The organism is Flavobacterium chungangense LMG 26729, assembly GCF_000735715.2.
GTDB lineage: Bacteria > Bacteroidota > Bacteroidia > Flavobacteriales > Flavobacteriaceae > Flavobacterium > Flavobacterium chungangense.
This window is the reverse complement of sequence record NZ_JASY01000003.1, coordinates 173,014-230,297: the sequence shown is the minus strand read 5'-3', so window position 1 is coordinate 230,297 and position 57,284 is coordinate 173,014. Positions and strand designations below refer to the sequence as shown.

General features: G+C 32.7%; 62 protein-coding genes (2 of these 62 only partly in view). 20 read left to right on the top strand and 42 right to left on the bottom strand.

Features of this window, described 5'->3' with window-relative positions:
* The 4 genes from JE46_RS08755 to JE46_RS08740 form a co-directional block, all read right to left on the bottom strand.
* Positions 1-127 carry the 5' portion of a HEAT repeat domain-containing protein gene (locus JE46_RS08755; protein ID WP_035136466.1) on the bottom strand. 947 nt of this gene lie to the left of the window's left edge, so the window shows 127 of its 1,074 coding nt (coding positions 1-127); it begins with the start codon at positions 125-127; its stop codon lies off the left edge, out of view.
* A 28-nt stretch (positions 128-155) separates the two neighbouring features.
* On the bottom strand, positions 156-524 hold the full coding sequence (locus JE46_RS08750; protein WP_031454892.1) for a response regulator transcription factor: 369 nt from the start codon (positions 522-524) through the stop codon (positions 156-158).
* A gap of 497 nt (positions 525-1,021) precedes the next feature.
* Positions 1,022-1,786 (bottom strand): TIGR02757 family protein, encoded by a 765-nt coding sequence (locus JE46_RS08745; RefSeq protein ID WP_031454891.1) that lies wholly within the window; start codon positions 1,784-1,786, stop codon positions 1,022-1,024.
* A 107-nt stretch (positions 1,787-1,893) separates the two neighbouring features.
* Positions 1,894-2,559 carry an ABC transporter ATP-binding protein gene (locus JE46_RS08740; RefSeq protein ID WP_031454890.1) on the bottom strand — a complete coding sequence of 222 codons (666 nt, stop codon included), beginning with the start codon at positions 2,557-2,559 and terminating at the stop codon, positions 1,894-1,896.
* A gap of 185 nt (positions 2,560-2,744) precedes the next feature.
* On the opposite strand from JE46_RS08740, the gene JE46_RS08735 reads away from it, so the two are divergent.
* Entirely contained in the window at positions 2,745-3,035 is a 291-nt protein-coding gene (locus JE46_RS08735) for a hypothetical protein (RefSeq protein WP_031454889.1), read from the top strand.
* Positions 3,036-3,097: 62 nt separating this feature from the next.
* On the opposite strand, the gene JE46_RS08730 is transcribed toward JE46_RS08735, so the two are convergent.
* From JE46_RS08730 to JE46_RS08700, 7 genes are all read right to left on the bottom strand, one after another.
* Positions 3,098-5,866, bottom strand: a complete 2,769-nt coding sequence (locus tag JE46_RS08730) for a T9SS type A sorting domain-containing protein (protein ID WP_236010726.1) — start codon at positions 5,864-5,866, stop codon at positions 3,098-3,100.
* A 390-nt stretch (positions 5,867-6,256) separates the two neighbouring features.
* Entirely contained in the window at positions 6,257-6,559 is a 303-nt protein-coding gene (locus JE46_RS08725) for a DUF6787 family protein (RefSeq protein WP_031454887.1), read from the bottom strand.
* 33 nt (positions 6,560-6,592) lie between these two features.
* On the bottom strand, positions 6,593-7,030 hold the full coding sequence (locus JE46_RS08720) for a DUF6146 family protein (RefSeq protein WP_031454886.1): 438 nt from the start codon (positions 7,028-7,030) through the stop codon (positions 6,593-6,595).
* 88 nt (positions 7,031-7,118) lie between these two features.
* On the bottom strand, positions 7,119-7,673 hold the full coding sequence (locus JE46_RS08715) for a DUF937 domain-containing protein (protein WP_031454885.1): 555 nt from the start codon (positions 7,671-7,673) through the stop codon (positions 7,119-7,121).
* Positions 7,674-7,777: 104 nt separating this feature from the next.
* The gene (locus JE46_RS08710) at positions 7,778-8,728 is read right to left on the bottom strand and encodes a D-2-hydroxyacid dehydrogenase (RefSeq protein WP_031454884.1); all 951 of its coding nucleotides are present in this window, start codon (positions 8,726-8,728) and stop codon (positions 7,778-7,780) included.
* Positions 8,729-8,909: 181 nt separating this feature from the next.
* Positions 8,910-9,980: a 3-phosphoserine/phosphohydroxythreonine transaminase gene (gene serC, locus JE46_RS08705; RefSeq protein WP_031454883.1), complete on the bottom strand. Its 1,071-nt coding sequence runs from the start codon at positions 9,978-9,980 to the stop codon at positions 8,910-8,912.
* 94 nt (positions 9,981-10,074) lie between these two features.
* Complete coding sequence (locus JE46_RS08700) at positions 10,075-11,145, bottom strand: acyl-CoA reductase (protein WP_031454882.1); 1,071 nt, start codon at positions 11,143-11,145, stop codon at positions 10,075-10,077.
* Between the two features lie 137 nt (positions 11,146-11,282).
* On the opposite strand from JE46_RS08700, the gene JE46_RS08695 reads away from it, so the two are divergent.
* Both JE46_RS08695 and JE46_RS08690 read left to right on the top strand, forming a co-directional pair.
* The gene (locus tag JE46_RS08695; RefSeq protein WP_031454881.1) at positions 11,283-11,633 is read left to right on the top strand and encodes a 4Fe-4S dicluster domain-containing protein; all 351 of its coding nucleotides are present in this window, start codon (positions 11,283-11,285) and stop codon (positions 11,631-11,633) included.
* A gap of 169 nt (positions 11,634-11,802) precedes the next feature.
* Positions 11,803-12,966: a peptidase associated/transthyretin-like domain-containing protein gene (locus tag JE46_RS08690; protein ID WP_031454880.1), complete on the top strand. Its 1,164-nt coding sequence runs from the start codon at positions 11,803-11,805 to the stop codon at positions 12,964-12,966.
* 52 nt (positions 12,967-13,018) lie between these two features.
* Here JE46_RS08690 and JE46_RS08685 read toward each other — a convergent pair whose 3' ends face one another.
* Positions 13,019-15,754 (bottom strand): TonB-dependent receptor, encoded by a 2,736-nt coding sequence (locus tag JE46_RS08685; protein ID WP_031454879.1) that lies wholly within the window; start codon positions 15,752-15,754, stop codon positions 13,019-13,021.
* Between the two features lie 294 nt (positions 15,755-16,048).
* Between JE46_RS08685 and ychF the strand changes: the two genes are divergently transcribed.
* From ychF to JE46_RS08665, 4 genes are all read left to right on the top strand, one after another.
* Complete coding sequence (ychF, locus tag JE46_RS08680) at positions 16,049-17,143, top strand: redox-regulated ATPase YchF (protein ID WP_031454878.1); 1,095 nt, start codon at positions 16,049-16,051, stop codon at positions 17,141-17,143.
* Between the two features lie 336 nt (positions 17,144-17,479).
* Positions 17,480-18,157, top strand: a complete 678-nt coding sequence (locus JE46_RS08675; RefSeq protein ID WP_031454877.1) for a TIGR02117 family protein — start codon at positions 17,480-17,482, stop codon at positions 18,155-18,157.
* A gap of 7 nt (positions 18,158-18,164) precedes the next feature.
* Positions 18,165-18,839 (top strand): hypothetical protein, encoded by a 675-nt coding sequence (locus JE46_RS08670; protein WP_157505894.1) that lies wholly within the window; start codon positions 18,165-18,167, stop codon positions 18,837-18,839.
* A 98-nt stretch (positions 18,840-18,937) separates the two neighbouring features.
* Positions 18,938-19,852, top strand: coding sequence for a YihY/virulence factor BrkB family protein (locus JE46_RS08665; protein ID WP_031454875.1), 915 nt, complete (start codon positions 18,938-18,940; stop codon positions 19,850-19,852).
* A gap of 44 nt (positions 19,853-19,896) precedes the next feature.
* Here JE46_RS08665 and JE46_RS08660 read toward each other — a convergent pair whose 3' ends face one another.
* The 14 genes from JE46_RS08660 to JE46_RS08595 form a co-directional block, all read right to left on the bottom strand.
* On the bottom strand, positions 19,897-21,477 hold the full coding sequence (locus JE46_RS08660; RefSeq protein WP_236010725.1) for a cytochrome-c peroxidase: 1,581 nt from the start codon (positions 21,475-21,477) through the stop codon (positions 19,897-19,899).
* 274 nt (positions 21,478-21,751) lie between these two features.
* On the bottom strand, positions 21,752-23,230 hold the full coding sequence (locus JE46_RS08655) for a PhoX family protein (protein ID WP_031454873.1): 1,479 nt from the start codon (positions 23,228-23,230) through the stop codon (positions 21,752-21,754).
* Between the two features lie 161 nt (positions 23,231-23,391).
* Positions 23,392-24,021 carry a 3'-5' exonuclease gene (locus tag JE46_RS08650; protein WP_031454872.1) on the bottom strand — a complete coding sequence of 210 codons (630 nt, stop codon included), beginning with the start codon at positions 24,019-24,021 and terminating at the stop codon, positions 23,392-23,394.
* A 2-nt stretch (positions 24,022-24,023) separates the two neighbouring features.
* Positions 24,024-25,937 (bottom strand): DUF294 nucleotidyltransferase-like domain-containing protein, encoded by a 1,914-nt coding sequence (locus JE46_RS08645; protein ID WP_031454871.1) that lies wholly within the window; start codon positions 25,935-25,937, stop codon positions 24,024-24,026.
* Positions 25,938-26,081: 144 nt separating this feature from the next.
* The gene (locus JE46_RS08640; protein WP_031454870.1) at positions 26,082-26,855 is read right to left on the bottom strand and encodes a TerC family protein; all 774 of its coding nucleotides are present in this window, start codon (positions 26,853-26,855) and stop codon (positions 26,082-26,084) included.
* Positions 26,856-26,888: 33 nt separating this feature from the next.
* A complete protein-coding gene (locus tag JE46_RS08635; RefSeq protein WP_031454869.1) occupies positions 26,889-27,260 on the bottom strand; it encodes a hypothetical protein in 372 nt (123 codons plus the stop codon).
* A gap of 151 nt (positions 27,261-27,411) precedes the next feature.
* Positions 27,412-27,987 carry a DUF1572 family protein gene (locus tag JE46_RS08630; protein ID WP_031454868.1) on the bottom strand — a complete coding sequence of 192 codons (576 nt, stop codon included), beginning with the start codon at positions 27,985-27,987 and terminating at the stop codon, positions 27,412-27,414.
* Between the two features lie 2 nt (positions 27,988-27,989).
* Positions 27,990-28,562: a pentapeptide repeat-containing protein gene (locus JE46_RS08625; RefSeq protein WP_031454867.1), complete on the bottom strand. Its 573-nt coding sequence runs from the start codon at positions 28,560-28,562 to the stop codon at positions 27,990-27,992.
* Positions 28,550-28,864, bottom strand: a complete 315-nt coding sequence (locus tag JE46_RS08620; RefSeq protein WP_031454866.1) for a type II toxin-antitoxin system RelE/ParE family toxin — start codon at positions 28,862-28,864, stop codon at positions 28,550-28,552. Before JE46_RS08620 ends, JE46_RS08625 begins: the two co-directional genes overlap by 13 nt.
* A complete protein-coding gene (locus tag JE46_RS08615; protein WP_031454865.1) occupies positions 28,849-29,079 on the bottom strand; it encodes a hypothetical protein in 231 nt (76 codons plus the stop codon). The genes JE46_RS08620 and JE46_RS08615 overlap by 16 nt, the downstream gene beginning before the upstream one ends.
* 28 nt (positions 29,080-29,107) lie before the next feature.
* Positions 29,108-29,329, bottom strand: coding sequence for a DUF6095 family protein (locus tag JE46_RS08610; RefSeq protein WP_031454864.1), 222 nt, complete (start codon positions 29,327-29,329; stop codon positions 29,108-29,110).
* Between the two features lie 88 nt (positions 29,330-29,417).
* On the bottom strand, positions 29,418-30,230 hold the full coding sequence (murQ, locus tag JE46_RS08605; protein WP_031454863.1) for an N-acetylmuramic acid 6-phosphate etherase: 813 nt from the start codon (positions 30,228-30,230) through the stop codon (positions 29,418-29,420).
* 200 nt (positions 30,231-30,430) lie between these two features.
* Positions 30,431-31,099, bottom strand: coding sequence for a ZIP family metal transporter (locus JE46_RS08600; protein ID WP_031454862.1), 669 nt, complete (start codon positions 31,097-31,099; stop codon positions 30,431-30,433).
* A gap of 90 nt (positions 31,100-31,189) precedes the next feature.
* Entirely contained in the window at positions 31,190-31,954 is a 765-nt protein-coding gene (locus tag JE46_RS08595) for a class I SAM-dependent methyltransferase (protein ID WP_031454861.1), read from the bottom strand.
* Positions 31,955-32,085: 131 nt separating this feature from the next.
* On the opposite strand from JE46_RS08595, the gene JE46_RS08590 reads away from it, so the two are divergent.
* From JE46_RS08590 to JE46_RS08580, 3 genes are all read left to right on the top strand, one after another.
* Positions 32,086-33,249: a THUMP domain-containing class I SAM-dependent RNA methyltransferase gene (locus JE46_RS08590; protein ID WP_031454860.1), complete on the top strand. Its 1,164-nt coding sequence runs from the start codon at positions 32,086-32,088 to the stop codon at positions 33,247-33,249.
* 91 nt (positions 33,250-33,340) lie between these two features.
* On the top strand, positions 33,341-33,577 hold the full coding sequence (locus tag JE46_RS08585) for a hypothetical protein (RefSeq protein ID WP_031454859.1): 237 nt from the start codon (positions 33,341-33,343) through the stop codon (positions 33,575-33,577).
* Positions 33,578-33,592: 15 nt separating this feature from the next.
* Positions 33,593-34,285 (top strand): aspartate/glutamate racemase family protein, encoded by a 693-nt coding sequence (locus JE46_RS08580; RefSeq protein WP_031454858.1) that lies wholly within the window; start codon positions 33,593-33,595, stop codon positions 34,283-34,285.
* A 71-nt stretch (positions 34,286-34,356) separates the two neighbouring features.
* Here the strand turns inward: JE46_RS08580 and JE46_RS08575 are convergent, their stop codons facing one another.
* From JE46_RS08575 to rlmD, 3 genes are read right to left on the bottom strand one after another with little or no spacing between them, the layout of a single operon-like run.
* Entirely contained in the window at positions 34,357-35,172 is an 816-nt protein-coding gene (locus JE46_RS08575) for a DUF6048 family protein (protein WP_031454857.1), read from the bottom strand.
* Positions 35,144-35,680, bottom strand: coding sequence for a DUF6452 family protein (locus JE46_RS08570; RefSeq protein WP_031454856.1), 537 nt, complete (start codon positions 35,678-35,680; stop codon positions 35,144-35,146). The genes JE46_RS08575 and JE46_RS08570 overlap by 29 nt, the downstream gene beginning before the upstream one ends.
* An 11-nt stretch (positions 35,681-35,691) precedes the next feature.
* Complete coding sequence (gene rlmD, locus JE46_RS08565; protein WP_031454855.1) at positions 35,692-37,104, bottom strand: 23S rRNA (uracil(1939)-C(5))-methyltransferase RlmD; 1,413 nt, start codon at positions 37,102-37,104, stop codon at positions 35,692-35,694.
* Positions 37,105-37,261: 157 nt separating this feature from the next.
* Between rlmD and JE46_RS08560 the strand changes: the two genes are divergently transcribed.
* Complete coding sequence (locus JE46_RS08560) at positions 37,262-38,314, top strand: sensor histidine kinase (protein WP_031454854.1); 1,053 nt, start codon at positions 37,262-37,264, stop codon at positions 38,312-38,314.
* Here JE46_RS08560 and JE46_RS08555 read toward each other — a convergent pair whose 3' ends face one another.
* From JE46_RS08555 to epsC, 5 genes are all read right to left on the bottom strand, one after another.
* Complete coding sequence (locus JE46_RS08555) at positions 38,315-38,755, bottom strand: hypothetical protein (RefSeq protein WP_031454853.1); 441 nt, start codon at positions 38,753-38,755, stop codon at positions 38,315-38,317. It lies immediately after the preceding gene.
* Between the two features lie 93 nt (positions 38,756-38,848).
* Positions 38,849-39,250 (bottom strand): hypothetical protein, encoded by a 402-nt coding sequence (locus JE46_RS08550; protein WP_031454852.1) that lies wholly within the window; start codon positions 39,248-39,250, stop codon positions 38,849-38,851.
* A 142-nt stretch (positions 39,251-39,392) separates the two neighbouring features.
* Complete coding sequence (locus tag JE46_RS08545; protein ID WP_031454851.1) at positions 39,393-40,379, bottom strand: aldo/keto reductase; 987 nt, start codon at positions 40,377-40,379, stop codon at positions 39,393-39,395.
* Positions 40,380-40,490: 111 nt separating this feature from the next.
* On the bottom strand, positions 40,491-41,378 hold the full coding sequence (gene cysM / locus JE46_RS08540) for a cysteine synthase CysM (protein WP_031454850.1): 888 nt from the start codon (positions 41,376-41,378) through the stop codon (positions 40,491-40,493).
* A 1-nt stretch (position 41,379) separates the two neighbouring features.
* Complete coding sequence (gene epsC / locus JE46_RS08535) at positions 41,380-42,171, bottom strand: serine O-acetyltransferase EpsC (protein WP_031454849.1); 792 nt, start codon at positions 42,169-42,171, stop codon at positions 41,380-41,382.
* Between the two features lie 190 nt (positions 42,172-42,361).
* Between epsC and JE46_RS08530 the strand changes: the two genes are divergently transcribed.
* Positions 42,362-43,063 (top strand): DUF1003 domain-containing protein, encoded by a 702-nt coding sequence (locus JE46_RS08530; RefSeq protein WP_031454848.1) that lies wholly within the window; start codon positions 42,362-42,364, stop codon positions 43,061-43,063.
* Between the two features lie 15 nt (positions 43,064-43,078).
* Here JE46_RS08530 and JE46_RS08525 read toward each other — a convergent pair whose 3' ends face one another.
* On the bottom strand, positions 43,079-43,363 hold the full coding sequence (locus tag JE46_RS08525; protein ID WP_031454847.1) for a DUF2752 domain-containing protein: 285 nt from the start codon (positions 43,361-43,363) through the stop codon (positions 43,079-43,081).
* Positions 43,364-43,463: 100 nt separating this feature from the next.
* Here JE46_RS08525 and JE46_RS08520 point away from each other — a divergent pair, with 100 nt between their 5' ends.
* Both JE46_RS08520 and JE46_RS08515 read left to right on the top strand, forming a co-directional pair.
* Positions 43,464-43,646, top strand: coding sequence for a hypothetical protein (locus JE46_RS08520; RefSeq protein WP_031454846.1), 183 nt, complete (start codon positions 43,464-43,466; stop codon positions 43,644-43,646).
* Positions 43,636-44,184 carry a Smr/MutS family protein gene (locus JE46_RS08515; RefSeq protein WP_031454845.1) on the top strand — a complete coding sequence of 183 codons (549 nt, stop codon included), beginning with the start codon at positions 43,636-43,638 and terminating at the stop codon, positions 44,182-44,184. Before JE46_RS08520 ends, JE46_RS08515 begins: the two co-directional genes overlap by 11 nt.
* A 125-nt stretch (positions 44,185-44,309) precedes the next feature.
* Here JE46_RS08515 and JE46_RS08510 read toward each other — a convergent pair whose 3' ends face one another.
* Positions 44,310-45,275 (bottom strand): hypothetical protein, encoded by a 966-nt coding sequence (locus tag JE46_RS08510; protein WP_031454844.1) that lies wholly within the window; start codon positions 45,273-45,275, stop codon positions 44,310-44,312.
* A gap of 80 nt (positions 45,276-45,355) precedes the next feature.
* On the opposite strand from JE46_RS08510, the gene JE46_RS08505 reads away from it, so the two are divergent.
* Positions 45,356-46,480 carry a cysteine desulfurase family protein gene (locus JE46_RS08505; protein WP_031454843.1) on the top strand — a complete coding sequence of 375 codons (1,125 nt, stop codon included), beginning with the start codon at positions 45,356-45,358 and terminating at the stop codon, positions 46,478-46,480.
* 36 nt (positions 46,481-46,516) lie between these two features.
* Here JE46_RS08505 and JE46_RS08500 read toward each other — a convergent pair whose 3' ends face one another.
* Complete coding sequence (locus JE46_RS08500; protein ID WP_031454842.1) at positions 46,517-47,086, bottom strand: L-threonylcarbamoyladenylate synthase; 570 nt, start codon at positions 47,084-47,086, stop codon at positions 46,517-46,519.
* A gap of 377 nt (positions 47,087-47,463) precedes the next feature.
* Between JE46_RS08500 and JE46_RS08495 the strand changes: the two genes are divergently transcribed.
* Entirely contained in the window at positions 47,464-48,615 is a 1,152-nt protein-coding gene (locus JE46_RS08495) for a glycosyltransferase family 4 protein (RefSeq protein WP_031454841.1), read from the top strand.
* Entirely contained in the window at positions 48,581-49,462 is an 882-nt protein-coding gene (locus JE46_RS08490; RefSeq protein ID WP_167343424.1) for an ATP-grasp fold amidoligase family protein, read from the top strand. Before JE46_RS08495 ends, JE46_RS08490 begins: the two co-directional genes overlap by 35 nt.
* Here the strand turns inward: JE46_RS08490 and JE46_RS08485 are convergent.
* A complete protein-coding gene (locus JE46_RS08485) occupies positions 49,446-50,165 on the bottom strand; it encodes an adenine nucleotide alpha hydrolase family protein (RefSeq protein WP_031454839.1) in 720 nt (239 codons plus the stop codon). The genes JE46_RS08490 and JE46_RS08485 overlap by 17 nt on opposite strands.
* A gap of 341 nt (positions 50,166-50,506) precedes the next feature.
* Between JE46_RS08485 and JE46_RS08480 the strand changes: the two genes are divergently transcribed.
* Entirely contained in the window at positions 50,507-51,721 is a 1,215-nt protein-coding gene (locus JE46_RS08480) for a glycosyltransferase (RefSeq protein WP_031454838.1), read from the top strand.
* Here the strand turns inward: JE46_RS08480 and JE46_RS08475 are convergent, their stop codons facing one another.
* From JE46_RS08475 to JE46_RS08460, 4 genes are all read right to left on the bottom strand, one after another.
* Positions 51,722-52,672: a CgeB family protein gene (locus JE46_RS08475; RefSeq protein WP_031454837.1), complete on the bottom strand. Its 951-nt coding sequence runs from the start codon at positions 52,670-52,672 to the stop codon at positions 51,722-51,724.
* Positions 52,673-52,688: 16 nt separating this feature from the next.
* Positions 52,689-53,654, bottom strand: a complete 966-nt coding sequence (locus JE46_RS08470) for a hypothetical protein (RefSeq protein WP_031454836.1) — start codon at positions 53,652-53,654, stop codon at positions 52,689-52,691.
* Between the two features lie 3 nt (positions 53,655-53,657).
* Positions 53,658-54,617, bottom strand: a complete 960-nt coding sequence (locus tag JE46_RS08465; RefSeq protein ID WP_031454835.1) for a hypothetical protein — start codon at positions 54,615-54,617, stop codon at positions 53,658-53,660.
* Between the two features lie 294 nt (positions 54,618-54,911).
* A complete protein-coding gene (locus JE46_RS08460; protein WP_031454834.1) occupies positions 54,912-55,754 on the bottom strand; it encodes a glycosyltransferase in 843 nt (280 codons plus the stop codon).
* A 108-nt stretch (positions 55,755-55,862) separates the two neighbouring features.
* Here JE46_RS08460 and JE46_RS08455 point away from each other — a divergent pair, with 108 nt between their 5' ends.
* Both JE46_RS08455 and JE46_RS08450 read left to right on the top strand, forming a co-directional pair.
* Positions 55,863-56,624: a hypothetical protein gene (locus JE46_RS08455; protein ID WP_031454833.1), complete on the top strand. Its 762-nt coding sequence runs from the start codon at positions 55,863-55,865 to the stop codon at positions 56,622-56,624.
* Between the two features lie 149 nt (positions 56,625-56,773).
* Positions 56,774-57,284, top strand: partial view of a glycosyltransferase family 2 protein gene (locus JE46_RS08450; RefSeq protein WP_031454832.1) — the 5' portion only. It continues 299 nt past the right edge of the window; the window shows 511 of its 810 coding nt (coding positions 1-511); its start codon is at positions 56,774-56,776; its stop codon lies beyond the right edge, outside the window.

Here is a 57,284-nt window from a genome sequence, read left to right as displayed (position 1 = left end):
TTCTTAAATATTTGAGGTAAAAAGCCAGTAAACAGATGATGGTTAAAAAAATGCCACTAAAAAACCATACCAATTTGATGATTAGAGAAGTGTTTTCGAAATATCCTAAAATGTCGTTAGTATTCATGATTTGAAACTAATTAATTTTTGAAATGCTAATTCAGTATTTTTTTTATTCTTATTACTAATTCATGAGGGCTAAAAGGTTTACTCATAAAATCAGTAGCGCCCAGATCAAATGCTTTAAGTACTATTTCTTCTTGCCCGGCTGCCGAAAAAACAATAATTGGTGTTTGTAAATTCAATTTGTTTCTTACATGACTTATTACTTCCAGTCCGCTAACATAGGGCATCATAATATCTGTTAAGACTAATTCCGGACGATATTCTTCTATTAATGTAATTGCCTGTTTTCCGTCTATAGCTATTAAAAGTTCGTACCCTTCTTTTTCTAATCTAACTTTCAATAACAATGAGAGTACTGAATTGTCTTCGGCTAAAACTATTTTTTTAGAGCTGTTCATTTTGTTATGAGTATTAAACCAGGTTTGTAAATTAGTTTCAAAAATTACAATGAAATTGATTTGTAGTTTTAAATAGACCAGTCTTATCTAATAAATTAATTTATTATCTATACAGACTAAATGAGGAAAACATTATTTTCTTTAAAAAAATAAATTTGGAGGAAATTATATTAACCAAATATAATCTATTTTTATTTAACAATATCCGATAAAGTGCTAAAAAACAACGTTAAAATGCATTTTTTATTTTTAAAACAAGTTTGTTATAGCGATATAACAATGAGTTTTTGATTTAGAAAACGTTAATTTCCAAATCAGTTTTTTTAATAAAATAAATACAGGGATAGTTTTTTTGATTATGAAGAGCAACAAAGCCTGAACATTTCGAAAAATAACTGTAATTCGTAATAACGTTACTTTCAAAATATTCTTTAATGAAATTCAGGACTATTAAGTTTGATATTCTTTAATAAGTTTTCCGAATATCAGGGATTGAGTTAAAAACCTTCGAAAACACCTAAGCCAAATAAGGCAAAATCATATTTTACAGGATCAGAGGAATCCATTTTGCGGAGTTTATGGTCTAATTCGGTCAAGGCTTTTGCGTCATTTTGCTTTCGGTTAAGTAATCCTAATTTACGTGCTACATTTCCGGAATGGACATCTAAAGGACAAGACAATAAGGCTGGAGAAATGCTTTGCCAGATTCCTAAATCAACTCCTTTTGAATCTTGACGGACCATCCATCGTAAGTACATATTGATGCGTTTTGCTGCCGAATTATTAAGAGGATCCGAAACGTGTTTTTTTGTTCTTGGCAGATGGTCAATTTCAAAAAATATTTTTTTGAATTCATGAATGCTTTTTTGCAGGCTATCCTCTTCCTGATGTTTTGCAAAAACAGTTTCTAAGCCATTGTGATTTTTATAAATATGCTGTAATCCTTTGATAAAGCCTGCAAAATCTTTTCCGTTAAACGTACGATGAACAAAATTTTCTAAGCGTTCTAAATCCGAATCAGAATGTGACATTATAAAATCGTAAGGGGTATTGCCCATTAAATTCATCATCTGATGAGCATTTTTGATGATCATTTTTCGATTTCCCCAGGCAATCGTTGCACTTAAAAATCCTGCGATTTCAATATCTTCTTTTTGGGTAAAAAGATGCGGAATCTGAACAGGATCACTTTCTATAAAGTCGAGATTATTATACTGTATGACTTTTTCGTCAAGAAATTCTTTGAGTTCTTTTTGCGTCATGTTTAAAATGAATGTTTTGTTATTATGATGCCTGGGCCAGTTGGGAGTTGCATCCTTTTATGGTGAGGTTCGCCAAAAAAGATAGAGCGTACAGCTGGAAACTGCTCCTAATTACTAATCTGTCCATCGACCATGACCAATTTTCTGTCGGCCATATTTGCCAGTTCCTCATTATGTGTTACGATAACAAATGTTTGTCCGAACTCGTCACGAAGCTGAAAAAACAATTGATGCAAATTTTCGGCAGAGTGGGTGTCCAGATTTCCGGAAGGTTCATCCGCAAAAATTACATCGGGTTTGTTAATTAAGGCTCTTGCTACAGCAACACGCTGCTGTTCTCCACCTGAGAGTTCGCTGGGTTTGTGATTAATTCTGTGCGATAATCCTAAATAGTCCAATAGTTTTTTAGCTTCTGCTTCTGTTTCTGAGGGTTTTTTACCTGCAATATATGCTGGAATGCATACGTTTTCCAGAGCTGTAAACTCAGGTAAAAGCTGATGAAACTGAAATATAAAACCTAAATTGAGATTTCTGAATTTTGATAAAGCTTTATCGTTGAGTCCTAAAATGTTTGCTCCGTTTATGGTAAGAGAGGTTTCTGTATTTGTTTTTTCAGGTTTGTCTAAAGTCCCTAAAATGTGCAGTAAAGTGGTTTTTCCGGCACCTGATGCACCAACAATTGAAACAATTTCCCCTTTTTGAATATGTAAATCAACTCCTTTTAAAACTTCAAGCTTATCGTAGAATTTATGTATGTTTTTTGCGTGTATCATTTGGAAACTGTTTTTACAAAGAAACAAAGATTCTGCCGATATTGAAATGTGTCGTAACAGAATTTTATGAATCTGATTTATCGGCATGTTTATTGACATGGGAATTTAGAAATTAATTGAATTAATAAAATAATTTATGGTGGTTAAATTATTTTTAATTTTAGTCGTAATTTAAATGTCATATTATGCAGGATTTAAAGGTTGTTGAAGATAACAGAATACAGAAATTAATAATTGGGCTAGTTCTGGATGGAATTGGCACGATTTCATTTTCGATTCCGCTTTTAGGAGAGTTTTCAGATATAATCTGGGCCCCGATTGCAGCTTTTATCATGTCCAGAATGTACAAGGGCAGAGTGGGGCGGGTAGCTGGTATTTTGACTTTTGTAGAAGAGATACTTCCGTTTACTGATGTGATTCCATCTTTTACGATTACATGGATTTATACTTATTTCTTTCAGAAACAAAAAGAATGATAATAATAAATGGCAGCTATTAAGCTGCCATTTATGTTAAAAACTAAAAAACAAACTTAAACTTATTGAACTACAATCTTTTTGCTATGTAAAACTTTTTTTGTTTCCGGGTCAGAAACTTTTATAATAAAAACACCTTTTGATTTTAAATTGATGTTTTCCTGACTTTTTCCGGTAATGATTCTTCTTATTACTTCTTTGCCTAAAATATCAAATACTTTAAGTTCTGCATTGCTGCCGTCATTTTCCATCAAAACAGAAAATGAACCGTTATTCGGTACAGGCCAAACCGTAAATGCGGTGCTTTCTTTATTTGATTTTTCTGTGGACAAGTTAGAGCTATAGCCACTAACGATATTAACTGTGCGTGTCATAATTGCTCCTTCATTATCAGTAACAGTAAAGTCAAAAGAACATAAACCAGTTGCGTTTGGGGTAAAACCTGCAATATTTCCATTAAGAGTAACATTTCCGTTAACAGCATTAGACAGCGAATAGTTAACTCCGTTTGTAAAACCTCTTGATAGTTTCTGTAAATCAACATCGACTTTATTTCCTGTTGGAGAATCGTAATGAGGAAGAGACATCCATTGTAAATATTTGTCTAAATTGGTATATCCGTCTAAGTCTGTATCAGTATTACTATCTGAAAAATCTCCTGTACCTGAATTTACATTTGTACCTATAATTGTTTCCCACCAATTTGGTAATCCGTCCTGATCTGTATCCCAGTTTGCGTCTCTGACAATTTCAGGGTATGTTTCGTATCCACCAACATCAGATTCGTTATCCGGGAATCCTGGTTTGTTGGTTACACTTCCTCTGTATGTGTAAGTTCCGTTTAATGTCTCTGTGATGATTCTTTCATCATGCGCATCAAATTCAGGTTGAATGCACCCAACATCTGATAAAACAATTTTATAGGCGGTTTTTGCAGATTGAGTAGTTACGTATGAAGGAAAAAATGGTGTGTTGACAAAATTGTCAAAAGTATTGGTCGCTCCGTTTTTATAAGTAGATCTTCTTCCGATTGTTTGATTGCTTTCGTCAAAATAGCCAGGCATAACATTTCCATTAAAATAACATTGTTGCATTCCTTTTCCGGTATTTTCGTTATCCGCACTAAATGCAACAAATATTTTGGAACCGGCACCAGGCTTGTAATAATTGTTTACAAAATTGACTTCTTTGGTTCCTCCATCAGTTGTTCTTCCTCCCCAATTATAAACTACATTATTAGTTATGTCCATTCTGCCGGAATAAAAACCATTGCCATCTAATCCGCCTCCTAAACTCCAATTACGGCCATAATTATGTGCCAATAAGTTATGATGAAAACTTCCAATATCACCACCGATGGTTGCTGCATAACCATGTTCAGTACCAGCAGGATAATTTTCATGCCCTGCAGCATTTAATGCTTCAGATATTAAGGTTCTTTGTAATGTGATATTTTTTCCTGAACGCGAACTAAAAGCCTCGTCAATTGTCCAGCTGATGGAACAATGATCAATGATACTATTATCAGCACCGGTTAATCCCATTCCATCAAAAGTGGATCCTCCTCCTAATCGAACTCTTATATTTTGAACGATAGCATCATTTCCTGTTATTCCGAAAGGTGCTGTGCGAATACAAATTCCTTTTCCCGGAGCCGTTTGCCCGGCAATAGTTACATAAGGCTGACTTGAAACCAAACGAGAATTAAGCTTAATGATTCCAGATGTATTAAAAACAATGGTCCTCGGCCCAATATCGTTAGTAACAGCTTCACGTAAACTTCCTGGACCACTGTCATTTAAATTGGTAACGGTAACAACTTTTCCGCCTCTTCCACCACGGGCAAAACGGCCATATCCTTCTGCGCCCGGGAAAGCAAGCTGGGCAGGGCGAAAGCGCCACACATCACCTTTTACAACATCATTATTTGCTAAAACTTCATCTACACGCCAATAATAAGTGGTTCCTGTATATAATCCATTTACCTGATAAGAGGAGTTTTCTTTGGTTTGATTTCCTTTGAATTGAGATGATGCTGTTGTTGCTGACTGTACCGAAACCACATCTGTTCCAAAATAAATATTTTGAGAAACTGTACTGGCAGAAGCAATCCAGGATAATGTTTTGTTGCCTGAATTAAGTTCAACATGCTCATTATTATGTAAAGGACTAGGATTTGTTGCTTTCAGTGCAATATTAGCAGTGTTTAACTCAAAACCGTTAATCATTACGTTTTTTTGGGTTTCGTTTCCAGAAGTTTCGGCGGCAAAAGTTATAACAACGTCAGTGTTTGCTGTAGCTTGAAAATTTAGATATGTCGATGTAGCATCTGAGGTTTTTGTAGCTCTAACACTCGGAATTAAATTGTCCACAACCAGATTACTATCAATTGTGATATCAATAGGACTAAAACTTATTGTTGGACTGTCGACAGCATTCAAGTAAACTAATAATGTATGGCTTCCTGCGGGCAGACCGCTAATTTTTAATTCTATTTTTGCGCCTTTGTTCGCAGGATTTACAGGATTTGAAGAAATATCTTTTACAGTAAGTCCATCGCAGACTAATCTGGCATAATACGGAGATAGTATACCTGCTTTGTACCAATTGGAACTTAAAGTCTCTCCATTATTTCCTAATTTAGATACTGTAAATTTTATTCCGTTAATAGTTTTTGATTCAGTAAGATTAGGCGAGGGGTCTTGACTATTAGGTGCTCTTAAAGACCATGAAGTATAATCAGGATCACTTACTTCGGCAGATTGTCTTCCTATTTGATCAAAATCAATTTTTACTACCGGATTTTGAGCGAAAATTTTTGTCGTTGACATTGTAAGACACAAAATTGCCATTACAAATTTCATTGTATTGTTGAACATTATGATTGGTTGGTTTAAGTTAGTAAAGAATTAAATCTTCATCGTAAAGTTTTAAAATACTTGAAATAAAACTGTCCTGTTCCATCCTGTTCTGGTAATGTATTTTGTATGATATAGCTATTATTTTTTAATATAATGCATGTTTTGTATTAAAAAACTAAGGATATTCTTTGGGTTTGGTGTGAATACAGACAGGTAATGTTCTTTTTTAAAACTACAACTGTTCTGTATCTAAAGAAGAATAATAGTACAGATGAGTCAATAAAAACAAGTTTATACAGATGACTATTTTAGTTTGGTGGCAAGTAACAAGTAGTCAGATTGAACTATAGCGTGAAAAAATTAATCTTTAAATAAAAAACCAAGCCCCATACTTTTAAGCATTTTCTTTTCGAAGTTCCAAAAAAAACGAAATTGTCCAAATAAAGTTCCTATAGCAACTAGTAGAATTTGATAAATAGGGAAAATAATTAATAACCGAATTAAAGTAAACCAGCCCCCAAAATCTTCTTTAGTTATATTTAATAATTCACAAAAAGGTCTGGACAGCCAGGCAGATGCCGATCCGGTGATGGCAAATACGATAAATATAATAACAAGTTGAAAATTTGAGGTAATGCCCCAACGTTGCTTTAATCTGTTCATTATTTGTTTGTAGTGATTACAAATATACTAACATTATCGTTGTGGTACATATCCGGCGAGCTTTTGTTTGAAAGTATTTTGAAAATAAATCATATAGTTATATATCAGGTAGTTTACTTCGTAGCCATACTTTATATGTGGCTGATAATCGATAGTCATTTCATATAAATTCGGATTGTATCGCTGAGGCTGTAAAACACGGCTGTTCCATTCTGTTACATACATCAGGTTTTTATTTTCCAGATAAGCTAATGAATAATAATTTCTTGGTAATGCCTGAGAGGCAAGCCAGAAGCTAAATCCGTTATCAATAATAATAACTTCATATTCTAAAGAATCATTTGCAATCCGAACGGTATCGTTTACTGCTATTTGTGATGTAGGATCGTTTATAACAGTCTTATTCTTAGAAGATGATGAACAGGCAATTACTGTAAATAAAACTCCGAGTATGTAAATTAAACTTTTCATAATTTAAAATTACGAAAAAATAAGAAGACGTTTTTATTATTTAACAAAAGCCATTTGCAGTTAAGTAAACGGCTTTTGTTTATTAAATCTATTTTTTGAACAGCCTGCCAAAGAAGCCGCTAAGGCCGCCACTTTTAGCAATAACCATTACATCACCAACATCTAATTTTCCGTCAGCGTTTTGATCCAGGCCAAATTGTACTCCATATTTTGAAATCGTATCCATGATATTTGAAGCCTGACCACTGTTTCCGGAAATGGCATTTACAATATCAGAAATTTGAAAACTTCCGTCTTTTGGGTCTTTTGCCTTGTTAACCAAAGAATTTAAAACTTGCGGAATAAGGGTTCCTGCAACATTTGAAGAGGTGTCAGTGTTTAAACCAAATTTTTCACCAAGGTTTCCAGATAATTGTTGAGTCAGTTGCTGTACTACAGGATTTGAACTGTCAATTGTTTTTTCCTGAAATAAACCAGCTAATTGTTCAACACCTCCTTCAGAAGCTATTTTTTGTAATCCCGAAAAAATAGAGTTTCCTGTTTCTTTTATTACTTCTTCATTATGCTTATTTGGAACGGCATTATTTTTAACAACAGCTTCTTCTCCGAATTGTTGTACTAACTGAGTTAATTGGTCTAACATGATTCAAGGTGTTTAGATTAGACTCAAATTTAGTAAAAAAAAGAAAAGGGATTTATTAAACGATGTTAATAAATCCCTTTCGAAATATTTAATTATTTAGCTTCTTAGCTCAATAAAGTAATAATTTGTGAAGCTAACTCAGTACCAATTCTATCCTGAGCTTCTCCTGTTGCAGCTCCTATGTGAGGAGTCAACGAAATTTTAGAGTGCATTAAAATGGCCATTTCAGGTTTTGGTTCGTTTTCGAAAACGTCTAATCCTGCAAATGCTACTTTTCCGGCATCTAAAGCTTTGATTAAAGCAACTTCATCAATAACACCTCCACGGGCACAGTTTACGATTCCAACACCATCTTTCATGATTTCAAATTCTTTTTCACCAATGATGTAACCATCCTGAGCAGGAACGTGTAATGTAATAAAGTCTGATTCTTTTAATAATGATTCGAATGATTGAGGAACGATCGTAGTCGTAATAGACTGACCATCAAAAAACTCTACTTTTACATCAACTGAAGGAATAAAGCCATCAGCAGCAATAACTTTCATACCTAAACCAAGAGCCATTTTTGCAGTAGCCTGACCAATACGGCCAATACCAACAATGCCTAAAGTTTTACCTCTTAATTCAGTTCCATTTGCGTAGGCTTTTTTCAAACCGTCAAAGTTTGAATCACCTTCCAAAGGCATATTTCTGTTTGAATCATGTAAAAAACGAACACCAGAAAGTAAGTGTCCAAATACCAATTCAGCAACAGATTCTGATGAAGAAGCAGGTGTGTTAATTACGTGAATTCCTTTACTTTTAGCATAATCAACATCGATATTATCCATACCAACACCACCACGTCCGATGATTTTGATACCAGGACAAGCATCAATAATATCTTTACGTACTTTGGTTGCACTACGTACCAAAACTACGCTTACATTATTTTCGTTAACAAAATTAGCAACTTGTTCCTGAGCTACTTTTGTAGTTATAACTTCAAATCCACCTTTTTCTAAAGCTAGAATTCCACTTTTAGAAATTCCGTCATTCGCTAATACTTTCATTTTAGTTTATGTCTTTGCGAGGAACAAAGCAATCTCGTCCTCAAATTAATTTTCTTTTTTTTTGTTTAGAAGCTAATTCCCGCTATTCATTTCAATCTTTTATGTTTTAAAGAAAAACATAAAAGGATTTCCATTTCTATCGGGGCTAGGGTTCCGGTATTCAATTGATATTTTTCGGGAACTAAACTTTAGTTTCCAAAGCTTTCATTACATCAACTAAAACCTGTACGCTTTCGATAGGCATAGCGTTGTAAATAGAAGCTCTGTATCCACCAACAGAACGGTGTCCAGGCAATCCTGAAATTCCGGCTTCTTTCCATAATTTATCAAACGTTTCTGTATGATCAGCATTTGTAAGAAGGAAAGTAACGTTCATGTTAGAGCGATCTTCTACAGCTGCAGCTCCTTTGAATAATGGGTTTCTGTCGATTTCATTATAAAGTAATGCTGCTTTTGCATCATTTAATTTTTCAACAGCAGCAACTCCGCCTTGAGCTTTAATCCATTGCATAGTCAATAATGAAACGTAAACAGAAAAAACAGGAGGTGTATTGTACATACTTTCTGCTTTGATGTGTTTAGCATAGTCTAACATACTAGGAATTGCTCTTCCGTTTTTGCCTAAAATTTCTTCTTTTACTACTACAAGTGTAGTTCCTGCAGGACCCATATTTTTTTGAGCTCCGGCATAGATTAAATCAAATTTAGAAAAATCTAAATCGCGTGAAAAAATATCAGAACTCATATCGCAAACAACCGGAATATTGGTTGTAGGGAATTCTTTCATTTGAGTTCCAAAAATAGTGTTGTTGCTGGTACAGTGAAAATAATCTGCATCAGCCGGTATTTGGTATCCTTTTGGGATATGGTTATAATTTTCTTCTTTTGAAGAGCCTACAATAACAGTTTCTCCAAAAAATTTAGCTTCCTTAATGGCTGCTGTCGCCCATGTTCCTGAATCTAAATAAGCCGCTTTTCCATTCTCTTTCATCAGGTTGTAAGGAGCCATTAAAAATGCTGTACTTGCTCCACCCTGTAAAAACAAAGCCTGATATCCTTTGCCTGTAAGGCCTAATAAGTCTAAAGCCAATGCACGGGCTTCATCCATAACCGCTACGAAATCTTTGCTTCGGTGCGAAATTTCAAGAATTGATAATCCTGAATTATTAAAATCTAAAACTGCTTTTGATGCTTTTTCAAAAACTTCCTGAGGTAAAATACTTGGTCCTGCGCTGTAGTTGTGTTTTTTCATGGTATAGTTAAAAGTCCAAATTTTAAAAACGCAAATTTCGGGAATACGAGCCGAAAAACCGTTAAATTATTCGCAATAATTATAAATTTTTAACCTATGTTATTAACAAAAACGATATAGTATCAATATTGTCTGCGTAATCCCATAATTCCGGAGTCTGGGTTTTGCCAAAAGAAATACTGTTTTTAATCAGATTATTGCTTACAATGCATTGAATTTGCTCAGCTTCAGCTTCAAGGCGGTTTTGCAAATCTTCTATATTTTCATAAAATTCGTAAAAAACACTCGAAATAGGGGAAGCATGACTTGTATCTTCTTTGATAGTCAAAAAACCATTGTCGAGTAATTTGAAATTACTCATTAAAAAAACAGCCTTATTGTAATCGTAATTATTGGCGTATTTTTCATAATGAATAACATCCTGATATTTAAAAATAGCTTCAAAAAAAGCATCAAATTTATAATCTTTAGGAACAAAAATCTTCGAAACATTACGACATCCCAAACCGAAATAACGAAAAATATCCTCGCCCAAAGCTTCTAAATCTTCTTTCGTTTCCTGACCATTTAAAACGGCAACTGAATTTCTGTTTTTACGGATAATGGATGGTTTGTCTTTAAAATAATATTCAAAATAACGTGCTGTATTATTGCTTCCGGTCGCGATTACGGTGTCAAAATTTTCTAATTTTCCTTCCACGAAAGTGATCTTGTCTTTTAGACTTTGATCAATAAAAATTAAATATTTGGCTAAAAACGGCAATAAATGCTGATCATTTGAAGAAGTTTTAATCAAAGCTTTATTTCCTGTAATCAAAACCGATAAAAAATCATGAAAGCCTACCAGCGGAATATTTCCGGCTAAAATTAAAGCTACTGTTTTTTCTTTTTTATTGTTTTCAGAAAATTCAGATTCATAATTTGAAAGCCATTTATCAATATTTTCTTCAGTCAAAGCATCTGCCCATGATTTTATAGCGAAATATACTTGCTCAGGTGTATACCATCCGTTGTGTGACTGCGAAAGCTGAATAAGTTTTGTAAAATCTTCAAAAAACAAATCATTACCTAAAACCAATTCATTACGGGTATTTCCTTCTTCTGAAAACTGACTCAAAAACCGGCTCAGTGCTATAAAAGATTGTTTTTTTTCGTTTTGTAACATAAGTAATTTGTTTATGAAAGGTTTTGATTGTAATTTTGCACAAAAATAAGCTATATTAAGTTATAAGGCAAAGCAGAATAAAATGTTTGGCATTTTTTGTAAAATCTTATAATTTTTAACCCGTAACCAAGAATAAAATGGCAATAATTATAACCGATGAATGCATCAATTGTGGGGCTTGTGAACCAGAGTGCCCAAATACAGCAATTTATGAAGGAGCTGATGATTGGAGATATAAAGATGGAACAAGTCTTTCAGGAAAAGTAATTTTACCAGACGGAACTGAAGTTGATGCAGACGATGCGCAAACCCCAATTTCTGATGAAGTATACTATATCGTTCCTGGAAAATGTACAGAATGTAAAGGTTTTCATGATGAACCACAATGTGCTGCTGTATGTCCGGTTGATTGTTGTGTGCCAGACGATAATCACGTAGAAGATGAAGAAACCTTGTTGAACAGACAGGCGTTTTTACACGGAGAATAATATTTAGCATTAAGATGTAAAATCCTGATTTTTAAAAACTCAGGATTTTTTTTTATTCCAAATTTTCTTATTTTGAAAAACATTACTCCTTTGATTTTTAATGTTTTATTTTTTAAATGTTAATTTATTAATCAAAAATTAATACTTTCGTTGAAAATTTAATAAACTCATGAGCAGATTAGTACTATTATTAGTTCTTTTTTTAAATTTAAATGCCTTTGCACAGGAACAAGAGTATTCTATAATTGTAAAAGATATAGAAACGTTAATGCCTATAGAAAACGCAACGGTACTTATTATGAAAACGAAGCAGACTTTGATTACTAATAAGGACGGAAAAGTAACTTTTCTGTTAAATGGAGCTTCTAATGTTCAGGTTTCTGATACGGATTATGAAAAACTGACACTTCGATGGGTTTCTTTAAAAGAAGACCAATTTGTAGTTTATTTAAAAAGCAGCCATAATAAACTGGATGAAATCGTAGTTTCAAATGAAAACCCTCAAAAAACCCTTCAAAAAATTGTTTCTAATTCAAGGCAAAAATTAGCCTCTTCTTATCGGTTAAAAGTATACGTAAGAGAGTTTTTTATGTTAAATAATAAATACTCTTATTATAATGACGGACTGGTAAATTTTCAATTTTCTGTTAGCCAGAAAAAAGCAACTACTACGTTACTGGTAGAGCAAAACAGGTCTTACGGGTTGTTGGAAAAAGATATCAGCGCCGATTTAATGGGCTATAATTTGAATAATATTATGGAAAATTATTCCAATTTAAAGTATTTTGATCCGCTTTTGGATTCGAAAACAAAAAAGGAGTATAGTTTTACAACCAAAGGACATCCCAATAATAAGAACTATTATATAATGTCAGTAACGCCGTTGGATAATTCAAAAACTGCCTTGGATACCTACGAAATTATTTACGATCCTGAAAAAAAACTGATTGTAGAATTTAGTGTTATTATAGTACCTGCTAATCTTGCTGAAATTCAGGAGAATGAACAAATTGGTTCTCAAAACATCACAAAATCGTCTGTAAGGGTTAATTACAGGATAGATGGTTTAGACTATTATCTATTGACTGCAAATGAAGAAATAGGGTATGATTTGGTTTTAAAAGAGGAGATAAAAAATATTCAGGTTAGGAATAGTTTTATAACAACCAATTTCAACAGACAAAATTTTACGTATAAAGAAAGTGATGTTTTTAAAGAAAAATCACTTTTTAATAAAAAAAATAAAGTGCTGACTAAGTATTGGGATATATCCGGATTTACTGCTACTGATGAAGAAAAAGGAATTATTGATTCATTAGAATTTAAATTATAAATAAAAAATCCTGAGTTTTACTCAGGATTTTTTGTTTTTGTTTGTAATTTGGTTAAAAATTAAATCCAAGTCTTGCATAGTAGTAAGCACCATTGAACCCCATTTGCACCGCATCCCAATAACCACCGGCTTCAACCCAGTCATCTTGCTGGTCAGGGTAAACATTTAATAAGTTATTAGCTCCAATGCTTAACTTAGTAGATTTACACAGTTTAAATCCTAAAGTCAAATCCGTCACAATTTTTGCTCCGTAAGTATCTGTAGCAGCTCTTTTTTGGTTTGAAAATACCTGTTCATCGGTTTCAGAAGGGCTAGTTCTATAATCTTCCGGATCTTCATCCATTTGATAATCTAGTAGTTTTACTTCGCTGAACCTGGTAAATGCCAGTCCTGCATCGAACCATTTTCTTCCATAGTTTAGGTTCAGACCAAATTTATTTGGCGGAGCAGAGGCAAGTAAAAAGGCTTTGTCACGTTCTCCAAAGAATGTTTTTTCGTCTAAATCACCATTTTTCACCTTATCAATTTTCATATCATTGATGTTCCCAACCAAAGTTGCTCCAAATCGATTTTCGTTAATTGTTTTTTTCCATGCTAAAACTACATCAAGTCCGGTTGTTTTTGTATCTACTCCATTTACAAAAAATTGTGCTTTATCTACATTAAGTCCTAAACCTGAAGCATCAAAATACCCCGTCAATACAATTCTGTCTTTTACATTAATTAAATAACCATCTACAGTTGCGGTAAAATCTCCAAAATTGGCCGTTAAACCTAAAGATGCGTTTATAGCTTTTTCTTCGTTTAGATTATCAATACCAAAAGCTTTCGTTACAGGGCTGTTGTTGGGAGAAAGCAATACTTCTGTAGCACCCCCGGAGCTGAAATTTGTAAACCGTAAGTTATAATAAATTTGGGCTAATGATGGTGCACGGAATCCTGTACTAACAGAACCTCTTAAATTAATATGATTAGTAAGCATGAGCCTTGAGGCTAATTTTCCGTTTATAGTACTGCCGAAATCACTGTAATTTTCAAAACGGACAGCACCGCTTACCATAAAAGATTTAGTAAAATCTAATTCTGCGTCTGTATACAATGAAAGATTAGTCCGGCTTTTGTCAACAACGTTATTTGGACTATAGCCAGGAAAACCTTGCGAACCCCCGGGTCTTGAAATTGTTGGTGAAGAATCTGGATCAGTTGGGTCATATTCTGGATTTGGAATAGTAGGAGCACTTTGATTCGCAGGGTCTGTAATAGGTCTTCCGTCAGTATCATAAGTTGCATAAGAACCTTCCTCTCCAGCAAAAATATTGAATTTTTCTGTTCTGAATTCTGCTCCAAAAGCAAGATTTAATCCATCAAGAACACTTTCATAATTCTTTGAAATGTCAAAATTGGTGGTGTTTTGTGTTAAGCTGTGCCCACCGGCATCAAACTCAGTTGGAGAAGCTTCAAGTAAAGAAGCATTGATAGTTCCTTTAACGTAGTAATGAAATAAATTTTTTCCAAATGTATTGCTAAAGTCAATTTTCCATCCGCTGGCAGTTTGCGTCCTGATTCCTGCTGCAAATGAATTATCTATTATATTAGACGTGATTCTTGGTGTGTAGCCACCAGGATATACTTCTTCTACAACTCGTTCTCCATCATTTCGGGTAAAGGCATAAGCATCTGTATCTCTGTGATTTTTTCCGCCAAAGGCATAAAATTCAGTTTTATCGGAGATTGGGAAAGCTAAATTTCCAAATAAGTTAAAACTCTGAATTGCTGCTTCTCCAAAACCTTTTCTAAAATCAAAGCCTGGACGCAAAGTTTTATTCTTATTCAAATACTCAGTAGAAAAATTTGCATAACCGCCTTTATCTCCTATAGAAACACCATAATTAGCAGTTACTTTTACCGATCCTCCGTCAAATGCCTGATCTTTTCCGAAAGTATTTCCATTGCCGTTTTGATCTAATCGGTAACCATCAGTATTTGCAGTACCTTCAGGAAAATCTCCTTTTGCATTAGTATTGTAAACGCCATAAGTTACAGATCCTGTAAATTCATCAACAGTATCATTCAATACAATATTAATAACTCCTGCAATCGCATCAGAGCCATATTGTGCGGCAGCACCATCTCTTAAAATTTCAATTCTTTTAATTGAAGAAGCCGGAATTGCATTTAAATCAGTTCCTGTATTCCCACGTCCTCTTGTTCCGAATAAATTTATAAGAGACGATTGATGTCTTCTTTTTCCGTTAATCAAAACCAAAGTCTGATCTGGTCCCAGACCTCTTAAAGAAGCCGGATCAACATGGTCAGCTCCATCTGATCCTGATTGTTTATTGGCATTAAATGAAGGAGCTACATATTGTAATAATTCATTGATTTCAAGTTTTCCGCTCTGTGTTGTAACATCTTTTACATTAATAACATCAATAGGAACAGCTGAATTCACAACAGTTCTTTTAGTATTTCTGGAGCCTACAACTACAACATCATTTAAAATCTGTCCACCGTTTTCATCCAGAACAATATTGAGATTATCACCCGAAACTACTTTTTCTATTGTCAAGAAACCGACGTAACTAAAAATTAAAGTTGCGTCTTCTTTTACTTTAATACTATATTTTCCTTCGAAATCAGAAGAAACACCGTTGGAAGTTCCTTTTTCAACAATATTTACTCCCGGCAAAGGATTGCCTGTTTTGTCTTTTACAATACCCGTGACTTCTTTTTGGGCAAAGAGAAAAGCTGTATTCAGAAATAATAAAAATAATGCAATCTTTTTCATGGTTGATGTTTTTTTTTGGTTTGTTTTTCATTGTTTGTTTTTATAAAAATACAATTATTTAACAAAATATTAATAAAAAGTTTAAAAATTTTCTGACACCGCTTTAAAATTGTATTAAAGCACATTTTTACTTCACTCCCGAGGTATTAAATCTTATATTTGCAAAATTTTAAAGCCAAAAAATATCATTTTGGCAGAAACCAAAAAAATAAGTAGTTCGTAAAATATTAAGTTACAAGGATTAATGTTGTACATAAACATTAAAAGGCCGAATAAATAAATAGAAACAAACAGATGAAAGCAGGAATTGTAGGATTACCAAATGTTGGAAAATCAACATTATTTAATTGTTTATCTAATGCAAAAGCGCAAAGTGCGAACTTTCCGTTTTGTACAATCGAACCTAATATTGGTGTTGTAAACGTTCCGGATCCAAGAATCAACAAATTAGAAGAACTGGTAAAACCAGAGCGTGTTCAAATGGCAACTGTAGATATCGTAGATATTGCAGGTTTGGTAAAAGGAGCAAGTAAAGGAGAAGGTCTTGGAAACCAGTTTTTAGGAAACATTAGAGAGTGTAATGCTATCATTCACGTTTTACGTTGTTTTGACAATGATAATATTGTACACGTTGACGGAAACGTAAACCCAATTCGTGACAAAGAAACAATCGATATCGAGTTGCAGTTAAAAGATTTAGAAACAATAGAAAAACGTTTAGAAAAAGTAAAACGTGCTGCAAAAACCGGAAACAAAGAAGCGCAGACTGAAGAAGCTTTATTGAACAGAATTAGAGAAGCTTTATTACAGGCAAAATCGGCGAGAACAATTATTCCTCAGTCAAATGATGAAGAAGTTCTAATGGAAGGTTTTCAGTTAATTACTGCAAAACCGGTTTTGTATGTTTGTAATGTTGATGAAAGTTCTGCAGTAAGCGGAAACAAGTATGTAGATCAGGTTCGTGAATTAGTAAAAGATGAAGATGCTGAGGTTATTATCCTTTCAGTAGGAGCAGAGGCTGATATCACTGAATTAGAAAGCTATGAAGAGCGTCAGGTTTTCCTTGAAGACATGGGATTGACTGAGCCTGGAGCTTCCGTTTTAATTCGTGCAGCTTATAAACTGCTAAAACAACAAACTTACTTCACTGCTGGTGTAAAAGAAGTTCGTGCCTGGACCATCAACATTGGAGCAACTGCACCACAGGCAGCAGGAGTTATCCACACTGATTTTGAAAAAGGATTTATTCGTGCAGAGGTTATCTCTTATGATGATTACGTTCAATACGGTTCTGAGGCAAAAGCTAAAGAAGCAGGAAAATTCAAAGTTGAAGGAAAAGAATACGTAGTAAAAGATGGAGATGTAATGCACTTCCGTTTTAACGTGTAGATTTTTAGAGAATACTATAAAGAAGAAAGAGAATAGAGGAAACTGCTGGAGAGATTCAGCAGTTTTTTTATGTTTAAAATTAAACGCATTCAATGTCAGGCTGAGCGGAGTCGAAGCCCCGCAGGAAGCTCCATAAAGTATTGCCAATCTGTGGGTAGGCTTCGACTTCGCTCAGCCTGAAAATCTAAAAAAAATCTGCGTAAATCCGCTTTTTCGCAATAGTGAATCTGTAGAATCTGCGTACCATTTCGCAAAAAAAATAAAAACTAGTAAAACTTTGGCTCAAAAATTGGTTACAGAAAATCAACCAATAACTAAATCTAAAACCAATCAAAAATGCTAAAAAAAACTTTCAAATTTCTAGGCTGGACACTTTTCGGAATTTTCGCTTTCCTTGCGTTGTACATTTCATCAGTTCTTTTAATTTCAAAAATCACGGTCAATTCTGATATTGCTCAGGTCGAAGAACAAAATGCTGTTCCAATTTACATTCTCTCAAACGGCGTTCACACAGATATTGTAGTTCCCGTTAAAAATGAAATCAAAGACTGGCGAAACGAAATCCTGTTCGGCCAGACGCAATCAAAGGATTCTTTGATGAACTATATCGCTTTTGGCTGGGGAGATAAAGGTTTTTATCTTGATACGCCCGAATGGTCAGATTTAAAAGCAAGTACGGCCTTAAAAGCCGCATTTGGTGTAAGTTCGTCTGCAATGCATACCACATTTTTTAAACAATTAAAAGAAGGCGATGACTGCAAACGAATCCTGATTTCAAAAGAAAATTATCAAAATCTGGTAACTTATATTTCAGACAGCTTCAGTGATTCTCTTCATCCGCAATGGATTCAGGGTCACAGCTACGGAAAAAAAGATGCTTTCTATGAAGCAAAAGGCAGCTACAGTCTTTTTTATACCTGTAATACCTGGGCAAATAACGCATTAAAAGCCGCAAACCAAAAAGCAAGTTTATGGACGGTTTATGATAAAGGGATTTTTTGCCACTATAAATGATTTTCCTATGAAAAAGTCAATTTTAATTATAGCAGTAATAGTATCAATAATTTCTTGTAAAAAAGCAGATGCCTATGCTTGTGCTGATTGTGTGAATTTATATTTTGAAAATCCTCAACCAGATAAAGATTCTGAATTAGATCGTTTTCCAAATAAATTTAGAGGATTGTATATGAATAATGATTCGACTTTTATTAGAATTGAAGAAAGCAGAATCTTAAAAGAGTACTTTTATAAATTCAAAGTTCATAAGCTCACATTAGACTCAACAAAGTCGGAATATGATATCGTTGATGGAAAAATTGTAACAAAGGAAACGAAAGATAAATTTGATGTGTTTTCAAAAGGTGATTCAGTAGAATTAATTCAAAAACAGATTGATACTTTGTTTCGGTTTTCCCTTTATCAAAAAGCAAAACGAATTGATAGACAATTGATATTAAGTAGAAAAGATTCTATATTTTGGAATATTCAGTTTCTTTCAATTGAAAAAAACACATTAAAATTTAAGAACCTTTGTGAAAGAGAAGATCTTAAAAAACTTGATTCTGTTACTAAAGTAAAAGGTAAAATGTTGGACTCTACTTTTTATCTGATTAAACCAACAAGAAGCGAATTCAAAAAGATTTTAAAAATTAAAAATTTAGGATTCGATCAGGAATATAGAAAGGTTTCTAACTAAAGTTACATGGTAAAAATGTAAAATTCAATTAAAAATCAGGAATTAGGGATTTTTGATTATTGCTTAAATTTGAGTGAATATCAAAAAAAAATCGGTAAATGAATAATCAAAATTTTTTTTCGAAATCCTGGTATCTGCTAAAAAGAACGTTTTTAGAATTTATAGAAGATGACGCTATAAAATTAAGTGCTGCTTTATCGTATTATACTATTTTCGCATTACCGCCATTATTAATCATTATTATAACCATTTGTGGTTTCTTTTTTGGTGAAGAAGCTGTAACAGGGCAATTATACGGGCAAATAAATGAATTGGTAGGTAATGATGCTGCCAAACAAATCCAGGAAGCTATAAAGAATGTACAACTTTCTGATAGTAATGTTTTTGTAACTGTTTTTGGAGTTATTATGCTGCTTATAGGGGCTTCCGGAGTTTTTGCTGAAATTCATAGTTCCATTAATTATATCTGGGGATTGCGTGCGAAACCCAATAAAGGCCTTAAAAAGTTTGTACAAAACAGACTGATGTCGTTTTCTATGATAGTCTCAGTAGGTTTTCTGATGCTGGTTAGTTTAATGCTCAATGCTACTTTGGATATCTTGAACGCCAGATTAAAAATTTACTTTCCGGAAAGTACAGTATATCTGTTTTATGTCATTAACATCTTAATCGTTTTAGGAAGTATTACGCTTCTTTTTGCTATCATTTTCAGAACACTGCCTGATGGAAATATAAAATGGAAAGATGCTTTTATTGGTGCCGGATTTACTTCAATCCTGTTTATGATTGGTAAGTTTGCTATCGGATTTTATTTGGGAAGTTCAACCATTGCAACGGTCTATGGCGCAGCGGGATCTGTTATTATTATACTGGTATGGGTTTATTATTCGGCTATCATTTTATATTTTGGAGCTGAATTTACAAAAATCTATGCAAAAACTTTTGGAGGTAATATTTCTCCAAATGATTATTCTGTCGAAATTAAGAAGGAAATTTTAGAAATTCCTAAATAAAAAAACTGGGTGCATTTTTAACACCCAGTATATTCATTATAAAATTATTGATATCTTTTATCAGTAAGGGTTTTCATAAACGTTACCAAAGCAGATTCTTCTTTTTTATTCAATTTTAATTCATCAAAAGGAAGGGTTTGATTTTCTACTTCATAACCAAGACCTTGTCCACCTCCTTTATTGTAAAAAGAGACAACTTCTTCTAAAGTTTTAAAAACTCCGTTGTGCATGTAAGGAGCTGTAACTGCAATGTTTCTAACTGTCGGTGTTTTAAAAGCACCTTTTAGCTGAGGCATTTTATTATAAATGTAACGTCCTAAATCGGTACTTAATGATTTACCGGAAACTTCATTTGGCGTTCCAATTACTTCATGTTCTGTTTTAGAATAACTAGGGGGAACAGTTCCGTTGAATAATGGTGTGAAGTGACAAGTGGCGCATTTTGCTTTTCCCATAAAAAGATTCATTCCCTCAATTTCCTGATTGCTGAGACTTTTTTTATTTCCTCTCATATATTCATCAAATCTCGAATCAAATGAGTTTAAAGAACGTACATAACTCGCAATTGCGTTCTGAATTTGCCATTTTTCAGGTTTTGTGTTCTTTGGATAAGTCTTTTTAAAGAGCTTTATGTAATCTTTGTCCAATAAAATTTTAGCATGAATATTATCCATTGAACCATGCATTTCGTCTTTATTCTGAATTACATCTACACTTTGTTTTTCCAAATCCAGTTGGCGCATATCCCAAAACTGGGCATTTTGTAATGATGCATAAGTCAGTGTAGGTGTATTTCGGATTAAATTTGATCCGGTTAGCGAAAGATTTGTTCTTAAGCCATCTGTAAATGCTTTCTCAGGGTGATGGCAACTGGCACAGCTTCGATCGTTGTTTTTGGAAAGATTTTTGTCATAGAATAATTTTTCTCCTAAAATAGCTTTATCTGTAGAGAAATTGTAATCTTCTGAAAGGACAAATGCATTCACATCAAAAGCATCCTTGTCAAACAAAGTCCCAATATTGGATTTTAACACACTGCTTTTTTTGACATTTTTAATGTTTTCTTCTTTCTGAAAACTTTTAATTTTTTTTGAAATGGGATTTAAGTATTCTGTTATAAAAAAAGCTCTGTTGAAAGCATTGAAATTATTATTCTCTTTACAATAATTATTGGCTTTAAGTGCTGTTTTTTTTATGTCTGCCAGAGATTTACTGTTAGCATTTATTTTTTCGAGTGATTCCGGAATTACAATTAAACTTTGACCCGCTTCCGGGATTGAAGATTGTAAAATGGGACTGTCAAATCCTGTAATTCCTAAAGCAATGATTCTGAAGATATTTTGCTCAATAGCATCTAAAACGTAATTGTCGCTGATTGCAATAACTTCAAAAGTACTGGTGAGCAGCTTGATATTTGATTGAAATATATTTAATTCCCGAATCAGGTTTTCTTTATCTTCGGTTTTATATTCAGGATAGATCATTTCTTCCATCACCTGAAAACCATGCGGTTCAAAAAATCTGTTTTCTTCAAGTTCCATTTCATCTAATGCCGGACCGTTCATAAATCGGGCCGTTTCAGGAATAAAATATTCAATTGCCCATTCGACTTTTTTATAAGCCATTCTGGATTTTTTAAATTGTTCTAAAATTTCTTTTTGGGATGAATTATTTGTTGCAAGCTTTTTAAACTGCAAAATTTCATTATTTAATTTCGTCAGATCAATTAATAAATCCTGCTTAATTGAAGGTTTTGAAACCTCATTTTTTTTACATGAAAATAACAGACAAAGTGTTATAATTAGAAAAGTTAAGTGCTTTAATTTCATAATGGTATTGTAATAGAAACAACCCTTATCACAAAAATAAGAGTTGTTTTATATAAATTAGAAGAAGCTGTTATCGTTGAACGTTTCGGATAATTACAGTTTGTCCACCTTCTTTATTTGTGCTCACTCCTGAACCATCTGCATTTTTGAATGCATCATTTTGCCATGTATGAGGATGAATATTTAACGTGAAAGTATTCGGGATACCAATAACATCAGATATATCTTCCATTGCACCATATTCCCAGCTTCCAAATCTCATTTCACCAGATTGATTGTATGTGCTATTCCAGTAAGTATCATTTCTTTTGTGGTTCATGTTTAACCAAGGTTTATTGGTTTTTTTAGCAATATTATATTGCCAGATATAGGAATCATGTTTTGCATTACCATAATAGCTGTCCCCATCTTCCTGAATATAAACGTAGTTTTCTGTTACACAAAGGTTATCAGGATTGATAACACCAGTTCCAGGTGTAGAATCTCCTTCAACAACTAATTCAAGTTTTCCTTTTAATGGATCTTTTGCATCCAATACTAATTTATATACTCTTCCCCACATTGTGTAACCTTCTACAGGATCAGTGCCATTTGAAGATTGTCCAGTAGCGGTAAAATAAACTTCTCTGTTGTTTTTTGCTGATCCTTTTCTGTAATCAATGTCTTCAACTCTTGAGAAACGTATTGCTTTTAAATTATTTACCGTTGTATTAATTTCAGCTCCTGTAATGTTTTTGGCATTCGGAATTTCAACAAATGATACATCGAAAGAATTTCCGATAGTCATAGTAGTCTCTACCTGAATGTCATCATTTCTTTTTAAGGCGTATAATTTTCCGTTATTTAAATCTCCTACAGTAGAAACATACATAATTACCTGACCGGCACTTGCATGAGAAGTAGCGTAAGATTGATCTTCTCCCATTATAATGACAGTTTTACCAGGATATGCTTTTTTGGTTAGCGGAACAGCGTTTTCCATACTTGCTTTTCCTAAGGCAGGTAAAACCCTGTCTTTTCTGTTTTTATCTGTTGCTGGTGCAAGTGGGTTGATACCGTGAACCATACTTTCCTGTCCGCTTTCTCCTGCGGTTAAAAAGATAGGGCCAAAGCCATGAATTTCAGGTGTAGCCAAAGTTGCAGAACAAAGTCTCGTTTGTCCTCCAACAGCATCAACGATATAATCTCCTTTTACAGGTTTTAAAGTTTTGTCAAAATAAACTCTTGATACAGATTGTATGATTTCATGGTTAGTAATCATTACAAAACCATCACCGCTCGGATCTTTCATAAAACCGGCTCCATCGGGCTGCCCAGCATAAATAAATGAAGGACTCTCCGGTAATACGTCTGTTGTTGAGATTAAAGTTGAAATTTCTAAATTTTCGAAGCCTGGCTGGGCAAATACAAAAGCGGGAATATTTGATTTAGTAGTAAAATCAATTTCTTCATTTATTTTATTGCTGTCATTATCATCATTCTGACAACTAATTACAGAAAACCCTGTAATTCCAAGTAATGCAATGGATCTTAAAAATTTAAATTTCATAACTGTTTTTTTGTTTTTTTGATTGAAGCAAAGCTATCTCCGAAAAACAAAATGTATGTTATGTTAAATTTTTCTTATTGCTAATAAATGATAAGAGATATATTATGAAATAGTTAAAATGTCCAAATAAATGTAAATTTAAGTTTCATAAAATATCTTAATTATTTAAAAAGCTGATTTAGAGAAACCTCTTTTTTCTCCCTCAGCTTTTTTATAATTTTTAAAAAAGCGATGGCTGTAATATAAGCATCTCCCAATGCGGTGTGCCGGTCTTTTTTTGAAATATCAAATTTATCTGCCAGATCATCTAATGAGTAATGGTCTTTTCTTTCAAAGAGATGAGATTTTATTAAGGTTTTTTTATACAAAACTCCGGTATCAAGTGCTTTGTTTTTTAACTCTGGATAACCATTTCTTTCAAGCGCTTTATTAATCATTGTGATATCAAAATAAGCATGATGTGCAATAATAATGGCATCTCCCAAATAGACTAAAAACTGTTCCAAAGCTTCTAATTCTGAAGGGCGTTTTACAACAAAATCTTTCAAAATACCATGAATCTGGGCAGTCGACTCATCATAATGATCCTGTTCTATATAAACTTCAAAACTGTCCTGAACTGAAATAGTGCCATTTTGCAATACGAGTGCTCCAATACATAAAATGCGGTCGTTTGTAAAATCAAAACCAGTCGTTTCAGTATCGAGAACGACAAAACGTGTTTCTTCAATAGTTACGTTTTCATCGAAAAAATTTTCTTCTTCCTTCTGCCAAAAATTAAATAGACTCATTCTTATACAATATTAGAAACATTAAAACGTACCGAAATTAATTCCTGAAGCTCCTTGATAGTTTTAAAAGTCCTTTTCAGTTTTATTTTTTCCATTTTCGAAAGGGATTCCAAAGCAATAAACTGCCCTGAATCATGATGTAAAAGCCCTTGTTTGGTCCTGAATTTCAATAAAGCCTTAAATGAATAAGAGCACGATAAATAAAGTTCGCTGTTTTGAGGTTCCAGTTCAGCCAGTTTTTCAAAACGTTCCGCTGTGTTGCTGATAGATTTTACCGAGTGCGATAGAATTAGAACCCTTGCAGCATCTGTCAGAGGCATTAAGGCTCTTCTTTTAATATCGAACTGATCTTTGTTGGCACCATCCTGTTCCACTAAAAATTGTCTGAAAAATCCGGTAGGAGATGGACTCTGCAAAGCACCACTCACCAAATGAACATAAAAAATAGGATTGGCTTTTACATTTTCAAAAATCGAATCGGATAATTGATCTACAATTTCACGATTGCCATATTTTACGCTATAATCAAAAAAGATAAAAGACAAAAGAACCTCATTCTTACCCGGATTTTTAATCCAGTACGCGACCTGATCCTTCCATTCGTTCAGACTCATACACCATTTTGGATTAGAGGCCATCATTTCTGCAGGGCAATATTCGTAACCAATAGTAAAAAGCCCTTTGTTGATGTACGTGGCCAGTTTTAGAAAATAGGCTTTTGTTTCATCCTTAAAAACTTCGGAAACGTTTTCATATACAATCGCATTATCCTGATCGGTATGTAGCATTTGCTCGTCACGTCCCTGGCTTCCGAGTGCAAGCCATGTAAATTTCACAGGGGGAGGCGTATTCATTTTTTCCAGTGAAATATCTATGACACGGGTTACGCAGGCATCATTTAATTCGGTTATGATTTTAGTAATCAGTGTCATCGGGATATTCTGGTCTAGATATCCCTGCAATAACTGCATGATTCTGGCTCTGATTGGCTTGATTTCCTTAACTTTTGTGGTTCTTTTTAATGCTTTGATCAAAACTGCCGGATTATTTCCCAGCGAAACCATAAGGTCGTGTTTAGACAAAATACCAACCGCTTTTGTATTAACAGTTCCGTCTTTGGTTAGACACAAATAGCTTATATTACTTTTAATCATCGCCATTTGAGCCTCGGTAACCGTCATTTTTTTGGAATACGTAATGACAGGAGACGTCATAATCGTTTCGGCTGTTGTCGTAATAGGGTAGTCGCCTGAAACAATTTTGTTACGCAAATCTTTATCCGTAATAATTCCGATTGGGAGCATCTCATCTACAATTAATATCGCTCCGACTTTTTTCTTGGTCAGTATTTTAGCAATTTCTTTTGCCGTGGTTGATGGTCCGCAGGTAACAATCTTTTTTGAAAATTTTATCGGCTGTAAGTCAAATATTTCTTTGTCGGTATTCTGTTCATGCTGCGCAATCACTTCACCGTACAAATTGTTTTTATGGACTTCTGAATAAGGATTTTTAGTATTCGAAGCATAACTTTCGATCAGGAAATTTCCAATCGCCTTATTTTCTAAAGCATAGGGCTTAAAAACGGCAATAGGTATGGCATACAGGATACTTTCTTCATAAGTACTGGCTTCCATAACATAATTTTCCTGTGCCAAAAGTGGTCTTAATCCAAAAATATCACCTTCATCACACATGTCAAGGGTTTTTTGATTCTTTTTAAGGGCAACCGCCCCTTTATGCACCACATAAAAAGAGTCATGTGTCTTTTCATTTTGAGTAAAAATCACTGAATCTTTTTCTTTATATATGATGGAAATCTGTTCGGATAATTTTTCAAGGTCTTTTTGATGCAGCAGATTAAAAGGAGGGAAGTGCTTCAAAAAATCGGCAACTCTATGCGAAATGGTATTTTTCATATTGGATTACGTTCTGAATTTAGAATTAGAAAACAGTATTGTAAAAGAAACAAATTTCAGTATCTATTCAAACTATATTTTTTGAAAAATCAGGTTTATTTGTGAAACAAAAAAGTTCCGCAAAGGGAACTTTTAAATTTAGACTTATGCTTTTTTCTTTCGGATTCGCATATTGATAAATTCAACAGCCAGAGAAAAAGTAATGGCAAAATACAAATAGCCTTTCGGAATAGCTCCAATGTGTTCACCAATCAGGGTTGCATTAGACAAATGCATACTCTCAGTAATTAGCATAAAACCAATTAGTATCAAAAATGAAAGTCCTAATATTTGTATTGATGGATTTTTATTAACGAAATTACCAACCGGAACGGCAAATAGCATCATAACAACTACCGAAATAATAACTGCTGTAATCATGATAGTCAGGGCACCTTCAACACCATTGGTCATGCCTACAGCGGTTAAAATGGAGTCAACGGAGAAAATTAAATCGATTAACAGGATTTGTACAATAACATTCGAAAAAGATTTCTTTGCAGCAGATTGGATGTTCTGTTCTTCTTCTCCTTTATGATCTACTTTTTCACTGATTTCTTTGGTACTTTTATATATCAGGAACAATCCTCCTAAAAATAAGATAATTGCCTGTCCGGTAAAATTAGCTTCGAGCCAGCCCCAGTGAATACTGAATACTGTAGCTTTCATGGCAATCAAATACGAGATTCCCAATAGCAACACAATTCGCATAAACATAGCCAGAAACAAACCAATCCGGGTTGCTTTTTTCCGGTCCTGCTCAGGGAGTTTTCCTGTAACGATTGAAATAAAGATGATGTTGTCAATTCCCAGAACAATTTCCAGAAATGTCAGGGTTAGTAATGCAATCCAGGCATCCGGGTTTAAAAATACTTCCATGTAAATTTTAATTTACATTCAAATTACTATTTTTTATTCGATTTTAAAAACTTTTCCGTGCTGTTTTTCTTCAGAGCCCACCATTCCAAATTCAAAAGTATACGAATCTTTCGAGGTTGTTAGTATTTTCATGCTGATTGCTTTTTCCTCTGCCATGTTTTTCGGATGTTTTTTCTGCAAAACATATTCGCAGTCACTTACCCAGCGTATGGTTGAGGTGTCGGTTTTGCCTTCAAAAGTTTCAATTTCAATACTGTCTTTGCGTTCAAAAATCGTTGTTTTTTTTACGCCGTTTACTTCAAATTCAAATTTAAATTTACCGTTTTTGAAATCTTTGCAGTTGTGCTCTGCGTTATAACACGATACCAAAGCCAGTATTGGGAATAAGAATATAATTTTTTTCATTTAAATAAGTGTTTTTTAAGGAGCTGATTCCTGCTGTCCGCTATATCTTTTGCGGCTCCCGATAGCTATCGGGATGCCACAAAAGGATGCCGCTTCCATCAGGGCTAGGGCAGTCGTTTTCATCAGGTAGAATTTTAAAAGTGAGAACTAATTATTTCAGTCTGTTTAATTCATCATCAGTAAAATTTTTAATTTCTTTTTCTTTGGCAAATTTTTCAGCGTTGTAATTCCCTGATTTATTTTTCGGAATCGATAAGCTGTTCCAGGAGCTGTTTTTCAACTGTTTCGCATAAAAAACAATCTGCCCGATATGATACGGATAATGCCCCAATTGTCGATTAATAGCTTCAATAACCGTATGTCCTTCATTCCGAATATAAATTATATCTGAAAGCTGTTCCGGTTTTAAATTGTTTAAAGCGTCAAAAAAGATATTCCATCCTTTATTCCATATTTCCAGAACTTCTTCTTTTGACTGTAAATCATTTTCGAACTCGGCATCGCGATTGCGCCATTCTTTTTCACCGTCAGAAGTTAAAAAGTCTGTCCATCGTGACAGCATATTTCCCGAAATATGTTTGATTATAGTCGCAATACTGTTGGTATCTTCGTTTAAAGCAATAAAAAGCTGTTCAGGTTCTAATTGATCGATTGACTTTTCGCCCAGCATTTTATAATACAAAAACTGCTTTTTAACGCTTTCCAGATAAGATTCGTTTGTTTCCATAATTATACAATTTTAATATCATATTTATCCAAAAGTCCCGTAATTCCCTGAGTCGAAAATTGTGCTTTTTTCATCGGGTTAAATTCGGGATCGATTTTATAATTGTAAGCCGTTCTAAAATCAACTGCGGCCAGTTGCGTATCATTAAAAATAGCGCCATCCAAATCACAATTATCAAAAACCGAACTAGTTAAATTAGTTCCTATAAAAGTAACTTCTCTAACAGAACAATTGATAAACTTGGTTTTAGGCATTTTTTTATTCGAAAAAATAGCATAATCTATGGTGCTTTCTTCAAAATAAACCTGGAATAAAAAGTCGTCACATTCATTAAACGCAATTCCTAAAAGTTTACAGTTCTTGAAAGTCACATTCTTTAAACTCGTTCCGGCCAGACTTGTCATCGACAAATTACAGTCGATAAACTCGCAGTCTAAAAAAGTATTGTAAGCGAAATTACTGTTGGAAAAATCACAGTTTTTAAAAACACAATCCTCAAACTCACGGTTGTTTATTTTCTTGTCAATATAAATTACTTTTTCAAATGTTTTCTGAATGTGAATTAGACTTTCCATGAATGTTTTTTGGTTTTTCGAGCGTTATGACGAACCCGCAGAATGAAGATTGAATCTTGTGTTGTTTGATATGAAACACTATAATCATAAACAGAAAAAACTCTAAAAGTACCGTCGTTATTAACTTTTTGCTTGTCGAGCTTATAGATTTCAGGTTGTGTTTTTAGTATATCGGTACTGTCAAAAATTGTATTAACTACTTTATCAGCAATCGTAATGGATTTACTTTCAAAAAAAATGTAAAAATGAATGTCTTCTAATTGATCTAAAGCATCGCTCGACCAAATTATTTTCTTCCCCATTTTTTTGCAATTTCTTTTGCCTGATCTTCAGTATAAAAGTTACCTTTTTTGATACTATCTAAAGCGTTGTCAATATCAATATTATATGAAGCATCTGACTCAATATCAGAATTGTTGACTGATTGTAAAAGGCTTTTTAGTTTTTGTACAAAAGAAGGATCTTTAACTTTATCAATTTCCTGATGGATCCAGTTTATTTCGGCCTTAATATCCATAAATATTTAATTTTAGTAAAGATACAAATTAGTCATTAAACAAACCTTTCATAATAATTTTCAATCCGTAAAAAATTAAAAACATAGCACTCAGACAGGCCACAATCCCAATTCCTAATACCAGATAATGCCAGGCGGTGTGCTGGTTCATAAAGGCGTTATAAATCAATGATGGACCTATAAATAACAAAGGCAATGAACCTGATAAATATTTAATTCCTTTTCCTAATAATTCTTTATTTGTTGCCATTTTTTTTGTTTCAGGTTTGAAAAGTTTCAGGTTACAAGTTTAAGCTTTGTAGTTAAGTAGCAGCATCTCACATTTAACCGAAAACTTTTTACTTATTATAATTATCAACAGCATTTCTAACGCTGCCGTATTTCTTTAATAATTCTGAAGCTTCTTCATACGAAACAGGAATTTCTCCCATAATCATTTTTACGCCGCGGTCAACCAGTTTAATATTGCTCAACTGCATGTCTACCATCTTGTTTCCTTTTACTTTTCCAAGCTGAATCATCGAAGCAGTTGAAATCATGTTTAAAACCAGTTTCTGGGCGGTTCCTGCTTTCATTCTGGAACTTCCGGTTACAAATTCCGGCCCAACAACTACTTCAACAGGGAATTTGGCTGTAAGTGCCAAAGGACTTCCCGCATTGCAGGTAATACAGCCTGTAGCAATATTATTTTCGTTACAGGTTTCTAAGCCTCCAATAACATAAGGAGTAGTCCCTGAAGCAGCAATTCCAATAACGATATCATTTGAGTTGATGTTGTGTGCCTGCAGGTCAATCCAGGCTTGTGTTGCATTATCTTCGGCATTTTCTACGGCACGACGGATTGCTGTGTCACCACCCGCAATGATTCCGTTTACCAAGTCAAACGGAACTCCAAAAGTAGGAGGGCATTCAGAAGCATCTACAACACCCAAACGTCCGGATGTTCCGGCTCCGATGTAAAAAATACGCCCGCCCAATTTTAAATTTGCAACAGTCTGCGCAACTAAAGCTTCGATTTGCGGTAACGCTTTTTCGACAGCATTGGGTACAGTTTTGTCTTCGTTATTAATATTAGTCAGTAGTTCATGAACTGACATTTTCTCTAAATGCTCGTATTTTGAAGATTGTTCGGTTGTTTTTGTAAACGTCATTGTGTTTTTTAATATCAAAGTTGCAAGTCTCAAAGTTACAAAGATTTTTGTTTCTTTTGGGAAGATTTTGCCTGATTTACGGTTGCGTGAGGGATAGGAGGAAGCTACCGAAGTAGCCCGGATAGCCCGACCATATTTGCGAAAGGCGCACATAAGCGGTTTGATAAGCAGCGCCTTTTGTGAATGTGGGCACGCCCTAATTATAATAGAAATGCAAGTAAAATTCCCAGAACAATCATCGAAACTTTGGCAACATTAAATTTATGTCCTTCGCTGCTTTCGAAAATAATGGTCGACGAAATATGGAATAATATTCCGATTACGATTGCGGTTATTTCGGTGTAATATTCGTTTAATATAGGTAAAAAATCAGAAGCTACAGTTCCCAAAGGAGTCATGACAGCAAAAGTCAACATGAAAGTAAAAATGGCTTTTTTGTTTAAATCGGCATTGATGAAAAATGTCGTTAAAATCACGGCAATTGGCAAATGGTGAATCGCAATTCCGATAGCCAGACCATGATGATGACTTACCGGAAAACCTTCTAAAAAGGCATGAATACAAAGACTTATGAAAAGCAACCATGGAATCTGTGACATTTTTGCATGCCCGTGAACATGTCCATGTTCTGCACCTTTGGAGAAAAATTCCAGAATGATCTGAAATAAAATTCCGATCATAATAAACACACCGATGTTGTGATTATGCGATTCGTAAACTTCCGGCAAGAGATGCATTACAGTTAAGGATAACAAAAATGAACCACTAAATGCCAGCAATAATTTTAGATTGGTCTTGTTTTTTGGTTTTAAAAATAAAGCCACAATATAGCCCAGAAGTACAGAGAATAAGGGTAATAGATAATTCATTTTTTGTTTAATCGTTTTTTGTTTAATTGTTTAATCAGTTGTTGTTAAGCTGTTTAATGATGAAACAAATTAACGGTTAAACGATTAAACCTATTTAAAAATCATGATTAATCGTTCGCTTTCGGTTTTGTGGAATTTTTTGAGCTTATAATCGCCGAAAATATCTAAGAGATAAATACCGGCTTCATCCATTAAATCCTGAAAATCTTTCAATGTTAGCGCTTTTACTTTTTCTGTAAAATGGAATTTTTTCCCCTGATCTTCAAAATCAATTTCCTTAAAAATATGTCCGTCTTCTACATATCTTTTGATATTGAAATCAATTCCGTCCACTGTTTTTACTTCTTCGGGAACAAGGGTTTCGATAACCTGATTTACGTTCATAAAATCAATTACGGCAAAACCATATTCGGACAAACTTTCTTTGATAGCTTTTAAAGTGGTTAAGTTATCATCATCACTTTCAAAATAACCAAAACTGGTAAACAGATTGAAAATAGCATCGAATTTGTCTTCAAAGGGCTCACGCATATCGTGTACCTTAAAGTGCAGGGTTTCGTTGCTGTTTTTGCTGGCTTCTGCAATACTGTTTTCAGATAAATCTGCTCCTAAGACAGTATAACCAAGCTGATTCAAATAGATAGAATGACGTCCTTTTCCACAGGCTAAATCCAATACTTTTGCTTTTTCAGGCAAGTTTAGGTAATGTGTAAGGTTGTCCATGAAAATCTGAGCTTCTCTGTAATTTCTATCTTTATACAAAATATGATAATACGGAGTATCAAACCATGATGTAAACCAATTTTCGATGTTACGATCCTGATTAGGTGTTGATGAGTTAGGCGCTTCAGACATTTATTCTATTTCAATTAATTCAAAGTCCGGCAAATTTAGTGTATTTTTGCCGAAAAATAACTATTTCGTGGCGATACCTGAATAATCAGATAGGCGTATGCGATCGGAGTTTTTTTTAAACAAAAATAAAGATGGAAGAAAATTTTAGAATGATTGCCAAATGTTTTTTTGGTTTCGAAGAAATATTAGAAAAAGAATTGCGGGATCTTGGTGCCCAGGATGTTGAAAAAGGGGTAAGAATGGTAAGTTTTAAAGGTGATAAAGGGTTTATGTACAAAGCCAATTTGTCACTTAGAACAGCCCTTAAAGTTTTAAAACCAATTTACTCGTTTAGGGCAAACAATGAGCAGGCATTGTACAAAGGAATTTCAGGTATAAACTGGTCTAAATTGCTGAATGCCAATCAGACTTTTGTAATTGACGCTACGGTTCATTCTACTTATTTTAACCATTCTGAGTTTGTTTCTCAAAAGTGTAAAGATGCCATTGTAGATCAGTTTAGGGAAAGAACAGGGCAACGCCCCAGTATTGATAAAGCTTTTCCGGATTTAAGAATCAATGTTCATATTGACAAAGATCAGGTTTCAGTAGCTTTGGATACTTCAGGAAACTCTCTGCATCAGCGTGGATACAGAACAGCTACAAATATTGCTCCTATTAACGAAGTTTTGGCAGCAGGAATCCTTTTGTTGTCAGGCTGGGATGGACAAAGTCACTTTTTGGATCCTATGTGCGGTTCGGGAACATTTTTGGCAGAGGCTGCTATGATTGCCTGTAACGTTCCGGCAAATATCAACAGAAAAGAGTTTGCTTTTGAAAAATGGAAAGACTGGGACAATGATTTATTCGATAGAATCGTTGACAGCCTGATGAAAAAAACAAGGGAATTTCATTATACAATTAAAGGTTTTGATAAAGCGCCAAGTGCTGTAAGCAAAGCCAAAGACAATATCAGAAATGCGAATCTTGAAGATTATGTGACGATTTCTGAAGATAACTTTTTTGATACTGAAAAAGCCGTAGAAGGAAAACTTCATGTTGTATTCAATCCTCCTTATGATGAGCGTCTGGATATTCACATGGAAGAATTTTACAAAAATATAGGTGATACTTTAAAGAAAAATTATCCGGGGACTAATGCCTGGTTTATTACCGCAAATCTGGAAGCCTTAAAGTTTGTAGGATTAAAGCCTTCCCGAAAAATTAAACTTTTTAACGCAAGTCTTGAGGCACGCTTAGTAAAATACGAAATGTACGAAGGAAGTAAGAGAACGAAGTTTCAGGTTAACGAATAGTAACAAAAGAGCCAAAAGTTTTAAAGATCGACAGAGAAAAAACTTTGTAACTTTGAGTCTTTTGTGACTCTGAACCTTAAAAAAGAAAAAAATGACAAAACTACAAGTAAGGGCATTTCTATATCAATTGGGATGTTTCGCAATTTTATTTATTTTAGGAAGATTTATTATTGCAGAATACAGTGGATTAACCGGAATCTGGATTCCACTCACAGCTTTTATTGTGGCAACTTTAATTGCTCCACAATTTAAAGCAGTGAACACTAAAGATGGTGAAAAACTTTTTGTAAAATGGATTTTTATAAAAGGAATTAAAGAAATTGGATAGTTAAAAATCATTTTTATGAAGATAATTGGACTTATAGGAGGTATTAGCTGGGTTTCGACAGCAGATTATTACAAACTTATAAATGAAGGGATAAATAAAAAAATGGGAGGGCTCAACTTTTCAGAGTGTTTGATTTATTCGTTCAATTATGCCGAAATAAAAAAGAATAATGATGCTAATAATTGGGATTCTACTTTTGAAATGCTTTTAAAAGCCTGCGAATTTTTAAAATCTGGTGGAGCTGAAGCAATTCTTCTGTGTGCAAATACGATGCATTTTATTGCTGACCGACTCGAGGAAGCAATTGATTTACCAATTATTCATATTGCAACTGTAACTGCTGTTGAAATCCAGAAACAAGAAATTAAAAAAATAGGTTTATTAGGAACTAAGTTTACAATGGAACTGGATTTTTTTAAAGATAAGCTTGCCATGAAAGGAGTTGAGGTAATAATCCCGAAAAGTCAGGAAGAAAGGGATTTTATTCACACTACAATTTTCGAAGATTTAGGAAGAGGAGTTGTTACTTCGGAAACGAAAAAACGTTATCTGGAAATAGCAAATCAATTAATAAAAGAAGGAGCAGAAGGTATTATTTTGGGTTGTACGGAAATTCCGCTTGTGATTAAACCCGAGGATCTTTCTGTACCGGTTTTTGATACAGCTTTGATACATTCAAATGCGGCAATAGATTTTCAATTGTCTTAAATATAATTTTTAAAAAGCCCCAAATTCATTATTTGATTAGTGAATTTGGGGCTTTTTTTGTTTAAAAGAAATTATTTTTTAGAAGCTTTTTTTTCTATTTCCGGAATTGTTACTTTCTTTTTATAAAGAGGAATAAAATAAGAAACCGTATAATTAAATCCTACTCCAAAATTTCCATCATAGGTTCTGTTAAAACCCGGAATATAAAGGTTCTCAAAATTTCCAGGTTCTTTATTGGCTAAAAGCATTTTTAACTGAAAACCAAATCCTACGAACACATTATTAAAAACTTTAGCTTTCATTCCAAGGGCAACTTCTGCCCAGGCGGCAGTTAAACCAGTATATTTTGTGCCATCAGTAATGGGTGGGATTTGTCCCCAATATTGATCTGAATTGTAAATTTTGTAACTGTTTAACTGCTGGCTAAAAGTGCTAAAACCTGCACGCAAACCTATCGTTATAAGATTTTCCATGTCCAGCCAGTTATTGTATAAATTGTAGTCGAAACCTCCTTTTAAGTAAGTTCCGGTTGCTGTTGAATTCAGTCTGTCATCATCAGTGGTTTTATCCTCTATACCAAGTTCAGCTGCTATGTAATATTTTTTGGTAAGGCGAAAATCACCCACAAATTCTACTCCCTTATAATCCTTATCATAAAAACCACGGGTTAGTTTGTATAAATCTACACCCACACGTAAACCATAACGATCTTTTTTTACAGGAATGCTGTCAGCTATAGATTTTGTAGCAACCTTAGGTGTTTTGGATTTTGGTTTTTCCTGATTGATTTCTTTTTTTATTGTATCCGCAGGTGTTTCCTGTGACTGAACAAAAAACACTGTAAACAATAAACAGATACTAAAAAAATACTTTGACATGTGTTTCATTTTCAAATTCAATGTTAGGATTAAATACTCGAACATCCTGCATCCAAATACCATCATTACCAGAATCAGTTCTTACAAACGGAGTTTGTGTGTCTAATCTGTAAATTGTTTTAAAACCACAGGCTCTGGAAACATATACATTTTGTCTGCTATAATTAAACGTTATCTCATCAGTATTAGTCAGTCCGGGATTAGATTCGTCTGAATTTAAAATGAAGGAAAAAGTGGCGGCATCTTCATTCGTTTTTAAAGGTATAGCAATTGAATCACCGCTTGTGAGGTATTTTGTTGTCTCAGTTCCACTTTCGTTAAAGATAATACCTTCATCTTGACCCTTGCCCATTACTTTCAAGAGTGTTACACTTTTCTTTACTGAAGGAGTTGTAATATCGTAAAAAGAAATAATTAGTCTGGGAGTTGTTGGTGTATTGGCATCACAAATATCATCTTTCTCGCAGCTTGATAATCCAAAAGTAAAGATTAATAAAAAATACAGAATTTTTTTCATTTATAATTGTATTATCTAAGTTCTAAAAGTACAACATTTTCAACATGATGCGTTTGTGGAAACATATCAACGGGGCGAACACGGGTAACTTTATATTTTTCATCCATTAAAGCCAAATCTCTTGCTTGTGTTGCTGAGTTACAGCTTACATAAACTACTTTTTCAGGAGCAATTTTCAAAATTTGATCAATAACGTCCTTATGCATTCCATCTCTTGGCGGATCGGTAATGATAACATCAGGCTTGCCGTGCTGTGCAATAAAGGCTTCGTTGAAAACAACTTTCATATCCCCAACAAAAAACTCACAATTCGTAATATTATTGCGTTCGGCATTTGCTTTAGCATCTAAAATAGCTTCAGGCACACTTTCTACACCAATTACTTTTTTAGCTTTTTTAGAAACGAATTGTGCAATAGTTCCGGTTCCGGTATATAAATCATATACGGTTTCATTACCAGAAAGTCCTGCAAAATCACGTGTTATTTTGTATAATTCATATGCCTGATCAGAGTTGGTCTGGTAAAATGATTTGGCATTAATACTAAACTTTAAGCCTTCCATTTCTTCCAGAATATAATCTCTTCCTTTATATAACTTAATGTTTTGATCGTAAATAGTATCATTTGCTTTTGAATTAACTACATACTGCAATGATGTAATTTGTGGAAATTTAGCGTAAAGATGATCTAAAAGCAATTCACGACTGGCTTTGTCATTTTCGAAAAACTGAATCAAAACCATAATTTCACCTGTTGAAGCTGTACGAATCATAAACGTTCTTAATAAACCCGAATGTTCTCTGGGATTAAAGAAAGCTAAATTATTTTCGTTTGCAAAAGCTCTGATTTCATTACGAATTGCATTTGAAGGGTCTTCCTGTAAATGACATTTATTAATATCCAGTATTTTGTCCCACATTTTTGGAATATGAAATCCCAATGCATTTCTGTTTCCTAAATCTTCAGTACTTTCAATTTCTTTTTCAGTTAACCAACGGCTGTTTGAAAAAGAAAATTCCATTTTATTTCTATAGAAAAACTGTTTTTCTGAACCTAAAATGTCTTCAAATTCAGGTAATTCAATTTTACCAATTCTTTGCAGATGGTTTTTTACTTCATTTTGTTTGTAATAAAGCTGCTGGCTGTATTTCATGTTTTGCCATTTACATCCGCCACAAACACCAAAATGTTCACAAATTGGATCTATACGGTGCTCTGATAATTCGTGAAATTTAACGGCCTTTCCTTCGTAATAAGCTTTACGTTTTTTAAAAGTCTGCACATCCACTACATCGCCCGGAACTACATTCGGAATAAAGATTACTTTTCCGTCAGGAGCTTTTGCAACTGATACACCTTTTGCGCCTGCATCAAGAACTTGTATTTGATGAAAGACGACTTTGTCTGTATTTTTTCTTCCCATAGCGCAAAAATAAGGGTTTGTAAACTTTTATAAATTTAATTTTTAAAATATTTTATCAAATTCTATATTTTACATCTTTTAATTAGCTTTAAAAGCTAACTTTGTTCTGTCAAATACTTCGATAGCCCCATTTATAATCTAAGTTATTGTTACTTTTATGAAGCTGTATCATAATCTTTCGAAAATTAAATTTTTAAAAAAAAGTTATGCATTCAAATTTCTGTTTGTTGCTTTTATAGGTATTCATATTCCTTTAATCGGGATTTTATTTTTTGTTCTTTATTTTAATACTTCGATTTCACCCACATCTGTTTTAGTATTTTCCTTAATCATGACTTTGCTGGCAACAGCAATTACGCTTTTGGTTTTAAATCAATTGATAAAGCCCATTTTTTTAGCTTCGAAAGCATTGGATGATTATAGAAATGAGAGAAAATTATCTGTTTTGCCAACAGAATATAATGATGAAGCCGGTTTGTTGATGAGTAATATTCAGGAATCTATTTTCGAATCTGAAACTTTTATTAATGAAAAACAGGATCTAATTTATATGCTTTCACACGATTTGAAAAATTTTGCAGGAAATCCTCAGGGTCTGGCAAAGCTTATTTTAGATGAAAAGCCATCTGATTCTATTAAGGATTTAGCTAATTTAATCTGCGAATCAACGGATCTGCAGTTTCGTTATATTGAAAATTTTATTAAATTATTGAAAGAGCAGGATCAGGTTGTAAAAATAAATCAGGAAACCAGAATAATTATATTTCCAAATATATTGGCTTTTATCAACGAGCAAGTGGAGCAGCGGCTTATTGATAAAAATATAAGCCTTAATGTAAGTATCGAAACAGAAGAAGCACAACTTAAAATAGATGAAGGATTATTAGTACAGGTTATAATTAACTTAATTAGTAACGCTGTTAAGTTCTCTTATTTTGACAGTGAAATTAAACTTAGGATTTTTACTGAAAATGATAGTCTGATTATAACAGTTTCTGATACAGGTATTGGTTTCAATGAGCTTCAAATAGATGAGCTGTTTAAAAAATTCACTAAAATGGGCCGATTAGGAACAGCTAATGAATCTTCAACCGGAATTGGTTTGTATTTGTGTAAAAAAATCATCGAAAGAAGTAAAGGTCAATTAACGGCTTCAAGTGAAGGAAAAAATAAAGGCGCAGAATTTAAAATTGTATTTGAAAGCTGTTAACTATTTTCTTTTGATTAATTCATAATTTATGATGGTGAAACAATAGAAACACAGGTCTGCAGAAATTTTTCCAAAAATAATCCCGAAAAAGTAATTCCCACAAAGTATTGGCATCCAATACATACAAAAAGGACGAATTATCAAAAAATCTAAAATTGCGGGGTAACCAAACTCTAAAATTAAGTTTTTTAGGAGATTAAGAATTTCGGAAGAAGAAGTTTTTTTGCTTAAAAGTGTGTTCTGCTTTGCTAGTTTTTTATATGAAGAAAACAGAATCACACTATAAAAAGCCAGGTATTCTGCAGCCGTAATCAAATAAGCTGTAGTTAACCCATTGTAAATTTTACTAAAAAGCGACGTAGTAAGAGCAGCACTTGTACTTGCTAATTCTGCATATTTGTATCGATTGAACCATTCTTTAAAATTTGATTTTTTAAACATTTTTAGGAAGTTTCCGGAAAAGAAGGTCGTAAGGTACTATGTTTTTTTAAATTTAAAAATCAAATTACATAATACCTTAGAATTTTGTAAAGTTTACTTATTTGGTATTGAATAAACCAGTTTAGGTTTCCCTTCTGCACATTCTAGTCCTGAAGGCGGTAGCATGAGGTCGCAGGTCCCAATTATTTTCCATTTTTCATTATAGGCAGCCTGAGCTTTTAGGTACTCGTTTACTTTTGCAAGGAATTTAGTCTTATCTATTTTTTTAGAATATATTATATAAGCATTTACCCCGCCACAAGGACTTGCACTAATTCTTGTAAAATCCCACTCTTCAGTATTTGTGCAGGCTTGAGAAGTGGACAATGAAAGAGCAACAATTTCGTTGTGCATTACTTCTAATTTTTGAGAGTCTTCTTTTTGGGAGTCTTCGTCGTTACTGCAAGAGACAGCTATAAAACAGGTAATAAATACAATAAAACTTAATTTTTTCATGGTTAATGAGTTTAGGTTAATTTTATTGATAAGATGGGTTGATTACTAAAGGGTTGCGCAATCATAAAAAAGTTTCTAAGATTTTGCTTTTAAAATCTTAGAAACTTATATATTCCAATTTAACTGTGTCTTAAAAAATGAATTACCAGAGATGATGCACAGAAGGTTTTATATATTCTTCATAAATTTTATTCATTGCTTCAATTTTTTCTGAGGATAATTCAGGTAAATTATAAACGGATAAATTAGATAATACATGACTTTCTTTTGAAGCACCCGGAATAATACAACTGATGTCTTTAAAACTTAAAATCCATTGCAAAGCATATGGAGCCAAATTTGTAGTTTCCGGAAATAATGCTTTTAATTCCTCAACAGCTTTAAGACCTAATTCATAATCAATTCCCGAGAAAGTTTCTCCTTTATCAAATGCATCTCCATTTCTGTTGAAGTTTCTGTGGTCTTGTTGATCAAAGGTTGTTTTCGCATCGAATTTGCCTGTTAAAAGTCCGCTTGCCAAAGGAACTCTGGCAATGATACCGATATCTTTTTTTCTGGCTTCAGAAAAGAACAATTGTGAAGGACGCTGACGAAACAAATTGAAAATAATCTGAACCGTCGTAACATTCGAATATTCTATTGCTTTTAAGGCTTCTTCTACTTTTTCAACGCTAACGCCAAGGTTTAAAATTTTGCCCTGTTCTTTCAGACGATCAAACAGTTCAAAAATTTCAGGTCTGTAAAAAACTTCAGTAGGAGGACAGTGCAATTGAATTAAATCAAGTGTTTCGAGTCCCAATCTTTTTAAGCTGTCTTCAACGTATTTTTGAAGTACTTTGGGCTGGTATCCTTCATTGACATGCGGATTAATATGGCGTCCACATTTTGTAGCTACATAAATACGCTCAGATCTCGAACGAACAACTCTTCCAACTGCGGTTTCGCTTAAACCGTTTTCATAAACATCTGCAGTGTCAATAAAATTAACACCATTATCAATTGCTGTATTTAAAAGTTCGTCTGCAGTTTTGTTGTCAAAAGCAGATCCCCATTTTCCTCCAACCTGCCAGGTGCCAAGTGAGATTTCGGATATATTAAAATTGGTTTTGCCTAATTTACGGAAGTTCATTTTTTTTCTTTTAGGTTCTAAGTTGCTAAGGTTCTGAGGTGCTAAGATTTTTCAAGCTAAGTAAAAAAAACTTAGAATCTTAGGAACTCAAAACCTTAGGGTCTTTATTTTTTAATCAAATAAATCAGATGATAAATAACGGTCTCCACGATCACAAATAATCGCTACGATAACACCTGATTTTAATTGTTCAGCGATTTTTAAGGCTACAGCAACAGAACCTCCGCTGCTCATTCCGGCAAAAACGCCTTCTTCTAATGCTAATCTTTTAGTCATTTCTCTTGCTTCTTCTTCACTTACATCCACAACGGTATCTACTTTTGAAGCATCAAAAATTTTAGGTAAATATTCCTGAGGCCATTTACGGATTCCGGGAATCTGAGATCCATCGCTAGGCTGAGCACCTATGATCTGAACATTTGGATTTTTCTCTTTCAAATAGGATGAGGTACCAATAATGGTTCCTGTTGTTCCCATGGCCGATACAAAATGGGTTACAGTTCCTTCAGTATCTTCCCATATTTCTGGACCGGTAGTTTTGTAATGTGCTTTCCAGTTATCATCATTTGCAAACTGATTCAGCATTACGTAACCGCCTTCTGCAACTTTTTTGTCAGCGTAATCACGTGAACCTATAATTCCTTCACTTGCTGGTGTTAAAATTACTGTTGCACCATAAGCACGCATGGTTTGTGTACGTTCTTTTGTAGAATCTTCAGGTAAAACCAATTCTATTTCTACCTGAAATAATTGGGCAATCATTGCCAGTGCAATTCCTGTATTCCCGCTTGTTGCTTCAATTAACTTGTCGCCCTTTTTGATATCTCCTCTTTCTAAAGCTGATGAAATCATGTTATAAGCGGCCCTGTCTTTTACACTTCCGCCCGGATTGTTGCCTTCGAGTTTTAATAAAAGTTTTACATTTTTATTTTTAACTAAATTGACAGTTTCCATTAAAGGAGTGTTGCCAATCAGGTTTAGTAATTTCTCTGGTTTCATTCTATTTTTTTTCTTTTATTTTAACTTCGGTTGTAGTGGTATTGAGGACAATGGAATCTGCCGGTATTGATTTGGTAACCCACGCATTTCCTCCCACAATACTATTTTTACCAATAATAGTTTCACCCCCTAAAATAGTTGCATTTGCATAAATACAGACATTTTTCTCAACAGTTGGATGACGTTTGGCATTTTTCATGTCTTTACTCACGCTAAGGGCACCTAAAGTAACTCCCTGGTAAATTTTTACATGTTTTTCAATTACGGTCGTTTCTCCAATAACAATTCCGGTAGCGTGATCAATAAAAAATGGAGAAGCAATATCTGCTCCTGCATGAATGTCTGTTCCGGTAATTCGGTGTGCATATTCGCTCATCAATCTTGAGAATAGTAATAAATCAAGTTTGTATAATTCATGGCTCAACCTGTAAATTGCAATAGCATAAAAGCCGGGATATCCTAAATAAACTTCGTCGATACTGTTTGAAGCCGGATCATTTTCTAAAATATATTCGGCATCCTGATTCAGTTTTTCTAATACATGTGGTAGTTTTTCCAGAAAAAGATCCCACATCGATCCGCATAATTTTTCCGGTTTTTTACAGGCTAAAACAGCAATCTCTTTAAAGCGAAACTCAAGTTCATCAATACTCTGATCTAAGGCTGCATTTGAATCAAAAAGGGTGTAAAAAAGCTTTTCGGTAAAATCTTCCGTTTTAGTTTTAATGCCGTAATTTATATTTGAATGGCTTTTTAAAGCTTTGATATTTTCTATGATAAGATCTTTTGACACAATTTTAAAATTGAATGGATAATTTGAAACGTTAAAAGTAAGGTGTTTTTTGTAAATAAAAGCACGAATTCTGTAAAGAAATTTTCTATTGAGAATTCTATTTGTGATAAATAAAAGAAATTTTGAGTGCCAAAATTTATTGAATTCTTAAGAAGTTAAATGTGTAAATTAGCGAGTAAATATATTAAATATGAAAAACAAGCCCACTTTTAAGAGTGCTATTTCTAACCTGTCTTTTCCTGTAAATGAAAAAGTATCAGGAAAATCAATTCACAATCCTATTTTAGGACTTATTGTCAAAGATCATCCTTCGTTTTGCGATAGTGATTTTATTTCCTTTGAAGAATTAAATGCCTATAGACAGAAATATATTTCTAGCTATTTATCTGCTGAAATAGGAGCTCTTTCTAATCTTGAAGAGAGTGTTATTTCGTCTTTAAAAGAGGATAAATCAATTGTGAGTATTGTTGAAGATGAAGATGAGACTAGAAACTTTGGTCAAAAAATAGCAGATAAAGTAGCTGATTTTGGAGGAAGCTGGACTTTCATAATTTCATTTTTACTCTTTATTGTCATCTGGATTGCCTCTAATGTTTATATTTTAGCTGACAAAGGTTTTGACCCGTATCCATTTATTTTACTGAACCTTATTTTGTCTTGTATTGCAGCTTTACAGGCTCCGGTAATTATGATGAGTCAGAATCGTCAGGAAGAAAAAGACCGTACCCGTGCTAAAAAAGATTATATGATTAACCTCAAATCTGAATTAGAAATTAGAATGATTCATGATAAGATAGATCATCTGATTATGCATCAGCAACAGGAACTGATTGAAATACAAAAAGTACAAATCGAAATGATGAATGATATTTTAGATCAAATTAAAAAGTAATTAACTTTCTGTAAATCATAAATAAAAATGTTTATAATAATAACCGCCAATCATGAAAATGCCATTCACGATTGCGGAACCCCAAAGTAATTTATTGTAATTTTTAGCTTTGTCGAAAAAATGAAGAGTTACAATCGCTAAAAAAACAAGTGTCGTATAAATTGCAGGATACATTTTAAAAGCAGCTAAAAACTCACCCTGACAAAATAAGAACAGGGATCGTTGAAATCCGCAACCTAAACACTCCACTCCGAAAAGTGTTTTGCTAAAGCAAGGCAGCATATATTTTTCTAAATCCACAGTTTTATTTTTTACAATTTTACAAAAATAGCATATATGACTGAATTGAATAGAGCTGCTATTTTAAAGTTTCTTACTTTTGAAGTCTTATATTAAAAATATGAAAACTTTTAAAATTTTAATAATGATTCTTGCAATTTCAATCGCATTGTACGAACAGGTTTCAGAAGAAAAAAATATTTACATAACAGTAATTGCAATTGTAGTTTTTATGTTTGGCATGATGCAGTTAAGCGCAAAAAACCCAAGTAAAAATCAAGAAAAAGAAGAAGATGCTGACTAAAGGAGATAAGGTTTCTGTTTTGGACGAAGCCATTAACGGAACAGTAGTTTCGGTTAAAAATAATGAGGTTTTAATCGAAAGCGAAGATGGTTTTATGATGACATTTTTTGTCAATGAATTAATTAAAATTCAGGATTCAAGTAATTTAATGAATTCTATAAAAAGAATTGATGTAGATTCTGTTGCAAAACAAAAAGAAGAACCAAAACCAAGGAGTTTTGTGAAAGAAAAGAAAGATAAGCGTGAAATTTCGGCTCCGGAGTTTGATTTGCATATCGAAAAATTAGTTCCTAATAAACGCGGAATGTCAAATTATGATATTTTAACCCTGCAGACTGAAACTGCAAAAAGACACATTGAATTTGCGATTAAAAACCGAATTCCTAAGATTGTTTTTATCCATGGAGTTGGCGAAGGAATCCTAAAAGCCGAACTTGATTTTTTATTAGGAAGATATGACGGCATTGATTTTCAGGATGCTAATTATCAAAAATACGGCTTAGGCGCAACCGAAGTTTATTTTAAGCAAAATAAATAAGCAAACATTTTAGAAGTCAATATCTTATTCAGATCTAAAAAAAATATCCTTTTTTAATTATACTTTTTAATAAGTAAGATTAAAAAAGGATATTAAATTTATAAGAAAATAAAACTTTTAGAATTTTAATTAGATTGTGTCTGTAACTCTCCCAGCAGAAAGCTTGTCCCTAATTGAAAGTTTACATTTCCATTATCTAAAATTACATTTTTTAGTACTATAACATGTTTAAAAACTGTTGGTCCAACTGTTGTAGTAGTCACTTCAATGCTACCGCTCAGCCCGGTCCAGGTTTGGGTAATAACAGGAGTCGCAGGTATTGGTGTTTGACAGAAATAATCTGTAGTAAGGAGTCCATTGTTGTAAACATTGTATATTACCCTATTTTGTGTAGCGCTGATTAATCCTGTTCTTGGACTGCCGGAAGGTGTAGCTTGATTTGGAATCAGTGCAGGATCAATATTATTTATTGCTATAGATGTTCCTTCACTAAAATTGTATACTACCGTTCCATTTGTAGTAGAAGTACACAAGTGCGCTTTTTCATCGCCAAATGTTAAATTTAAATTATCTTCGTTTGTGATAATTTTGCCAAAAGCCAATTTAGGTTGTGTTTGCAATATTCCTGAAGAATTAGGATATGTAACGCCTGTAAAAGAGATATTGTGTGTATAACCCGTTATTTTGGTACTTCCTTCTATTTCACCAGTAATATAATTTGGAAAAGTGTTTATGATAACTGTCCCCCCGGTTGCAAACCATTCATTAGTCACGTTTGGAGTAGCAGGTCTGATAGCATCACAAATGCTGGATTTTGTTACAGTTCCGTCATATCTTCTGTAAACTAATTTGTAATTACCTGTAGTGGAAAGGCTTAAAGTTTGTTCGCCTTTTGTATTTTTAAGTTGGTCTTCGGGTATTTGTAATAATAAACTCTCCTGGCTTTTTAATTTATAGAGTAGTTCATAATTATCTGAACAATGTTCGATATCTGTTATGTCATCAAAATCAAATTGTTCAACAGTTAAATCACCATCATCGCATCCGTTTAGTAAAAGGGCGAATAAAAGCAGGCTTGCATATTTTTTCATTGTATTTTTATTTGCTTCAAAAATAGTGAAAATTTTTGCAAATGATCTTTAGACAATTGATATTTCATAACTTTGTCACAATGAAAAAAGTATACTTAGATAACGCTTCTACAACAGCCATTAGACCTGAAGTTGTTCAGGAAATAATTAAAATTATGAGTGATGATTTTGGAAATCCCTCATCTACCCATAGTTTTGGCAGAAATGCAAAAAACATTATTGAACTTTCCAGAAAAAATATTGCCAAATATTTGAATTGTTCTGCCCAGGAAATAATTTTTACTTCAGGTGGTACCGAAGCGAATAACTGGATTCTTCGTTCGGCTGTAGAAGACCTGAAAGTGGAGCGGATTATTACTTCTAAAATTGAGCATCATGCAGTTTTATATGCGGTTTTAGCTTTGCAGTCAGATTATAATATTCAGGTTGATTATGTAAATATTAACCCAGACGGTACTATTGATTTAACCAATCTTTCAAATTTACTGGCTGAAGAAAAAAAGACAATTGTAAGTTTGATGCATGTAAATAATGAAACCGGAACTATTTTAGATTTGGAAAGGGTTGGTGTTATCTGTAAACAATATAATGCTCTTTTTCATTCGGATACGGTACAATCTGTTGGGAAAACGGAAATTGATCTGCAAAAAACTACTGTAGATTTTATTGTAGCAAGCGCTCATAAATTTCATGGGCCAAAAGGAGCTGGTTTTGCTTATGTGCGAAAAAATTCAGGTTTGCAGCCTTTGCTTTTTGGTGGAGAACAGGAAAAAGGATTGCGTGCCGGAACCGAAGCAGTGCATCAAATTGCAGGAATGGCTAAAGCTTTGACAATTTCATATGAAAATCTGGATCAGGAAAGAAAATACATTTCTGATTTGAAAATGTATTTGATAAATCAGCTGGAAATTCATTTTCCAGATTTTAGGATAGTGGGCAATAAAGAAGATTTTTATAATATTATTAATATTGTTTTGCCTTTTTCGCCAGATAAAACGGCAATGTTGCTGTTTAGTTTAGATATGAAGGGAATAGCTGTTTCAAGAGGAAGTGCCTGTCAGTCCGGAAGTATGAAGCCTTCACATGTTTTAAAAGAAATGCTTTCGGAGACTGATTTAAAATTACCTAATCTCCGAATTTCATTCAGTCATTATAACACCATAGAAGATGTTGATCTGTTGATATCCAGTTTAAAAACCGTTTAGCGGATTAGAACGACAAAGCTTTAAAGTCAATAAAAACTATTTACGGATTACTTTTACCTGCGAATCATTTGTTAATTTGATTATTGTTGAGGGTTTTCCGGCAACTCTGTCATGATATAAATTCACTACATAATCAACGCCTTTTATAATTTCAGGATTAATGTCTTTAAAAGCAATTGGTGTTGGCTGCCCTGAAATATTTGCAGATGTAGAAACTAATGGTTTTTTCATCCTCTCCAATAATTTGAAGCAAAAAGGTTCCTTGACTAACCTAATTCCAAGTGAATTGTCTTTGGCTATGATATTAGGGGCCACATTTCTGGGTTCATCTAAAATTAAAGTTGTTGGTTTTTCTGATAAATCAAGAATTTGCCAGGCTACCTCAGGAATATTTTTAAAAACATTATACATCATTTTTTCGCCATTCATCAATACAATCATGCTTTGTGTTTCAGCACGCTGTTTCAGTTTGTATATTTTGGCAACAGCTTCCGGATTTGTAGCGTCACAACCAATTCCCCAAACTGTATCGGTAGGATAAAGAATAATACCGCCTTCTTTGATTATTTCGAAAGCTTTATGTATTTCTTCATTAAGATTTTCCATTTTATATATTTAGAATTTAACTTATGATTCGCATGCAAAGAAACGAATAAAAAAAATCAAATATCAGATGATTTTACTATCATCAAGGCATTAAAATGTTAAAATAACGTGTAATTAAAAAGAATTCAGAAGTCTTATTCTCTGATTTTTAGATCATTTATAATTACAGTAATACTTTTAGGTTTATTGTTCTATTGTATTATATTTGCAAAAAATAGGGCTTATTTTTCTTGTTTAAAGACTGTTAAAATTTAATAAAATAAAGAAGTAGGTTTTTACTGCCAATAAGCAAAGGTCGAATTTTTATAATAAACAAATTGCATTATAATAACTATTGTGGGGAATAATAAATTTAATGATTTTAGTTTAAAGATAAAATGAGGTTAATACAGGTCACTGTTTCAAAAGGCTGGCGAGGGCACGAACAAAAAATCATATATTTATATGAAGCGTTTAAAGAGTATGGATATGTTAATGAGCAATGGATTATTTGCCCTGAAGACTCCCAAACCTTTAAAGTTGCAACTCAAAAAGGAATGAATGTTATTCCGTTAAACAGTAAGTCAGAATATGATTTAAAGTATGCAAAACAGTTTTCAAGAATTGCAAAAGAGTTAAATGCAGATTTAGTTTTTATACACAATAGTCAGGCACATACATTAATGGTGTTTTCATCATTGATCTTTGGATTAAAATTGCCTTTAGTTTTATGCAGAACTTTAATAAAACGTGTTGATACTAATTTTTTTAGAAAATGGAAATATAACTATAGCGGGATTAAAAAAATTATATGCGTTTCTTACCCGGTAGTTAATATTTTAAAATATGCAGTTAAGGATCATAGTAAATTATGTGTAGTTGGAAGTGTAACAGATCTGAAAAAATTTAAGAAAACTCAGAAAACAGGATTTCTACACAAACAATATGCTATTCCGTCAACTTATAAGATTATTGGTAATATTGCAGCTTTTTCAGGCTTTAAAGACCATGTGACGTGGGTGAATACTGTTGCTGAATTGGTAAAAAGAGGTATTAAAGCAAAATATATTTTAGTCGGAGAAGGTCCATTAGAAACACAAATAAAGAATCAAATTTCGGATTTAGGTTTAGAAAATGAAATTATTATGACAGGTTTCAGAAATGATATTCCTGAAATTTTGCCAGAGTTTGATTTGTTTTTATTTACCTCAAATAATGAGCCTACAGGAGGTGTTCTTTTAGAATCGTATGCTTGTAAAATACCTATTGTTGCCGCAAATGCAGGAGGAATTCCAGAAGTTGTTATTGATAATGAAACTGGTTTGCTGGCAGAAGTTGGAAATCCAATATCTTTTGCAGATAAAGTAGAACAAATGTTAAGTGATGAAAACTTACAGCAAAAATGTAAAGTAAATGGAAGGAATTATTTAATTGAAAACTTTACAAAAGAAGTTATTGCAAAAAAAATGATTAACGAACTCAATGAAGTTCTACAAAAAAATAAAAGGATTGAAATTGAAATTAAACGACTTTATACTCAGAAAATATAATCAGACGAGACATACTTTATTAAACAGATATTCTGATGACGATGCAGAAATAACAAGAGCAAAATATTTTTGTAAAAATAAAAAAGTACTGAATTTAGAAACTCCTAAGGAGTTTATGGAAAAAATTCAATGGCTGAAATTGTATCATTATAAAGAAGAGTATAGTCAATATGTTGATAAATATGCGGTACGCTCTTTTGTTGAAGCAAAAATAGGAAAAGAATATCTAAATGAAATAATTGGAATATTCGATGCTGTAGAAGAAATTGATTTTGAGAATTTACCGCAACAATATGCTATAAGAGGAACTCACGGTTCAGGATATAATGTCATCGTGAAAAATGCTTCCTTAATCAATAGCAGTGATGTAAAAATTAAAGTTAGATCTTTTCTAAAAAGTAATTATTACACTAAATACAGAGAGACAATTTATAAAGGGATAAAACCCAGAATTTTAATTGAAAAATATATTTCAAATTGTGAGAATGAATTAATTGATTATAAATTTTACTGCTTTCATGGTCAGCCAAAATATATTCTGGTAAAAAAGACTGAAAATGGGAAGGAAAAAAAATGTTTTTATGATTTGAATTGGAAAAAGATCATTTCTAATGATGATGTTGATGGGCTAAAATCGGAAGTAGAGAAACCGGCTAATTTTAGCGAAATGCTAAAAATTGCCGGCATCTTATCTGATCAGTTTATTTTTGTTAGAGTAGATTTGTATTCTATAGATGATAAAATTCTGTTTGGTGAACTTACTTTTTTCCCAACAGGAGGTCATAAAAGGTTTACAATAGATTATTTAAATATCGAAATGGGAAATTTGATTAACTTGCCGGTTTAAACTCTCGCGAGAAAAATATTTTTATGTATCCTTTCATTCTGTTAACAGGGGGGATTCTAAACCCCATTCGTTTTTTTATTACATTTATGCAGGGAGTACATTTACCGCAAGCCTTATTTTTTCGGGGTTTATGACAAAACCAGGTTAAGTACATTATGTTTTCCCATTTGTTTTTTTTTGCGATAACCAGCATATCTCGTTTTGAAAGAGTGGAAACAGGAAAAGAAAAATATTTAAATATAGTACCTACCTTATTATATTTATCCTGGTCTTTTGCGTTTGTATCGGCTTTTATATAATTTGTCATTAAAAAATTAGTAAGTGAGTCGTCCCTTAGATTTTTATCATTACTTATTTCTACATTATTTAAATTGTGATTGTGACAAAATTGTGCCAGCCAGCTGTATTGGCTTCCTAATTTTACAAATGAATTTATGTAATTAGAACTTTCTACTATTTCTTTATTGAGAGTAAGGTCTTCTTCAGCATACCAAACAGGCAGTATTCGTTCATAAGCTTCAGGATGTAATTCTTTTATCTTTTCCTGAATTTTTTTAATTCCTTCCAACTCAACCTTTAATGATCTTCGGGTTTTATCAATTATATATATGGGTTGTACATTTTCTTTTTCGATTAAAATTATTTGCAGAAGTCTAAAAGTAGAATCCCATCCACTGGTCCAGAGTAAATTATGTGTAGACATTTTTAATAGTAATGTTAATTGTATGAATAAAATTTTAAGTTGTAAATGTAATATTTACAATCTGAAATAAAAATTCTTAAAAATAGTGATTTGAATGTTATTTGTTTCTTTAGATTAGAATCCCTCTTTAATTCTGCTAATTAATGAGGGATTCTAATCTAAAAATAAGTTTTGAAATATATTACTTTTTTAGGATGAGACACTAAAAAGAATTATTTTTACTACTTAATTTAGGTCATGATGTTTAAAAGAATTTGTTATTAAACGATGAGCTTAAACTATTAAGTAACTGATGTTTTAATGAAAATCATATTTCATCAATCAAACGAATTTTTTATAAAATGTATAAAGCCATTAAATTATATTTCAGATTAAAAAAAATAGCTCGTAAATTAAAAAAGGAAGGAAAGAAAATTGATTTTTTGAGTCAGTTAAAATACGATTCATACGTTTTAATTGTTGATGTTAAAATCCCGGAGTTTAATAAGGATTCGGGCTCCCGAAGATTAACGGAAATTATTAAATTACTTTTAAAGAATAATATTGGAGTTTTTTTATTGGCTGATTTTAAAGAATATCGTTATAAATCAGATTACATAGAAACTTTTAAAGAAATGGGTGTTGTAGTTTATGAACCGGCTGTTGATCATAACGGAAAATTAATTACGAAAAATGATTTTTTAAAATTAATACTTCCAAAAGTAAGTTTTGCCTGGCTGCATCGACCTGAAATTTTTGAAAAATATTACCCTTTAGTTAAAAGTTACAAACCGGAAACGAAGGTGTTTTTTGATATGGTCGATTTTCATTATTTAAGATTTAAAAGAGAATCCGAATTAATCAACGAGCCTAAAATCATGGAGGTTGCGAATAAGTATTTAAATTTAGAATTGGACAACTGCACTAAAGCGGATAAGATTATTGTAATTTCTGATTTAGAGGGGAAGACCTTAAAAGAATATTATAATGAGGAATCTAAAATAATTACGATTGGAAATATTCATCAGTATATAAAAAATGAAAAATCACCTTCATTTGAAGACCGAAAAGACTTATTGTTTATTGGGGGCTTTGATCACAAACCAAATGTAGATGCAGTAGAATATCTTCATGAGGAAATTATGCCTTTATTGTGGAAGTCCAAACCTGAAATTTCAATTTCAATAATTGGAAGTAATCCACCGGATTCGATTTTAAAATTACATTCCGAAAATTTTAAAATCGTGGGTTATGTAAAAGAAGTCGCTCCTTATTTTTTGAATTCCAGAATTTTTGTAGCCCCGTTACGTTATGGTGCCGGAATAAAAGGTAAAATAGGACAAAGCATAGAATTTGGTCTTCCGCTGGTTACAACAAACATTGGAGGAGAAGGTTTTGATTTTGGAGAAAATACTCAATATATTGTTGCAAATACAAGCAAAGAAATTGTAGATAATATCCTTTTATTATATCAAAATCAGGAAATTTGGAATACTATAAAGTCCGATTCTGAAAAAGTGATTGAACCTTTTTCATCTCAAACAATTGAACAACGGATATTAAGTTTAGTAAAATAATTATTTAAGCTTAAAAACAGTATCTACCCAGTTTTCAATAGTGTATTTATAGTAGATAGCATCATTTAAGGGTTCGTACGGACTAGTAAGAAAATCTGGGTTTACATTTATTTCAGCATTTTCATTGAGTACTAAGATATTGTTGGGGTTATAAAAGTCATACTCTTTTATTGATGTATTCGTCGTAATGATTTTTCGCTGCATAGCCAATGCTTCAAAAATCCTGAAACTTAATCCGTTATGGTCTTTGCGTATTAAATCAAGAAATATTTTTGAGTTTTCAAAGTCCTCATTTAAATCTTCAGGGAGAAGTGTTTTTCTTGAATAGATAATATCTGTATTGCTGTTTTTAGGAAGTTTTTTACCAACAGCAATAAATTTAAAGGGGATGCCATGATTAGAAAGATAATCAGCCAGTTTGTTTAAAAATTCAAAACGCTCATCGATTGAAATTACAATAAAAATGTTATCATTTGTACGGATGATATCCTTTTTCTTCATGTAGATATAATTAGAGATAAAAGTGAAATTGTACTTTTGAACATCAATTAAATCAAATGAAAATATTTCATCAAATAGGCCGTCAAGTAAATGGTCGATAGGGAACCTTCTACAGCTGTCATAAATGTAGGTGAGATATTTATCTGTTTGCTTTTTTATCTCTAAATGAGTTTTTCTGCTTATTTTATCTGGTCTTATGAATAAAATGGCATTCTGATAGCCTAAGTTTTTGATTTGTTTTAGGATATAGTCTTCTTGTGCTTCGTGTTTTTTGTTCTTTTTGAAAAATAATTTAGTTAAAGAATTTCCAGCTCTGTCAAAAACCGATTTGTATTTGTACTTAAACTTTGATACATCGATATGATTTGTTTCTATATTTCTTTTTTTTAATTCAATTGCGATATTATGGTCGAAATAAGTAGAATCAAAACTAATCAAACATATTTTCATGGTAGTACGGCTTTAATTATGCTTTTTCAAAAAGCATTTTTGTGTTTTCAATCATACGCGATTTCTCATTCATAACAAATAATCTGAAATCTGAAAACTCAGTAAAAACTGCTGCATAATTAGTCATTAGATGATTAATAAGTTTTACAACGTTTTCAGGCTGCATTTCATTTTCATGTAATTTGTATTTTTCAGGTATTCCTAAATCTTCTTTAAAAGCAGAAGTTCCATCGCGGCCTGTTAATAAACAAACGCCTGAAACAAGTGCTTCTCTCGGAATTTTGTCACGACCTGGAAAATAACCAAAATCAATATGAAGTTTTGCTTTTCTCAAAATATCTCTCATTTCTTCTCTGGACATTCCAGATAGAGGCTGCCATTTATATTGAGGCAAAAGCATCATGTATTTTTCAATCTTTTCAAGTCCTTTTTTTGGATTATAAGTAATAATATTTTCTTTTTGAAAAGATTCTGGCAAGTTATCAAAGAAAAGCTCAGTGACATAATCGCATAAGTAAGCGATTTTGTTATCCAGTTTTTTAGTCAGTAAAAACTCTTTAGTTCTCTGAGACTGATACCAGTGCGTTACATTTTGGTTAGGTTCAAAACGATATTCTGTATGTTTATAAGGAACAATCAATTTTCTGATCCAGTTTTTTTTCTTCTCCCTGCTGTTCATCAACATTTCATAGAAATCAAGGCTCAGCCACCATATTTTTTTTTGCGATAATGGGTATTTAGCAATAAGGTTTGTCATCGACTCAGGAATAATAATAACGTTATTAATGCTGTCTTTTACTTTCATTACATACGGAACATTGTAATCTTTATAAAAAGGATGTACAGGATCTTTTTTATACTTTGAGTACAGCATTTTAGCATTATAGCCTAATGAATTTAAAATATAACCTAACTGGTGTAATGCTTCCGGTCCTCCTGTTGCTTTTTTAGGAGGGCAAATAATATATATGTTTTGTGTCATAAACTATCTAAGGGCGCTATAAACCACATTATTAATCCATCCATCCATAGTATATTTGTTAAAAATGGCATCGGGTATTTTTTCATATTCTTTTTCAAAAAATGAAACAGGAACATCAGGATTTTTTTCGTCAATTACTAAAATATTATTCGGATTATAAAAATCATAATTTTTAATATCTGAATTTGTAGTTATGAGCTTTTTGTTGAGACCTAAACTTTCAAAGACTCTAAAAGTTAATCCGTTTTGATTTTTCCGGTTAATATCCAGTAGAACCTGAGAGCGGTTTATATGTTTGTTTATTTCTGTTAAAGGTATCGGATTAGTAATGAAATCCATTGTTGAGATTCGTTTTTTTACTTTCTTGTTATAAACAAATATTTTATGACTGATTTTTTTTGATTCAAGATCAGTAGCAATTTTAGAAAGAACCGAAAGTCTGTTGTCTTTTGAGATAATATTAAAAACCTTCTGTTCAATAGGACTTTCATTGTTTTCTGGTGCCGAGTTATAAATCCAGTTTGTAGCAAATTTTAGGTGATATTTTTCACAATCTTCTTTTTCGAAAGAAAAGACTTCATCAAAATAAGGAATAACACGAACTATTTTAGGGCATCGAATGGTATTGTCGTTAAAATAAGCAAATGTTTTCTTTGCATATTTTTTTAATTCCATAATGCTTTTAGGGTCAATAAAATCACCCTTAATCACTAATATCACATCTTGTAGAGAATCATTTTCCTTTAATGTCTCAATGATTTTTTTGCCAAAATGTATTCGTTTTAGATTCTTTTTTAAAAATGTTTTTAAGAATAAATTATATCCTCTGTGAAAAAAATTAGGGTATTTATACGTAAAGTCATTAAAATTAATATGTTGCACATCATGCCCTTTCTCTTCCAGTGCTGTTACTAGGTGTTTGTTGAAACCCCAATTATCAAGGCTTATTATAGTAATACGCATAAAATGTTTTTTTTTGAATCCATACTTACATAATAAACTGAAACACTTAAAATGACAATTTATTATAAAGATCCTTTTGTTTTGTAAGTTTTTATATGAAAAGAAGCTGTGTTAAGTAATTTTATGATTAACCAGCGCTTTATTTCATAGATGAGTAAAAATTACAATAGTTGCGTATCACGAGTATTAAATTATAGGTATTTATCTACTTAATTGAAGTATAAAAAAAAAGCCATCTCTTAAATTTGATGGCTTTGTGTTGAAAATCAGAAATGTATATGTAACAGATGACTTTTATTTTATTTTATAAAGTCCAATTGCTTTTTTTATTTTTTTACTAAATAAAACCATTTTAACATACATCCTATTTTTTAAACTCAAAAAATACCAGTCTTTATAGGGGATGATTTTTTGGGTTATTAAATGATCTAACTCTTGAGACACAATAAACTCATCTTTTATATCCTGCCATTTTACATTATCATAACCATCAAATTCATTTACTTTATTTTTTTCATGAATGATAGACATCCACAGTCTTTTATCTGTTACCTGAATAATTCTGCTTTCTTTTTTCCACTGTGTATGATCGTTAAACCAAACCGTTTTTGGGTTTTCATTTTTTTCAATTAAACTAATAAAAGGATTGAAAATATGTTCTTTTTTTCCTAAAATATAAGTTGGCTTTATTTGAAGTGAATAGCCTTTAATAACATCGATAGCAAGAAAATCCTGAGAAGCAAATTTTTTCTGAACTTCATCAATAAAGATACTGCTAATGACATCGTCATTATCAATTCTGGAAGTGATCAGGTAAGGTTTGTTATGGGTAACGGCTTTTTGAATTTCAGGATAGAATTCATTCATACCATTAATAAAAAACAGTTTGATATTCTCTGTATCTGACGTTAAATCAATTATTTTGGTTTTATATTTTTCTGCTGTTGTAGTATCGAGATAGATCAGCCATGTAAAGTTTTTATTGGTCTGCGATTTTACAGATGGCAGGCAAAAATTTTCAAAAAGCCACATCCTGTCTTCCATCCAGTCGTCAGTAAGGAGCTCTTCGTTGTTTTTGGTTACATCCCAATTAGGATTTTTAAGATTAAATCGGGTAATGAGATAATGTTCGAACATCTGTGAATTTTTATTAAATACTAAATAACTTTTGTGTAAAATTAAATTAATTATTTGAAGAGTAAAATTCAAATCGCTACTTTTGTAAAAAACATAAAACTTGATTAAATGCATGAAGTTTATCATCATAATTTTCTAAGCAAAAAAGCAGAAATAAAAGATGCTGTAGAGAATTATGAAACAAAAGGGACGCTGTTTGTTGATGGAAAGAGAAATAAAATAAAAACGTTTGATTTAGGTGATGTAATACTAAACGTTAAATCTTTTAAAATTCCGAATCTTGTAAACAAAATAGTATATGCTTTTTTCAGACCTTCAAAAGCACGTCGTTCATATGAATTTGCAAATATACTTATCGAAAAAGAAATAGGTACTCCGTTGCCGATTGCGTATTTTGAAAATTTTAAGGGTGTCCTTTTAGATAGTTACTATGTTTGCGAACAAATTTATCCTGATTTGACTTTCAGGGAATTGACTAACGATTTTGATTACCCTGAACATGAAAAAATTTTAAGACAGTTTACAAAGTTTACATTTAATCTGCATCAAAACGGTATTGAGTTTTTGGATCATACTCCGGGAAATACTTTGATTAAAAAAAATCCTTCGGGTTCTTATTCCTTTTATTTAGTGGATCTGAACAGAATGAAGTTTCATAAAGAAATGAATTTGAATGAGCGAATTCTGAATTTTTCGAAATTAACTCCAAACAGGAAAATTGTTGAAGTAATGAGTGATGAGTATGCAAAACTTTATGGTGCTTCGTACAATGACGTTTTAAAAATAATGGTTGCAGGTACAGAATCTTTCAGAGATAAGTTTCATCGAAAAAGACGCATCAAAAAAACACTGAAATTTTGGAAAAAATAATTTTCAAAATTACCGATAAAGCAAACGAAAGAATTATTCTAAGAATCCGAATTTCTATAATACCTTTGCTGAAAAATAGTAATTAAAAAGAGAAAAGCTTGAATTAAGGTTTTTATTAATGGCTCTCCAAAGTATTTAAAAAATATAAAATGAAAATATCTGTAATAGTTAGTACATATAATGCAGAAGAATGGTTAGAAAAAGTTCTGATTGGTTACAGCGTTCAGACTACAAAAGATTTTGAATTAATTATTGCTGATGATGGCTCACGTCCCTCAACCACTGAATTAATTAATAAATACAAAAGCAATTACCCGGTTCCGATAATGCATCTTTGGCATGAAGATGAAGGCTACAGACGACAAGAAATCCTTAATGTAGCCATTGTTAAGGCAAATTATGATTTTATTTTAATGACCGATGGAGATTGTATCCCGAGAAAAGATTTTGTACAGGTTCATGCAGAATTAGCACAAAAAGGAACATTTCTTTCAGGCGGATACTGCAAACTATCAATGAAAGTTAGTAAGCTAATCACTAAAGAGGATATTGAAAACGGCAATTGTTTTGATGTAAAATGGCTAAAAAAACAAGATAAATTAGGGTTTTCTCAAACATTGAAGTTGTCTGCTGGAAAATTATTAGCATCAATTCTAGATT

Excerpts from the sequence above, each read along its gene's own strand:
- JE46_RS08750 (WP_031454892.1), bottom strand. The coding sequence starts at position 524 with ATGAACAGCTCTAAAAAAATAGTTTTAGCCGAAGACAATTCAGTACTC.
- JE46_RS08745 (WP_031454891.1), bottom strand. The coding sequence starts at position 1,786 with ATGACGCAAAAAGAACTCAAAGAATTTCTTGACGAAAAAGTCATACAG.
- JE46_RS08740 (WP_031454890.1), bottom strand. The coding sequence starts at position 2,559 with ATGATACACGCAAAAAACATACATAAATTCTACGATAAGCTTGAAGTT.
- JE46_RS08735 (WP_031454889.1), top strand. The coding sequence starts at position 2,745 with ATGCAGGATTTAAAGGTTGTTGAAGATAACAGAATACAGAAATTAATA.
- JE46_RS08730 (WP_236010726.1), bottom strand. The coding sequence starts at position 5,866 with ATGTCAACGACAAAAATTTTCGCTCAAAATCCGGTAGTAAAAATTGAT.
- JE46_RS08725 (WP_031454887.1), bottom strand. The coding sequence starts at position 6,559 with ATGAACAGATTAAAGCAACGTTGGGGCATTACCTCAAATTTTCAACTT.
- JE46_RS08720 (WP_031454886.1), bottom strand. The coding sequence starts at position 7,030 with ATGAAAAGTTTAATTTACATACTCGGAGTTTTATTTACAGTAATTGCC.
- JE46_RS08715 (WP_031454885.1), bottom strand. The coding sequence starts at position 7,673 with ATGTTAGACCAATTAACTCAGTTAGTACAACAATTCGGAGAAGAAGCT.
- JE46_RS08710 (WP_031454884.1), bottom strand. The coding sequence starts at position 8,728 with ATGAAAGTATTAGCGAATGACGGAATTTCTAAAAGTGGAATTCTAGCT.
- serC (WP_031454883.1), bottom strand. The coding sequence starts at position 9,980 with ATGAAAAAACACAACTACAGCGCAGGACCAAGTATTTTACCTCAGGAA.
- JE46_RS08700 (WP_031454882.1), bottom strand. The coding sequence starts at position 11,145 with ATGTTACAAAACGAAAAAAAACAATCTTTTATAGCACTGAGCCGGTTT.
- JE46_RS08695 (WP_031454881.1), top strand. The coding sequence starts at position 11,283 with ATGGCAATAATTATAACCGATGAATGCATCAATTGTGGGGCTTGTGAA.
- JE46_RS08690 (WP_031454880.1), top strand. The coding sequence starts at position 11,803 with ATGAGCAGATTAGTACTATTATTAGTTCTTTTTTTAAATTTAAATGCC.
- JE46_RS08685 (WP_031454879.1), bottom strand. The coding sequence starts at position 15,754 with ATGAAAAAGATTGCATTATTTTTATTATTTCTGAATACAGCTTTTCTC.
- ychF (WP_031454878.1), top strand. The coding sequence starts at position 16,049 with ATGAAAGCAGGAATTGTAGGATTACCAAATGTTGGAAAATCAACATTA.
- JE46_RS08675 (WP_031454877.1), top strand. The coding sequence starts at position 17,480 with ATGCTAAAAAAAACTTTCAAATTTCTAGGCTGGACACTTTTCGGAATT.
- JE46_RS08670 (WP_157505894.1), top strand. The coding sequence starts at position 18,165 with ATGAAAAAGTCAATTTTAATTATAGCAGTAATAGTATCAATAATTTCT.
- JE46_RS08665 (WP_031454875.1), top strand. The coding sequence starts at position 18,938 with ATGAATAATCAAAATTTTTTTTCGAAATCCTGGTATCTGCTAAAAAGA.
- JE46_RS08660 (WP_236010725.1), bottom strand. The coding sequence starts at position 21,477 with ATGGCTTATAAAAAAGTCGAATGGGCAATTGAATATTTTATTCCTGAA.
- JE46_RS08655 (WP_031454873.1), bottom strand. The coding sequence starts at position 23,230 with ATGAAATTTAAATTTTTAAGATCCATTGCATTACTTGGAATTACAGGG.
- JE46_RS08650 (WP_031454872.1), bottom strand. The coding sequence starts at position 24,021 with ATGAGTCTATTTAATTTTTGGCAGAAGGAAGAAGAAAATTTTTTCGAT.
- JE46_RS08645 (WP_031454871.1), bottom strand. The coding sequence starts at position 25,937 with ATGAAAAATACCATTTCGCATAGAGTTGCCGATTTTTTGAAGCACTTC.
- JE46_RS08640 (WP_031454870.1), bottom strand. The coding sequence starts at position 26,855 with ATGGAAGTATTTTTAAACCCGGATGCCTGGATTGCATTACTAACCCTG.
- JE46_RS08635 (WP_031454869.1), bottom strand. The coding sequence starts at position 27,260 with ATGAAAAAAATTATATTCTTATTCCCAATACTGGCTTTGGTATCGTGT.
- JE46_RS08630 (WP_031454868.1), bottom strand. The coding sequence starts at position 27,987 with ATGGAAACAAACGAATCTTATCTGGAAAGCGTTAAAAAGCAGTTTTTG.
- JE46_RS08625 (WP_031454867.1), bottom strand. The coding sequence starts at position 28,562 with ATGGAAAGTCTAATTCACATTCAGAAAACATTTGAAAAAGTAATTTAT.
- JE46_RS08620 (WP_031454866.1), bottom strand. The coding sequence starts at position 28,864 with ATGGGGAAGAAAATAATTTGGTCGAGCGATGCTTTAGATCAATTAGAA.
- JE46_RS08615 (WP_031454865.1), bottom strand. The coding sequence starts at position 29,079 with ATGGATATTAAGGCCGAAATAAACTGGATCCATCAGGAAATTGATAAA.
- JE46_RS08610 (WP_031454864.1), bottom strand. The coding sequence starts at position 29,329 with ATGGCAACAAATAAAGAATTATTAGGAAAAGGAATTAAATATTTATCA.
- murQ (WP_031454863.1), bottom strand. The coding sequence starts at position 30,230 with ATGACGTTTACAAAAACAACCGAACAATCTTCAAAATACGAGCATTTA.
- JE46_RS08600 (WP_031454862.1), bottom strand. The coding sequence starts at position 31,099 with ATGAATTATCTATTACCCTTATTCTCTGTACTTCTGGGCTATATTGTG.
- JE46_RS08595 (WP_031454861.1), bottom strand. The coding sequence starts at position 31,954 with ATGTCTGAAGCGCCTAACTCATCAACACCTAATCAGGATCGTAACATC.
- JE46_RS08590 (WP_031454860.1), top strand. The coding sequence starts at position 32,086 with ATGGAAGAAAATTTTAGAATGATTGCCAAATGTTTTTTTGGTTTCGAA.
- JE46_RS08585 (WP_031454859.1), top strand. The coding sequence starts at position 33,341 with ATGACAAAACTACAAGTAAGGGCATTTCTATATCAATTGGGATGTTTC.
- JE46_RS08580 (WP_031454858.1), top strand. The coding sequence starts at position 33,593 with ATGAAGATAATTGGACTTATAGGAGGTATTAGCTGGGTTTCGACAGCA.
- JE46_RS08575 (WP_031454857.1), bottom strand. The coding sequence starts at position 35,172 with ATGAAACACATGTCAAAGTATTTTTTTAGTATCTGTTTATTGTTTACA.
- JE46_RS08570 (WP_031454856.1), bottom strand. The coding sequence starts at position 35,680 with ATGAAAAAAATTCTGTATTTTTTATTAATCTTTACTTTTGGATTATCA.
- rlmD (WP_031454855.1), bottom strand. The coding sequence starts at position 37,104 with ATGGGAAGAAAAAATACAGACAAAGTCGTCTTTCATCAAATACAAGTT.
- JE46_RS08560 (WP_031454854.1), top strand. The coding sequence starts at position 37,262 with ATGAAGCTGTATCATAATCTTTCGAAAATTAAATTTTTAAAAAAAAGT.
- JE46_RS08555 (WP_031454853.1), bottom strand. The coding sequence starts at position 38,755 with ATGTTTAAAAAATCAAATTTTAAAGAATGGTTCAATCGATACAAATAT.
- JE46_RS08550 (WP_031454852.1), bottom strand. The coding sequence starts at position 39,250 with ATGAAAAAATTAAGTTTTATTGTATTTATTACCTGTTTTATAGCTGTC.
- JE46_RS08545 (WP_031454851.1), bottom strand. The coding sequence starts at position 40,379 with ATGAACTTCCGTAAATTAGGCAAAACCAATTTTAATATATCCGAAATC.
- cysM (WP_031454850.1), bottom strand. The coding sequence starts at position 41,378 with ATGAAACCAGAGAAATTACTAAACCTGATTGGCAACACTCCTTTAATG.
- JE46_RS08530 (WP_031454848.1), top strand. The coding sequence starts at position 42,362 with ATGAAAAACAAGCCCACTTTTAAGAGTGCTATTTCTAACCTGTCTTTT.
- JE46_RS08520 (WP_031454846.1), top strand. The coding sequence starts at position 43,464 with ATGAAAACTTTTAAAATTTTAATAATGATTCTTGCAATTTCAATCGCA.
- JE46_RS08515 (WP_031454845.1), top strand. The coding sequence starts at position 43,636 with ATGCTGACTAAAGGAGATAAGGTTTCTGTTTTGGACGAAGCCATTAAC.
- JE46_RS08510 (WP_031454844.1), bottom strand. The coding sequence starts at position 45,275 with ATGAAAAAATATGCAAGCCTGCTTTTATTCGCCCTTTTACTAAACGGA.
- JE46_RS08505 (WP_031454843.1), top strand. The coding sequence starts at position 45,356 with ATGAAAAAAGTATACTTAGATAACGCTTCTACAACAGCCATTAGACCT.
- JE46_RS08500 (WP_031454842.1), bottom strand. The coding sequence starts at position 47,086 with ATGGAAAATCTTAATGAAGAAATACATAAAGCTTTCGAAATAATCAAA.
- JE46_RS08495 (WP_031454841.1), top strand. The coding sequence starts at position 47,464 with ATGAGGTTAATACAGGTCACTGTTTCAAAAGGCTGGCGAGGGCACGAA.
- JE46_RS08485 (WP_031454839.1), bottom strand. The coding sequence starts at position 50,165 with ATGTCTACACATAATTTACTCTGGACCAGTGGATGGGATTCTACTTTT.
- JE46_RS08480 (WP_031454838.1), top strand. The coding sequence starts at position 50,507 with ATGTATAAAGCCATTAAATTATATTTCAGATTAAAAAAAATAGCTCGT.
- JE46_RS08475 (WP_031454837.1), bottom strand. The coding sequence starts at position 52,672 with ATGAAAATATGTTTGATTAGTTTTGATTCTACTTATTTCGACCATAAT.
- JE46_RS08470 (WP_031454836.1), bottom strand. The coding sequence starts at position 53,654 with ATGACACAAAACATATATATTATTTGCCCTCCTAAAAAAGCAACAGGA.
- JE46_RS08465 (WP_031454835.1), bottom strand. The coding sequence starts at position 54,617 with ATGCGTATTACTATAATAAGCCTTGATAATTGGGGTTTCAACAAACAC.
- JE46_RS08460 (WP_031454834.1), bottom strand. The coding sequence starts at position 55,754 with ATGTTCGAACATTATCTCATTACCCGATTTAATCTTAAAAATCCTAAT.
- JE46_RS08455 (WP_031454833.1), top strand. The coding sequence starts at position 55,863 with ATGCATGAAGTTTATCATCATAATTTTCTAAGCAAAAAAGCAGAAATA.